Origin of the sequence: Flavobacterium xylosi, assembly GCF_042787345.1 — a bacterium.
GTDB classification, from domain to species: Bacteria; Bacteroidota; Bacteroidia; order Flavobacteriales; family Flavobacteriaceae; genus Flavobacterium; species Flavobacterium xylosi.
Window position 1 is genome coordinate 1 of sequence record NZ_JBHZPZ010000022.1, and the last position, 45,225, is coordinate 45,225.

The following is a 45,225-nucleotide window of genomic DNA, read 5'->3' on the forward strand; positions in this document are numbered from 1 at the left end:
ATACATCAAAGTTCCTGTTCCTCCTGTAGCCGTAATCGTGATTGAACCATCGGTTCCACCATTACATTTAGGACTTACAAGTACAGCTGATACAGCGATTGCGGTTGGTTGAGTGATTGTAACTGTTCCTTTCAACACGCAATTATTGGCATCTTTTACCGCCCATAAATAGGTTCCAGCAGTTAATCCGCTGAACACGTTCGATGTTTGGTACGTTGTGCCGTCATTGGCAGAGTACATCAATATACCTGTTCCTCCTGAAGCGGTGATGGTGATGGAACCGTCAGTTCCGCCATTACATTTAGGACTAACCAGTGTTGCTGATGATACTACTATTGCCGGTGGCTGACCAACAATTACTGATCCGGTTGTTAAACATCCGTTTGAACTTGTAACTGTATACTGATAAGTTCCTGCTAAAACATTAGTAAGATCTTCAGTGCTTGCCGTAAAATTATTTGGACCGGTCCATAAGAAAGTATAAGGACCAGTGCCTCCTGTTACAGTAAGATTAACTGAACCAAATCCTCCATTACATGCTGGATTAGTAGCAACTGCAACTGCTTTTGGATTTGAATCTACTTTGAATTGAATAGGAGCTCCTGGAAAATCTTTTAATTCAGATTGTTGTGAACTACCAGAAGATCTCGTTCTAATAAATACTGTGCTGAGTGAAAAACATGGGTCTTTTGCTGCTCCAAGTACTTGAGTAAGATTAATGGCGCCCTCAGCCCACTGATTCACAGCATAATCACCACCTACACCAGTTCCAAGAGGATCACTGCCATATACATCAAAGGGTACATGGGTAATTGATGTATTATTAGTAATGAAAATTCTGCCCAGAAACTCTGAGTTGGGATGGATTACGTATTCATAACCACCTCCAGCTTTAGCGGTCCATACTCGAATTACTGCATTTGCATCACCACCACCATTGGTAAACTCGATAGTGATCAGGATGTCGCCGACTGTACGACCACCGTCGGTTCCCAAACTAGTAAAACCACCGCTACCTCCGAGGATGTTTCCAATAGCGTCCGTTGTTGCACCAGTTATGGTCATTGATTTCTGCAAAAACTCGAAATCAATATAACTGCTTCCGTTTGTCACCTGACGGTCACCGGCAAATAGAGCCCATAAATCCGTTGATAATCCGCCTAATGCAGGATCACCATAAGAAAAATGAACACCCGCATTTTGAATCTCATTTTTATGGGGCGAATTACCAGGGCCCCAAGTATAAGTGTTTGGATCATCATTAATTTTATTGGACATAGTAAAAATGCTCAAATCATTTTCATACCTGTCCTGCAAAAAAAATGATTGTCCAGGATACAGCAGCTCCCCCGTAAAGGGATTAATAACACCATGACCATTAATGCCAGGATGTGCAGAGTCAAACAAATCGCCTACATTTTCATAGCCACCTGGGGTATGAGCATAAGCATCGCCATCAACACCAGAACCGCTTTTAGGGGCCAATACAGGAACAATTCCCCTAATAGACCCCTGAGCTTGTATAGTAGTGTTGGACAGTAAAAAACCTATCACTAAAAGGGATGCAGCGATCCATTGTCGCAATTGAAATTGTTCCAATCGTGATAGATAATCTTCTGTAGTTCTTTGATTAAATTTCTCGAAATTTAATTTAGGAGTAGTGTTTTTCGTTAAAAAGCAACATATTATTTTGTTGTATAAGAAATCGAAAAACTTAAAAATTGTATTCTTTTTCATAATAATAGTATTTTAACACCATACATTTGATTTAATAGGAGGTTTACAGATAGGGGGCAAAATACACATCTTCAGATAAAATCATGAAGGCAGCCATCATCAAAAGGTTGTATTTATTAGGACAATAAAAAACACCTTTATCATTTACCGAAATCGATTTGTAAAAATGAATTAGATTAATATCAAAACGATTCAATTAAACAGGATAAAAAAGGTTATTATTGGCAGGTCACATATTGGGGAAATGCATCTAACCATTACTAAGTCATCTTCAATTAAAATAATTGAAGTGAACCCTCAAACATTAGGAATATAAAATGTGGGGAACAAAATCTATCTCCTAATACAAACATAAAGTTGTCTAATAAAACCAACTTAATTTTTTTCTTATGTAAAACTAATCATTAAAATAAAAAGATAAAAAAAAAGCTACAGTAAAATCGATAAGATGCTTGTTTAATCGATAATTAACATTGTTAAGTAAGAAAATAAACATACAAAGAAAAATTAATTTTAAACGTAAGTAATTGATTAACAGTTTATTACGTGTTAAAAATTACATTCAAAATTAAGAATAATTTTCTTACTTCAATTATTATTTCTTATTGAATATAAAGAAGAAAACCTTCCATTTCTGAAAGGTTTTCTTCTTTATATTTTAAAGGATCCCGCCCAAAAGCGGGATAAGCGATTCACTCACTTTTTGCTAAAAGAGAAAGCGAGTGTCTGAGATCCCGCCCAAAAGCGGGATAAGCGATTCACTCACTTTTTGCTATGCAAAAAGTGGTTATCTGCTTACATATTTCTTCTATACTGACCTCCCACTTCAAATAAAGCCGAAGTGATTTGTCCCAAAGAACAAACCTTCGTTGCTTCCATTAAATGTTCGAATAAGTTTTCGTTTTTAATGGCTGCTTCCTGAAGCGTATTTAAATGCTCCGTCACTAAATCCTGATTGGATTGATGCAAATGGCTCAACATATCAATTTGATATTGTTTTTCTTCTTCGGTGGCACGAATTACTTCTGCTGGAATCACCGTTGGAGAACCTTTGGAACTCAAGAAAGTATTCACACCAATAATAGGAAATTCCCCAGTATGTTTCAAAGTCTCATAATACAAACTTTCTTCCTGAATTTTAGAACGTTGGTACATGGTTTCCATGGCACCAAGCACCCCACCACGTTCGGTTATTCTGTCGAATTCCAGTAAAACAGCTGTTTCTACCAAGTCTGTTAATTCTTCGATGATAAAAGTGCCTTGAATTGGGTTTTCATTTTTGGCAAGACCTAATTCTTTATTAATAATCAACTGAATCGCCATCGCACGACGCACTGATTCTTCTGTAGGCGTTGTAATTGCTTCGTCATAAGCATTGGTATGCAATGAATTACAGTTGTCATAAATCGCGTATAATGCTTGTAAAGTGGTACGAATATCATTGAAATCAATTTCCTGTGCGTGCAAAGAACGGCCTGATGTCTGAATGTGGTATTTTAACATTTGCGCACGTTCGTTAGCTCCGTACTTATTTTTCATGGCTTTCGCCCAAATTTTACGTGCTACACGACCGATAACGGCATATTCAGGATCTACTCCATTCGAAAAGAAGAAGGATAAGTTGGGTCCAAAATCATTGATATTCATGCCGCGACTCAAATAATATTCCACATACGTGAAACCATTTGAAAGCGTGAAAGCCAATTGCGTGATCGGATTTGCTCCTGCTTCGGCAATGTGATAGCCTGAAATAGAAACCGAATAAAAGTTTCTAACATTCTTGGTAATGAAATATTCCTGCACGTCACCCATTAATCTAAGGGCAAATTCAGTAGAGAAAATACAGGTATTTTGTGCCTGGTCTTCTTTCAGAATATCTGCTTGAACCGTTCCACGAACTTGTGACAACGTTCTTGCTTTGATGTCATTATATACTTCCAAAGATAAAACCTGATCTCCGGTAACGCCCAAAAGCATCAAACCTAATCCGTTATTTCCTTCCGGTAAATCACCTTGGTAATGGGGTCTTTCGACTCCTTTTGCTGCATATATTTTGTTTATTTTTGCTTCAACTTCTTTTTCAATACCGTTATCCTTAATGTAAAACTCACATTGCTGGTCAATGGCTGCGTTCATGAAAAACCCTAATAACATCGGCGCCGGTCCATTAATAGTCATACTCACCGAAGTCATGGCATGAACCAAATCGAAACCAGAATATAGTTTTTTAGCATCATCCAAACAGCAAATCGAAACACCTGCATTCCCGATTTTTCCATAAATATCAGGGCGTACATGTGGATCGTTTCCGTATAAAGTTACGCTGTCAAAAGCCGTAGACAATCGTTTTGCCGGTAATCCTGCACTCACATAATGAAAACGTTTGTTCGTTCTTTCCGGTCCGCCTTCTCCGGCAAACATACGAGAAGGATCTTCTCCTTCGCGTTTGAAAGGGTACAAACCCGCAGTAAAAGGAAATTCTCCAGGAACATTTTCCTGCAGACACCAACGCAAAATATCACCCCAGGCTTTGTACTTTGGCAATGCAATTTTCGGGATTTGAGAATGTGAAAGTGACTCTGTATGCGTAGCCATTTTTATTTCTCTGTCACGAACTTTAAATGTATAAACTGGATTCTTGTACTTGTTTACTTTTTCGTCCCAAGTCAAAATGATTTCCCAATTGTACGGATCCAAATCCATTTTTACTTTGTCAAACTGATTCAGCAAAAGGTTCAAAAATATTTTGTCCTCAGCAGCAACCAGTTTTTCAGATTCTAAAGCTGTTGGCAAAACTGAATCGTCATTGATTCCTGCTTTGTTTATTTCAGGTATTTTCTTGGCTACCGTTTCAATTGTTTTGAAAATTCCGTATAATTTCTGGGCTACTTGTTCTTGGCTTACCGCAGTAACATCATATTTACGGTTACTTTCGGCAATTTCCGATAAATAACGGGTTCTGTGCGGCGGAATAACGAAAATCTTCTCGCTCATTTCACGAGTGATTTTGAAAGTTGATTTCAAATCAGAATTCGTTTTTTCATGGACTTTATCCATTATCGCTTTGTAAAGCGTATTCATTCCCAGGTCGTTGAACTGCGAAGCAATCGTCCCGAAAACCGGAAGTGTATCTAAATTCGCATCCCAAAGATTATGGTTGCGTTGGTATTGTTTTTTCACGTCTCGCAAGGCATCCAGAGAACCGCGTTTGTCAAATTTATTAATAGCCACTAAATCAGCAAAATCAAGCATGTCGATTTTTTCCAATTGAGTCGCAGCTCCAAATTCAGGCGTCATTACATATAAGGATACATCAGAATGGTCCATAATCTCGGTATCCGATTGCCCGATTCCGGATGTTTCAAGGATAATGATGTCATAATTTGCCGCTTTAATTACTTGAATCGCTTCGGCTACATATTTAGACAGAGCCAAATTAGATTGACGTGTTGCCAACGAACGCATGTAAACACGAGGGTTATTGATGGCATTCATACGGATTCTATCTCCTAGAAGTGCTCCACCTGTTTTTCTTTTGGATGGATCTACAGATATTAATCCAATTGTTTTTTCTGGAAAGTCGATAAGGAAACGACGCACTAATTCATCAACCAACGAGGATTTTCCTGAGCCACCGGTCCCTGTAATTCCCAAAACTGGCGTTTTACAATCGGCATTTTTTTTATGAATCGCATCCAAAGTTGCTGCTGCAACATCAGGGAAATTCTCAGCTGACGAGATGATTCTGGCAATTGCTTTTGGATTTTTTTCTTCCAGATGATCGATTTCATCCGTCAATTTATCACCAATAGCGTAATCAGATTGTTGTACTAAATCATTGATCATTCCCTGCAATCCCATGGCACGCCCATCGTCCGGAGCATAGATTCGGGTGATTCCGTAAGCTTGTAATTCGGCTATTTCAGAAGGTAGGATCACTCCTCCTCCTCCTCCAAATATTTTGATTTGCCCGGCTCCTTTTTCTTGAAGCAAGTCGTACATGTATTTGAAATATTCGTTGTGACCTCCTTGATACGATGTTATTGCAATGGCATTGGCATCTTCTTGAATAGCTGTATTGACAACTTCCTCTACACTACGGTCATGACCCAAATGAATCACCTCAACACCAGTAGATTGAATGATTCTACGCATGATATTGATTGCTGCATCGTGACCATCAAATAGGGCTGCTGCGGTTACAATTCTTACTTTATTAACAGGGATATACGGTTTTACGGGTTCCATTTTATGAATATGATAATTTAAGTCTGCAATTTACGATTTTATTTTAAAAATTATGACTGTCCGCCAAACGGACCTTGATTATTTTTTACTATCGTCAACAATGAGATTAAAAGAATAAGAGTAAATGTTGTCTGAAAATCTTAAAAAAAGTACTAAATGTCGCGAATGCCGCTTGATCTCTTTATTTCTTTGTTCTTAAAAACGCTAAACCTCATTGTTAAAACAGAACAAAGCCAGCATTTCCTCACATCTTGACTTCACTGTTTAAAAATTATAATTTTTTTCTTTATTAAATTCAATATGTAAAGGGGTTTACAAAGTTTTTTGTGAGTTTTAATTTTAGTGAAGATATTTAAATGTTTTTTTGGTAGTAGTAACGGACCGTCGGATTAAAATTATCTAATGTCCGCCACAGTTGTTGATAAATAAGCAAGGATTTTGTTATTTAGCCCCGATTGAGCCGATATCCTCGCAGTGAAACGGAGAGATAAAGGCGAAAGCGGGACAACTGTTCCTTAATAAATATAAAGTTTGTGCTCCTAAAAAATAATTGTGGCTTTGTTTTTGAATAAGTAGTATTTTTACACAAGCCGCATGGCAAACAGACGAATTTAACCGATAAAAAAAATTTACGATGAAAAAAATTTTAATTTTAATAGTGGCGGTGTCTCTTTCCAGTTGTGCCGAAATGCAACAGGTCCTGAATCAATTACCACAAACGCAGGGAATCGGAGGGGTTGATATTGCTGGCGGATTGAAGGAAGCATTGAACAATGGAATTTCGAAACAAGTGACCAAATTGACCGCGGTAGATGGTTTTTATAGAAATGAAGCGGTAAAAATTTTATTGCCGGAAGAATTGAGAAAGGTAGATACCGGTTTGAGAAGAATTGGTCTGAGTTCATTGGCCGATGAAGGTTTAAAAGTACTGAATCGTGCTGCCGAAGACGCGGTGAAGGAAGCAACTCCAATATTTGTGGATGCGGTGAGAAACATGACATTTATGGATGCCAAATCGATTTTGATGGGAAATGAAAGTTCCGCTACTACTTATTTACAAAATAGTACTTCAACTGCTTTGTACGGAAAATTCAATCCGGTTATTAAAAATTCGTTTACTAAAGTGGGGGCCGACAAAGTATGGGCAAACATTATTACTAAATACAACAGTATTCCACTGATCAACAAAGTAAATCCTGATTTGACTGATTATGTTACCAATCAAGCGTTGAACGGTGTTTTTAAAATGGTTGCTGTTGAAGAAAAAAATATCAGAACAAATATAAGCTCAAGAACTTCTATTTTATTGCAAAAGGTTTTTGCGATGCAGGATAAAAATTAATTTAATCGCTTTATTACTAAAACAACCAAAGAGTTGATTTTAGCAGGGTCAAATTCCCCTCTTGAGAGGGGTTAGGGGTGTGTTCTTCACGAATATTCACAAAATTAAAAAGTTCCCTATTTTTAAAACATAAACTCTAAAATCAAATTTTTTTATAAAAAGAAATAAGTTTAGTTTTGAAAAACATTACAGGAACCAAAGTCGAAAGAGAGACATAAAATGCGAAAAATTACCATACTCATACATTGCGAAGATCAGAAGGCGATTATTGCCTCTGTGACCAATTACATTGCCTCGATTGAAGGAAACATTATTTATTTAGATCAGCACGTTGATGCCGATGAAAATGTGTTTTTCATGCGATTGGAATGCGAATTCAGTTCTCAAAATTGGGATATGGAGGTCATAAAAAAGGACTTTCAAACTAATTTAGCGACTCCGTTTAATATGTCTTGGGAAATTTATACACAGGAACACAAACCTAAAATGGCATTATTTGTGTCTAAATACGATCATTGTTTGTATGACATTTTAGGAAGATACAGCGCTGGCGAATTGCCGCTTGAAATTCCTTTAATCGTAAGTAATCACGAAGATTTAAGGTCGGTTGCGGAACGTTTTGAGATTCCGTTTCACTATGTTCCTTTTACCAAAGAAATAAAGGCAGAAGGGGAACAACAACAAATGGACTTGTTGAAGGAATATAATATCGACTTTATTGTGTTGGCACGCTATATGCAAATTATAACGCCCAATTTAATTACACTTTACAGGAACCAAATCATCAATATTCACCATTCTTTTTTACCTGCATTTCCCGGAGCTAAACCTTATCATTCCGCTTTTAAACGTGGTGTTAAGATTATTGGCGCCACCAGCCATTATGTTACCGAAGGATTAGATGAAGGTCCAATTATTGAACAGGATATTTCAAGAGTTACTCACAGCCATTCCATAGATGATTTTATTATGAAAGGACGTGATCTGGAACGCTCCGTTTTGGCGAGAGCTGTAAAATTGCACGCAGAACGAAAAACGATGGTTTATAATAACAAAACGGTGGTGTTTTCTTAGGATCTCTCCCCAGCCCTCTCCGAAGGAGAGGGAGCCATAACCGATAAATAGTACTACAAAAACAATCTCTTTTTGTGAGCATTTTTTTTAGCCTGCAACTTCAATTTCCATTGTTTTCCCATTATTGTCAAATATTACTTTGGTCCAAAATGATTTTGCTTTTTGATGCGTTGGATACCAATCCCGGTTTTCTTCCACAAGGATAAAAAGTCCGGTATCTGTTCCTAAAACAATGAATTTATTTAGTTTTGGCTGCTTTGAAAATACAGAAAGTCCATACTTTTCACATATTTCATCACTGAACTGTGAAACATTTTTGGAGACGAAACCAATTTCACTTATGGATACAATTGACGAGCCATCAAATGGTTTCTCCGATGCAGTATCCAAATCATAGCGTACAATGAATTCTAAAATATTTCCATTATTGTCATAAAAATAGAAAGACTTTGCGTTCCAATTATAGAAGTTCGCAATTTTATCGGGCGGAATTACGTCTAAGATCTTCGTCTTGTTTTCTATCAAAAGAAAAGCCTCGATCAATTTATTGTTTGGTATATCAAAAGCAAAGTGGTACACTGGTTTTAAATTTTTAGAAAGCCTAAATGTCAGTTTCGTAGAACCAGCCGCAAATGAAATACTCGAATTATTTTTGGAAACCGTTTGCAATCCGATGACATTGTTATAAAACAATTCTGTTTCATTGAGGCTATCCGTCAGTAATTCGATTTCTAGAATATTCATCTTATTTAAATTGAAACTATTTATCTTTCTAACAAATCAACGTCAACTCCCAATCCTGCAGCAACTCCCGCTCCTATGCGGTCGTCAGCTCTATACCAATGACTCAATTGGCGGTTAATTATTTCCTTTTTTTTAGGGCCTTCAATACCAGACATATGAGCAATAATATTGTTAATGGTATTTTGCTGTTGCTCCGGAGTCATTATTTTAAATAAATTACCCGGTTGTGTATAATGGTCATTTTCCCCTTCGCAATTTCTATCGTACCAGTCGACAAAAGCGCTAAAAACTTCTAATGGCGGTTCTTTGTAAGCCTGGTCTATTTCCATCTCATCAAAACTATTTGGAAAATAGTTTGGGTTTTCCCCACCGTTCCCGTCCATACGCATTTGTCCATCGCGCTGGTAATTATTTACAGCAAAAGGACAGCGGTTTACTGGAATTTGCTCATAATTTGTTCCCAAACGATACCGATGGGCATCCGGATACGACAACAAACGACCTTGTAACATCTTATCTGGTGAATACCCAATACCGTCTACAATATGTGCCGGTGCAAAGGCAGCTTGTTCAATATCCTGAAAATAATTATGTGGATTTCGATTTAATTCTAAAACGCCAACATCAATCAACGGAAAATCTCCGTGAGGCCAAACTTTAGTTAAATCAAATGGATTCATATAATAGTCTTGAGAATTTGCCTGCTCTTCCGACATGACCTGGATTTTAAAATTCCATTTTGGAAAATTTCCTTTATCGATATTTTCAAACAAATCTCTTTGCGCAAAATCCATATCACGTGATTTCATTTCTGCCGCTTCATGGTTTGTGAAATTTTTAATTCCCTGCGCTGTTATGAAATGAAATTTTATGTAAGTACGCTCGTTAGCTGCATTAATCATCGAATATGTATGACTCCCAAAACCGTGCATGTGACGATAACCAAAAGGAGTTCCTCTGTCTGACATTAAAATCAATACCTGATGTAAACTTTCCGGATTTAGCGACCAGTAATCCCACATCATTGTTGGCGATTTCATATTGGTATACGGATCTCGTTTTTGGGTGTGGATAAAATCCCCAAATTTTTTGGGGTCTTTAACAAAGAAAACAGGCGTATTATTACCCACTAAATCCCAATTACCGTCTTCGGTGTAAAATTTCATAGAAAAACCTCGTGGATCACGTTCTGTATCCGCCGAGCCTCTTTCCCCACCAACCGTTGAAAAACGCATTACTATTTTAGTTTCTTTTCCAATGTCGGAGAAGATTTTAGCTTTTGTATATTTAGTTATATCATGAGTTACTGTAAAAGTTCCAAATGCTCCTGAACCTTTTGCATGTACAACCCTTTCCGGAATGCGCTCTCTATTGAAATGCGCCATTTTTTCGTGAAGAATATAATCCTGCAACAATAAAGGTCCTCGAGAACCCACAGATTGAGAATTTTCATTTTCTACAAAAGGTCTTCCAGATGCTGTTGTAAGTTTTTCATGTGATTTCATATTTGCAAAATTTAATTGTTTGTATCAAAGTTAGCATAGGCATAAACAGAAGCAGTAGTTATAATTTCCTGTTTTGACAACAGAAATCAGTCAAATTGCTTTTTATACACAAAAAAATAGGAAACTAAAGATACAATTTTTAAAAGCAAATAACTGACTGTAAAACAATTACTTAAAAATAAAATCACAAAACTTAACTTATATACAACAAAGTAATAACATAATCTTAACAGCAAAACATTCCTATATTGCTGATCTTTGCAGAGTAATAAACTGGTTATTTATTATTTTGGTTTTGGTTAGTTAAAGAATTGCCTGCATCTCTATGGTGCAGGCATTTTTTATTTGGTAGTATTTATAAAAGAAAGGACGGCATTATTGAAAGCAGCAGGCTGCTCCACATTTACCACATGTCCACATTTTTCGATTACAAAGAGTTTTGAAGATTTATAATGGTTTTCCACTACTTTTCGAACCGACGGTAAAAACATATAATCCTCTTCTCCCATAACATAAAGCGTTGGGATATTTAATTCCACTTGGCGAAACCATCTCAGCACCGGATTTATTTCGGCAGTGAGTTTAAACCATTTTATGAATTCTTTTTGGTATAATTTTTTGGCCTCGTTGATAAAGAGTAATCGAGACTGTTTGTGACTTTTTTTAGGCATAATCACAAAAGCAAAAAATTTATATAAAACTAAATAAGGCAATACGTATTTGAACATATTTCCCAATCGCATTAATACTTGGGAACGGAAATTCATTTTTAAGATTGCGCCACCAAGTATCATACTTTGCACACGTTCCGGATACATTTCCGCTAATTGTCTGATCAGAATTGTACCCAACGAAATCCCAACAAAATGCGACTTTTCAATTTTCAGATGATCTAAAACTTCCAGAATATCATTGGCCAAAGCCGAAAACGTGTATTTCTGTTTGAAAGCTGTTTTTAAGGTAGGTTTTGATTCGCCATGCCCGCGTAAATCCAACAACAAAACATTGTAGTGTTTTTTAAAATCCCGAATTTGTTTGAACCAAATTGAAGAACTTCCACCAGCGCCATGAACAAAAGTTACCCATTGCTTGCTATTTTCGTTCTTATAAATGGTATAATTGATCACTTCTTTTTTTTGTAAAAATAGAACAATAATTTTAAAATCGATTCTTAACCAATAATAATGAGTAATTATTATTTACAAAACGTAAATTTGCAAAAAATTACACCCATGATTGGATTATTGAAAGAGAAAAGTGAAATAGAAAAGCTCAAAAAAGAATACCAAACACTTGCTGAGCAAAATTTTAATATTGAAAAATTACCTACTGAACCTATAGTAGAAGAATTGATGCTGAAGGAATGCGAATTATAATTTTAGATGCATTTTCTTAAAATAGTCAAAGGCTTTTAGCAAGCGGCTTCCGTACCAAGAAAACATTTCACCATCTACAAAGACCGTTTTTGCATGATGTGTAAAACGTCCTATCTCGAAAGCATCCTCCTCTTTGAATGGATACGGTTCCGAAGACAGAAAAACCAAATCCGGATCGCCCTCCAAACGCATTTTTTTTAGTTCAATTTCAGGGTAACGTCCTTTATTATCATAAATATTCTGAAAATGATTCAGTTTCAGTAATTCATTGATAAAATTATCCGAACCGGCTACCATAAAAGGATTTTTCCAAATAAAATAAGCGACTTTTTGAACAGGTTTATCTTTAATGAAATTTTTAAAATCGCTCAAGGCAAAAGCCAATTTGTCGTTCCATTTCTGGGCTTCGGTTCTGCAGTTGAAAAGTTGGCCAAAGTCAGAAATCATTTGGAAATTATCTTCAATCGTGATGATATTCGTCACCCAAACCGGACAAATTTTATTTAATTCCTCAACAATTTCCTGTGTATTTTCTTCTTTGTTGCAAATAATAATATCTGGCTCTAACAATCTGATTTTCTCATAATGTACTTTCTTAGTTCCTCCAACAATTTTCTTGGTGGACTTCAAATGATAGGGATGCACGCAGAATTTGGTAATACCCACAATTCTATCTTCCAGACCTAAATCATACAGCAATTCGGTTTGAGAGGGAACTAGAGAAATAATTCGTTTTGCCGAAGTGTCAAAAGAATGGGAAGTTCCGAGTTGATCGATTAAAGTTTTTTGTTTCAAAAGAGATAAGTTTAAAGTTATTATGTCAAAGCTTAAGTATAAAACTTTTAACCATTAAGAAATTAAGAAATTTAAGCTTTAAAGTTTTTCTTAATGAAACTTAATTTCTTAATGGTTTAAAGAAACCTCCATTTTAAAAAATTAAGCTTCATTGCGTTCAAAATATTTTATAGACAATCCAAAAAACTTTAAACCTTAAACCTTAAACTATTACAGATTAAAGTTCAAACTCATAATCCCTTCCATTTCCTGTTGCATCTTCAACGCTTCTTCTCTTGCTTTTTCGGCAAAATCGGTTCCATTGGATGCATAGATGATCCCACGAGAAGAATTGATAAGCAATCCAACGTTGTCATTCATTCCGTATTTACAAACTTCGGATAAACTTCCTCCTTGTGCGCCAACTCCCGGAACTAATAAGAAACTATCGGGAACAATTTTACGGATTTCAGTAAAGTATTCTGCTTTGGTCGCTCCCACCACATACATCAGGTTTTCGCTGTTTTTCCATGTTTTAGACGTTTCTAACACTTGTTTGTACAATTCTTTTCCTCCCGAAGCGTCGGGAACCATCAAAGTCTGGAAATCAAAAGCACCTTCGTTTGAAGTCAAGGCCAACATAATCGTATGTTTATTTTCGAAAGCCAGAAAAGGTTCCACCGAATCCTTTCCCATATAAGGAGCAACGGTAACGCTGTCGAAGTTTAAATCTTCAAAAAAAGCTTTGGCATACATAGAAGACGTATTTCCTATATCACCACGTTTAGCATCCGCAATCGTAAAAATATCCGGATAATTTTCGTTGATGTAATTGATGGTTTTCTGTAAGGACATCCAACCTTTTATTCCGTAGGCTTCATAAAAAGCGGTATTGGGTTTGTAAGAAACCACCAAATCATGAGTGGCATCAATTATGGCTTTATTGAATTCGAAAATTGGATCTTCAAGTTCTAATAAATGTTGAGGAATTTTATTCAAATCAACATCGAGTCCTATGCATAGGAACGATTTTTTGGTTTGAATTTGTGTGTGTAGTTGTTGTGTAGTCATTGTTTAAATTGTGTGTTGCAAATTTATAAAAAAAACCCCGAAAGGATTAGAGGTTTTATAACTTAAAAAAATTCAATGAAACTCTCAATTTTAATTCTATCCTTTTTTAAATTTTTACTGCAATTGTTGCAGATGCTGCCATTGATACATTTAAAATCATCAATATATTTTTCAGTTCAAAAAATATTGATTTTCAAATCAATAACCGTTAATTATGTAAGAAAACTAAAAATTTATATAACAAATTAAATCCAAAGCTGTCACATCTTTGCAGTATAAATCTAACAAATTAAAAAATAATAACCATGAAGAACTTTATCTTATCAGCAGCATTAATTGCAACAACAATAATTTCTGCAAACACAAAAGAAAAAACGGAAGCAACTGCCATTTCAAAACAAAAAAGAAGTGAAATAATCAAAAAAACAGATAAAACCGTATATTTCTGGGAAATAAATACTGCAGCTGGATACGCAAGTGGTTACACTATTTCTCAAGCTCAAGCTAAAAGAACAGTGAAATTAATGGCTGATAATGACTTCGTAAGCTACAAAATTATTGAAGCCTACAAATAGTTTTCAAAAAACTAAATATAGGCTTCAATAGCTTATTTTTATAAAAATACATTTCCCTTTAAGGTCCCGAGGAATACAAAAAAAAGTGAAACGAATTTCACTTTTTTTTATTTAAAATACCTCGCTGGCTTCTTTCAGTTTCTCCATGTTGTTGACTAACGCTAGCTCATCAACAATTTTCTGAATATCACCATTCATGATATTTCCTAAATCGTACAATGTCAAACCTACACGGTGATCCGTTACACGACCTTGTGCGTAATTGTAGGTACGAATTTTAGCCGAACGGTCACCAGAACTCACTTGAGAGGTACGTGTTGTTGCATCTTCCGCCTGTTTTTTGGCTAATTCCTGTTCGTATAAACGGGAACGCAAAACACCAAAAGCTTTATCCTTATTTTTATGTTGTGATTTCTGATCCTGACATTGCGCCACTAATCCTGTTGGAATATGCGTCAAACGAACCGCTGATTTAGTTGTATTTACCGATTGTCCACCAGGTCCTGAAGAACAAAAGAAATCCACACGTACATCATTCATATCAATCTGTACATCAAACTCTTCTGCTTCCGGCAATACCATAACAGTCGCTGCTGACGTGTGAACACGTCCTTGCGTTTCCGTTTGCGGTACCCGCTGCACACGGTGAACACCCGCTTCAAACTTCAAGGTTCCGTATACATCTTCACCGCTAACTTCAAAAATCACCTCTTTGAAACCGCCTGATGTTCCTTCATTCATATCCACCACAGATGTTCTCCAACCTCTGTTTTCACAATATTTCGTGTACATACGGAATAAATCCCCTGCAAAAATACTCGCTTCATCCCCACCCGTTCCGGCACGAATCTCCACCATAACATTTTTAGCATCTTCGGGATCTTTAGGAATCAACATAAATTTGATTTCTTCCTCCAATTCCGGCAATCTTTCCTTTGCTTCGTCCAGTTGCATTTTGGCCATTTCGGTCATATCTGCATCACTGTTATCGGCTATTATTTCGTTTGCTTCATCCATATTTGCCATGATCAGCACGTATTCATCGCGCTTTTCAGCCAAAGCTTTCAAAGTTTTATACTCTTGATTCAATTGCACATAACGCTTCTGATCCGAGATCACATCCGGCTGAATGATCAAATCCGAAATCTCATCGAAACGTTGTTTTACTATTTGAAGTCTATCTAACATATTCTTAGTCCTTTATTTGGAGTGCAAAAATACGAAAAAAGTATTCAGTTTGCAAGGGTCGTTTTTTGCTATTTCAGTAACTACTTGTCATTACGAGGAACGAGGAATCTCATAACGAGTAACCAATGTGATTCCTCGTACCTCGGAATGATAAAACACGATGATCTTGAGGAAATTTAACTACCGAAGTAATCTCGGCAAATGCTCGACAATCCAAGTTAAAACAGTCAAACTTTATTAAATTTTAAATTTTTTCAGGAGCTATTTCCTGCTATCCGCTGTATTCCCGATAATAAAAACTACGGCTAAAAAGCCTTGTTTTTCTAAATCGGGAGATGCCGCTACTATCAGGGCTAGGGCATTTGTGTTAAAAACATAGCGTTTACGGTTTTCCGTAAAATCGCTGAAGCAAAAGAAGTTAGTTTCGATAATGAAAGACAACTTAATGTGTTTTTATAAGTATTTTCGGAAGAAATTTATATATTTGAAAAATATATAAACACTGACGCTTATCAGACGCATCTACCCAATTTTGGCATGACATGTATGATGACGTTAGTACTATATATTAGTTGGCATATATTTTACCAAAAAAACCAAAATTAACATATGGAATTAACATCGATTAAGAATATTCGTGAAAAAAGAGATGAGATTCGTGACAAAATCAAATCTGTGAATTATAGCCAATTTAAAGGAAATACTTATGGAAGTGAAAATGAATATACTTTCAAAGGAATTGTTGACGGACTTGAAACTTTATTAATTGATATTTCTACATTAACAAAAGCACCAAATCGATTCATTTCAATATCTACTTACACGGAAAGAAATAATATATACAGTTACTTAAACACAATAAATTCTTATTTTGAATCACCTAATAATTACATTTCTTATTTTGAAGAATTAAAAATACTTGTACGTAATTTTAATGTAAGAGGAATTTCTGAAAGACAAATTGAATTTGAAAATGAGATTAGCAATGTTACTAAAATAAAACTCGAACTTCTGGACGAGATAAATGAAGTAAAAAAAATTAAAGCCGAGATTCAAAAAGATAATGAAAGTATAAATGATAAAATAGAGTCTAGTAACGAACTATTAGAAGAAATTGAAGCAGAATTAGAAATCATAACAACTAGGAAAATTGAACTAACGAAACAAACTGAGTCTTTAAAATCATACAATGACGATTTAGTTTTAGCAAAAGAAAAAGCAGATAACAATTTAGAAGAAATTCTTAATTCAATGACCGAAAGTAAATCTAACGAAAAGTTGATTACTTCTTTCGCTAATAAAGTTCAAGAACGAGAAAAAAGATTAAGCGAGTTAGAGGTTTTAACAGAGGAAAACAATCAAAAACTAATCGATTATGAAACTGAAAGAAAAAAAATATTAGCAGAATCGAAAAGTCTTATAGAATCTGCTAAAAAGGCACTAAACTATAAAACAGCCGAAGGAATAAGCGCATCTTTTCAGGTTCAATATGAGAATGCAAATGATAGATTTGTTTTTGGAAGTTGGATTTTAGGAGCTATTTTATGTCTTATTGGAACGGTTGGATTGGGAATTTGGATATTACAGACAATTCCAAACGATTTAGTAATTTTAATTGCAAGAATATCTTTATTACCATTGCCTATAATTGGAGCAATCTTTTGTGCTAATCAATATACAAAACAGAAAAACATTATTGAAGATTATGCATACAAAATGGTTTTGGCAAAATCAATAGTTGGGTTTTCTGAACAGCTAAAAAGGAATGGAACAGATAATAATGTTGAATATATTCATTATATCAAAACAGCATTAGAAGAAATTCATAAAGATCCTTTGAGAAAAAGAACCAATGCAAATAATAAAGAGCAGAAATTAGAACCGACAAATCTTACTCAAATTGGAGAATTAGTTGAGAAAATAACGAAATTAATCAAAGTGGAATAAAAAAAACATCTGCCAATCCCGATCGCTCGGAAATCCAGACCTCTCGGATATCCACAATCGTTAGCGCAGTTTTGCAAACTGTGCCAGATCGCTCGGAAATAAAACCCGATCAACCCCGATCGCTCGAATATCCACAATCGTTAGCGCAGTTTTGCAAACTGTGCCCACGACTAGGAGCAAGTAAAAATTGACAAACTGAATGGGATTGCTTCGTTCTTCCCCCGCTGCCGCACGAATCCTTTCGTGTGGTTCGCATAGTTAAAATAAGATTTCCAAACCAATAATCGACAACCACAGTAAAATAAAGTTTACTACAGTTAGATCGGCAAATAGCAATTGGTACGAAGTCGGGAGACTTCGCACAGCACGGAAAGAGAATAACAATTAAAAACGATTAAATGAAAAAAACATTACTCCTACTGTTTATAGGAATTACAACAATTGGATATTCACAGAAATTATATAAGGCAGTTGAAAATGGCGATATCGAAAAAGTTAAATCACTTTTAGAAAAAGGAGCAGATGTAGCTGAATATAACAAAGACGGTCTATTCCCCTTATGGAGGGCAACAGCTGACAACAACTATGAAATTACTGCATTATTAATTAAGAATACCGCTGATGTTAATCAGACCAACAAAGTAGAGCCAGGCAACTCAACTCCTATTGAGATGCCTTGTCAAGAAGGTTATGTAGACATCGTGAAACTTTTAGTTGAAAATGGCGCTGATGTTAACTTTAAAGGCTATCGAGATTTCACCCCAATTAGAGTGGCTGCAAGAAATGGTCATCTTGAAATTGTGCAATACTTGGCACATCACGGTGCTAAAATTGACATTAAAGGTATGGACGGCGCTACACCTCTTGAACATGCCGCATCTAAAGGGCATTTTGAAATAGTGAAATTTCTAATTGAAAATGGCGCAAATATCAACAACAAAGACATCGACGGAGATTTTTCATTAGGCGAAGCAGCAAAATTAGGCTATTTAAATATAATTCAACTTTTAATTGACAAAGGAGCTGATTTAAATTTAAAGAATAATGAAAAGAAAAACGCATATAATTTGGCAAAAGACAGAGGCCAAAAAAAAGCTGCTGATTTGATTGAAAAATACATGAAAAAATAGCTATGAGTACGAAGTCGGGAGATTTCGCACAGCACGATGCCATTTTTCAATAAAACGCATATAATTTGGCAAAAGGCAGAGGTCAAAAAAAAGCTGCTGATTTGATTGAAAAATATATGAAAAAATAGCTATGAGTACGAAGTTGGGAGACTTCGCACAGCACGATGTCATATTTCAATAATACGCACCAGTTCTGTTCTAAAAATGTGTTTGTAGAAAAAACTCGCCGAGGCGGCAAACAATCTGCATTTATCCCGCCCAACGCCGTGTTCTCGCTTGACGAAATTAAGGTAGCCCACCAGGTCCTTGTGAACCAAATCCCGTGGGTTTTGGTCGTTGAAATGAGCAAAGAGGTAGCGCATTTCCCGAAGATAATTCACTATGCTCTTGGCGGCATAGCCTTTGGCATTCATCACATTGGACAATTCTAAAAGCAGCTCGCAAGCCACCGGATTCAAGGGAACTTTCCCTAAATCATTTTTTTTTAAGGATTCATATTAGTCAGTATTGATTTACAAATAAATATACGTATTTTTGGCCAGTATCGTATTCACCCGCAGGGTGTCAGTTCAACACACGCTACAAGCAATTTGGGGATTTGGCTTAATGGGAAGGTGGTTTTGTATTTGGGATGATTTGGCAAATCCGAATACTGGACTTAATTTAGTCCCAAACCCGCTGTGGTACCAAGACGTTGTGTGACATTTTGAAAAAAAACAGACCTCTAAACATTAATAAAATATTATTTTTAATTAAAAAAGTATGCAAGAAGAAGTAACAAAACATACCAAAAAAATTTACGGTTCCATGAAAAACACAAAACACACTTTGGGGGAGAAAGCCAAAGAAATCATCATAGAAATTTTTATAATCGTTTTTGCAGTAACGCTTTCAATTTCGTTACACAGTTGGAGTGAACACAGACACCAACAAGAAGAAGTATCCGTGTTTCTTGGTAATTTAAAGAATGATTTAAAGGATGACATAAAAAGCATAGACATTGAAAAAGAAGGATACCAAAAGTCAAACATAGGCTATGAAAAAATTTTAGCACTAACGACTCTCCAACTTGACAGTATTTATAAGTCTAATAATACCGTTAATTTCCCAATTTATTCACATGCGTCAAGAATAAATACTGGAAATTTTGAAGGTTTTAAGTCCAGTGGCAAAATTGGCTACATTGAGGATGAACAACTAAAACAGAAAATTTTAAATTATTATCAAAGGGTAGCACCTACAATCAACGAAGTTGACAGGATATATAATGATTTCCTGTTCAAGTGTTTCGATGAAATGATTGAAAATGCTGATAAACCTGAAGAAAAAATGTATTCAGACGCAAAATTTAAGAAAACAATCTATTTTCTTGTCAAAATAGGTAAGAATAACATAAGGGTTTATGACAAAAATGTAAAACCGGAAGCAAACGAACTTATTAAGGAAATTGAAAAGACGATGAATAAATAAAACGGCACACAACACACGCTACAATCCCCGCTGGCGCTGGCGTCCCGCTCGTGACTACAAAAGAATGCAAAGATATTATTAATTATAATTGGCACGAGCGGAGGTCTTCTACTTCAAAATTAATGAATAACCGAAAAATAAGGCTTCTTTAGTCCCCACCATCGCAAGAGCCCGGGAACGTTAATCCGTTTAAAAAAGTATTAAAATGAATAAAAAAACAGTACGGATTATTGGGATTATTGTAACAATAATTGTGATAGTTATATTTCTTGATTTTGCTTTAGGAGAATTTTTAACTGGCTGGAATAATGCAAAATAATTAATTCTCCCAGCCAGCGCGAGCAACACCCCGATCGCTCGGATATCCACAATCGTTAGCGCAGTTTTGCAAACTGTGCCCACAACGAGAAGCACATAAAATAATAGACAAACTGGATGGGATTGCTTCGTTCCTCGCAATGACTTAACTCGCGATAGCCTTTGGGCAACAAGCTAAAAGAAAAACACGAAGAATGAAATTCGACAGAAAAGATAAAATAGAAATTTTTGAAAATGCAATTAGTTGGATTGTAGTATTTGCACTGTTTGTTTATGGTGGAGGTAAAATAGTACAATTTGATGGAGCTTCTGAAATCAACAAAACTGTTTCAGAAATGACTGGAATGGAATTGATGTGGGCTTTTTATGGTTACTCTAAATCTTATGCAATAACTTTAGGACTTTTTGAAATAATTGGAGGAACATTAATTTTGATAAAAAGAACTAGAATTATTGGTTGTTTGTTTACATCTACTATACTTGTAAATGTGATTTTACAAGACATATATTTCGAAGTGCATCTTGGAGCTTTAAAAGCAGCGATTCTATACCAATTGTTACTTCTAATGATTTTATGGTTAAATAAAGATAAAGTTATTCAAAGCATAAAGGCTTTAATCAATTTCAATACATCTCAACAACCGAAATATAAATTTATAATCAAATTAGGTATTGCTTTTATTTGTTTTGTACTATTGAGAATAACAGAATATTATATAACAATTAAATTGTAAACCCAATTGTCCCGATCGCTCAAATATCCACAATCGTTACCTAAACGCAGTAGGTTTTGAGTTACTTTAGCAACCCGATCGCTCGGATATCCACAATCGTTAGCGCAGTTTTGCAAACTGTGCCCACAACGAGAAGCACATAAAATAATAGACAAACTGGATGGGATTGCTTCGTTCCTCGCAATGACTTAACCAGATTGCCCGGAAATAAACCCGAGCACCAAAAAAGTTGCAATACATTTAAAAAAACATACCATGAAATTACTACTTGCCACCTTACTTTTAATTTTCAGCATGACGGTATTCGCGCAATCGAATGCATTTGCTGGTGATTATAATCGTACACTTACTACGACAGGAAATGATATGTTCGACTATAAATTGACTTTAAACTCTGATGGGACATTCTTATTTCATTATTATAAGAATATTAAGCAGGGAATTCCACCTGAAGTAAATAAATACGGAAAAGGAAAATGGACTTCGAAAGACAATGTGATTACATTTTCTTCCAAAAAACAAGAAGACTTTGATGAAAAATACACTTTGGATTTTAATAAATCTAAGGCGAGATTTGTCACTAAAAATCCCAGAGATAAATCGGAACGAATCATCAAGACCAAACTTACGTTCGTTGAATCAGAAATTCCCTGGATGCAAAGACTTGATATTTTTAAAATATAGATGCGATTACAATTCCCCGCTCCACGAAGTATATATAAGTCTTAAAATCAAAAATATAATCGTGATTGCTCGGCGAAGTCTCCCGACTTCATAGTACGAACTAAGTAAGTAAGCAATAATTCACCTTAAATAAATTATGGTCAAACCAAAAACGTTATGCGCAATAGGACTCGTTTTTTTTGTTACGAGTTATGTATTCTTTTCTCTTATTTCATTGAACACACAAAAATATATTGATCTGGCACATTGGTTTAATTTAATTGGCGCCGTGTTACTATTTTCTTTTAATAATGTATTTCCCAAGAACAAGATTAACACAATAGCTTCTGTAATTACAACTCTAGGAATTATTGCTCATATCGGACTTTGCACAATTGATTTTATTATGTGGAGTTTTGGTAATGATGCGATTGGCAGCGAAAAATTAAGAGAACAAATAAGTAATACGCCATTAATTTTATACCCATTTATTATTGTTGGTCCGTCTTTACTTTTTATAGGTTTGGCTGCTCATGCGCTAAACTTCATCAAAACAAATCCTATAAGCGCTCTTATGGTACTAATAGGCGGTCCTTTTGTTGGACTTTCCTACTTCATTTGGAATAATGGTTTTTTAATGTTACTCAGCTGTATGGTATTTGCTTCCGGATTAGCTTTACTTCTGTTTCGAGAAGAGGTAAAAACACTCCAATAGTAAAAGGGAAAACCACTCTTCTAAGTAGGATCAATTTAAAATTTGAGCACAATCGTAGCGTTTGCAATGCGGTTACTTTAGCTCCCGCTGCGATTGGCGCTAGTTTGCAACGATTGCCATTTTTATTTTACAACAGCATGGGAATAAGAATCATGGTGATGTATTGCATTATAATTTTAATTTTTGTTTAATTAATTGTTAAAATAGCTAGACATTAATTATTAATCTGTATATTTGATTAGATCAAATAATTTTAACCTAAAACATTGACTATGAAATTAGTAAAAACAATTAGCGCATTTGTATTATTAGGAATTATAACTATTTCCTGTGGACAAAAAAAACAAGCTGAACCTACAGAAATGATGGATTCTACTTCAGTTGCAATGGATACTACCGCTGTAATGGAGCCATCAACTATTGTAGATGTAGCCGCCGGAAATGCAGATTTTTCGACATTAGTTACCGCAGTAAAAGCGGCAGGATTAGTTGAAACGTTAAGTGGCGAAGGTCCTTTCACCGTTTTCGCACCAAATAACGCAGCATTTGCAAAACTACCAGCAGGAACTGTAGATGGTTTATTGAAACCAGAAAATGTAGAAAAACTAAAAGCAGTTTTAACGTATCATGTTGTAGCAGGAAAATTTGACGCAGCGACAGTAATTGATGCAATAAACAAAAATAACGGCAAATATAGCGTTACAACTGTTCAAGGTGGCACTATCGTTTTAAGTTTGAAAGACGGAAATGTGATGTTGACAGATGCAAAAGGAGGAACTTCAACAGTTGTTCTTGCTGATGTGGCGGCTTCTAACGGAGTTATTCATGCAATTGACACCGTGGTTATGCCTAAATAAGGCTTTAATTCATTAATTTATAAACCGTTGCAAAATTGTAACGGTTTTTTTATGGCTTTTCGCTAACAAATAACAACTACCATTACAGCACAAATCCTTTCGTGTGGTACGCCGGAGTCTCGACGGGGTGGGCGGCAGAAGACTTCGTAAAGTAGAGAATAAACGAAGTAATTACGGTATTTTTGCTTTGGTTATTATGAAAATGAAACGGAATCAATAGCCCTGATGGAAGCGGCATCCCACGCTTTTTGGCGGGGATACAGCGGACAGCAGGACGGTTCGTTATTGAAAACACCAATCGATCTGCTCCTAAAAAATAGCATAACCGTTCATAACTCCTGCAGATTTCTTTTTAATACCAATTTCTAAATTCCTAATTTGCGACTTTAAATCAGTAGGAGAAAATGAAGGTTTGTATTGCCGAAAAACCAAGTGTAGCACGCGAAATCGCATCCGTTTTGGGGGCCAATACCAAGCACGACGGGTATTTTGAAGGCAATGGTTATCAGGTAACGTACACTTTTGGGCATTTATGTACGTTGAAAGAACCGAACGATTACAAACCGCACTGGAAAAGTTGGGATTTGAACAACCTGCCCATGCTTCCCGACAAATTTGAAACTAAAGTCTTGGAAAATGCGGGTATCCAAAAGCAATTCAGAATCATAAAAAGTTTATTCGACAAAGCCGAGTTGGTCATCAACTGTGGGGATGCCGGGCAAGAGGGAGAGCTAATTCAGCGTTGGGTCATGAACGAAGCCCAATACAAAGGCGAGGTAAAACGCTTGTGGATTTCATCCCTAACCACCGAAGCCATCAAAGAGGGTTTTGAGAACTTAAAACCATCTGCCAACTACGATAATCTGTATTACGCCGGATTTTCCAGAGCTATTGGCGACTGGTTACTGGGCATGAATGCGACGCGTTTGTACACCGTAAAACACGGAGGCTACAAGCAAGTTTTGTCTATCGGAAGGGTACAAACCCCAACTTTGGCAATGGTCGTAGACCGATTCAAGGAAATTGAGAATTTCAAACCGCAACCGTATTGGGAGTTGCAAACTTTATATAGAGATACGCTTTTCAGTTATGAAGAAGGGCGATTTTTAAAGAAAGAAGATGGTGAACTTCTAGCCAATAAAGTCAAGGAAAGTGAGTTCGAAGTTGTTTCTGTCGAAAAAAAGAATGGCAATGAGTTTGCACCTAAACTCTTTGATTTAACAGGTTTGCAAGTATATTGCAATACTAAGTTTGGGTTTACCGCTGATGAAACGCTTAAAATTGTTCAGACTTTGTACGAACAAAAAGTGGTCACCTACCCCAGAGTTGACACTACGTTTTTACCCGATGATATTTATCCAAAAGTGCCCGGCATCCTTCAAAATTTAACCAATTATGCCGCGTTGACGCAACCGCTTTTAGGGAAAAAGATTAAAAAATCGCCTAAAGTTTTCAACAATAAAAAAGTTACGGATCACCACGCGATTATTCCAACGGGCGTACAAAACACTTTGCAATACAATCAGCAGCAAGTCTATGATATTATTACAAAACGTTTTATTGCGGTTTTTTATGATGATTGTTTGGTAGCCAATACCACAGTAATTGGAAAAGCTGCGGATGTACATTTTAAAACCACTGGAAAAGAAATCTTGAAAAAAGGTTTTCGCATCGTTTTTGAAGACCCAAACACCAAAGAAAAAGAAGCCGATATCTTGCCAAGTTTTGTTGTAGGCGAAAAAGGACCGCACGAACCTTCGTTTTTAGAAAAGGAAACCAAGCCACCGAATCAGTTTACCGAGGCAACTTTATTGCGCGCCATGGAAACCGCGGGTAAACAAGTTGACGATGAAGATTTACGCGAATTAATGAAAGAAAATGGTATTGGTCGTCCATCAACACGGGCTAATATTATTGAAACCCTTTTTAAACGCCAGTACATCGTAAGAAACAAAAAACAGGTATTGCCAACGCCAACGGGGATTCAACTGATTGATACCATTCAAAATGATTTGGTAAAATCGGCAGAACTTACTGGTTCTTGGGAAAAGCAGTTGAAAGATATTGAAAAGGGAATTTTTACCGCCGGTGCGTTTATCAACAATATGAAACGCATGGTCGAAACTCTGGTGTTTGAAGTGCGAAGTGAAACCAAGCGCGCCAATATTTCGTATGCAGGAACTGTCCAAAAACAAGAAGCGGTTGTTGAGAAAAAGAAAGCGGCAGGAATTTTGGCGGAAGCCTGTCCGAAATGTAAAAAAGGAACGCTTATAAAAGGAAAATCCTCCTACGGTTGTTCCGATTATAAAGCAGGTTGCACGTTTCTGTTGCCCTACACTTTTGCCGAGAAAAAAATATCCGAGAACCAATACTTGCGATTGCTTCAAAAAGGATCTACCGTAAACTTGAAAGACTTCAAAACTGATGACGGAACCGTCGAAGGTTTGCTTCGCTTTGACGAAAATTTCAAACTATTATTAGAACCTAAGAAAACTTTGGCGAAAGCCGTCCCAGACGAATTAGCCTGTCCAAAATGTCAAGAAGGAACGGTTCTGAAAGGAAAAACCGCTTACGGTTGCAGCCACTATAAATCAGGCTGTGATTTTAAAGTAACTTTTGATGTAGTTCGAATGAAACTAAAAGATCAAAAACCGACGAAAGATTTGGTTTATACAATTTTGAAAGAAAGTATTTAATTTTAAACATATAAGTCATATAAGATCGCAAGTTAGCTGAAATTGTTTATTTTTCCTTATGTGACTTATATGGTAAAGTTTTTGATGTTTGAATATTCCAGAACTATTCCTAATTTAGCCATTCAAAAAAACATCAAAAAACTTCCATTAATGTTTCAAAAAACAACTCTTATACTGCTTTTATTAGCCATTGTTTCCTGCAAAAATTCAGACTCCAACGAAAAAGATAAAATCAAAGCAGCGCGCTGGATACTAGGAAACTGGGGAAATAAATCGGCAGACGGAAAACTCTCCGAAACTTGGAAAAAAGTTAATGACAGTACTTTTCAGGCCCAATCCTACTTCATAAAAGAAAAAGACACCTTGCATTTTGAATCCATTACGATACAGCAAAAAGGAGAAGAATTGAGCTATAGTGCAACCGTAAAAGGGCAAAATAGCGACAAGCCCGTTACTTTCAAACTCACCAATTCTACCGAAAAACAATTGGTCTTTGAGAATCCAAAACATGATTATCCTAAAAAAATCATTTATACACAGATAAACAAGGATGGCTTAGTAGCTGAAATTTCTGGAACTCTGGAAGGGAAACCCAGTTCAGAGAAATTTTCGATGAAGAAAATCAAATAAAATTTTAACATATCGCCTATAAATTGAAACCTTGCTCTAAAAAAGTAAGGTTTTTTTATGCTCTTATAATACTGAATTTCAATAACCTGAAAAATATTTCTAATTCGCTATTCATATTTAATCTAAATAATTTTTGTTAAATCAAAAGTGGGTTATATATTTGCATCGTTATTTTTAATTATTCCAAATAAACAATCATGAAATATATTTTACTACTTACTTTAACCCTATTATTTAGTATGGCTGGCTTTGCACAAGAAGAAGCGAGTATTATTGAAAAAGCAAATTCAATTGAAACATTTGACACTGTTTCAGATACTATAAAAAATAAAAAAGGGGAAATTCTTAAAGAAGTTATTATAACACAACCACAAAAATCAGTTTCAGCGGTACGATCAGGTTTAAAACCAATGGATGTTCCGCAAAGCGTGCAAATAATTGGTGCAGAAATCATAGCGCAACAACAATCAATTAGACTGAGCGATGTAATAAAAAATGTAAATGGTGTGTATGTTAGTTCCGCACGTGGTGGAGCTCAGGAATCTTTTTGGTCTAGAGGATATGACATGTCTGCAAACAATATGTTTAAAAACGGTTTCCGTTTTAATGGAGGTTCATTACCTGAAGTTTCTTCATTAGAAAAAGTAGAAATACTAAAAGGAAGTGCTGCATTATTATACGGAAACGTAGCTCCGGGCGGAATTTTGAACATGGTAACTAAAGTGCCATCCTTCAAAAAAGGAGGAGAAATAGTGATGCAAATAGGAAGCTACTCTTTTTACAAACCATCAATTGATGTTTACGGCCCGTTAAATAAATATATTGCCTACCGCTTCAATGGTTCTTATGAAAATTCAGAAAGCTTTAGAGATGTTGTAAAAAAAGAACGTTATTACATCAATCCCTCTTTTCTTTTCAAAGTGAGTGATAAAACAGAAATCACGTTGCAAGGAGATTATTTAAAAGACAATTGGACACCTGATTTTGGAACAGGAAGCATTGGAAAAGAAATTTTAGATTTTCCTCGTAATATCTATCTAGGGGCAAAATGGTCTAACGGACAAACCAAAACAGCCTCCGTTTCCGGATTGGTAAGCCATGATTTTAATAAGAACTGGAGACTGGATTTTAATACTTCATTTCAAGATTACAACAGAAATTGGATAGGTACGGAACGCATTCAACCTGCATCTAATGGAGATTGGAAACGACCATTGGGACAAAATAGAAACTTAGAACAAATCATTGGAGAACAATTCAGTTTACAAGGAAATTTTACAACCGGAAAAGTGAAACACCAACTATTCACTGGTATGGATTTTGAAAACTCTTTTTTACAAGCGTATACCTTTGTATTTTCTCCAACAGCTTATGGTAGCGGAAATATATTTGATTTCGATAATTTTGACCAAGGTGGAGCAATACCAAATGGTAATAATACTAAAATAGTAAAAACAGAAACCAATCGTTTTGGAATCTATGCACAAGATTTAATCTCAGTTACCGAACAATTTAAAGTTTTGGCTGGAGTTCGTTGGTCTTGGCAAGAAGCACAAGCGGAAACAACAGACTTGATTAAAAACACCGTTACGGAGGAAAAAAAACGTATTGACGAGGCTTTTTCGCCAAAAGTTGGATTGGTATTGCAATCAACAAAAAACACTTCTTTGTTTGCTAGTTACGCAAACTCCTTCACACCAAATACAGGATTTACAGTAAACAACGAAGTGATTAAACCTTCGGTTATCGATCAATATGAAGTTGGGGTTAAAAAAGATTTCTGGAGAGGGATTTTCAGTACCAATGTAACTTTATACCAAATTACAAATAGCAATTTAGCTCAAACTGCCGAATTTAAAGCAGATGGTATTACACAAAATACCGACACTAACGTAAAAGTTTTAAGTGGAGCAACTAAAAGCAAAGGAGTAGAAATAGACATCACTGCAAAACCTGTTGAAGGTTTGAATATTATGGCTGGTTACAGTTATAACGACATGCGCTATACTAAAACTTCGGGATTAAACGGAAGCAATATTGAGGGGGACCGTTTGGCTAGAACGCCAGCCAACACTGCTAATTTCAGTTTATTCTACAAATTACCAACAGGCGCATTAAAAGGATTATCTGTAGGGACTATGGCTAATTACATTGGGAATAGATTGGGCGGGTGGAACAACCAATATGATTCAAAGATGCCAAATGGGATTTGGGAAAGAGAAATTCCTATAGACGGTTATACCACTATTGATGTATCTGCAGGGTATGAATGGAAACAATTTTCAATCTTATGTAAATTGTCTAATATTACGAATGAATTGAATTATACCGTTCATGAAAATTATAGTGTGAATCCAATTGCACCTCGCCAAGTAATGACGAGTTTAAAATATAAATTCTAATAACCATACCTTTTTAGAGGCTCAACATAGTATAATCAAAAACTTTTTTTTGAAATTTTATAATTTTAAAATCGACAAAAAAGTTTTTGATTTTTTTATGCAGAATAGATTATTTTCGCAAAAAACAAAACCAGAATATACTACAAACATGAAAAAAAAGACCTTCAGAAATTTACATAGAGATTTAGGTTATTTCTATATTGGACTTATTGTCTCGTTTGCTTTATCAGGACTTATGATGAACCACAGAGATTCCTGGCATCCGGAAAAATACACTACTGAAACTAAAGCTATAGCAGTAAAACTTCCGGCAGAAAGCGAAATCAATGAGAAATTTGCAGAAGATTTAGGGAAAAAATTAGGAATCGATGACAAGTTCAGACGTCATAATGTAAAGAAAGATGTCTTTAAAATTTCTTTTGAAAACCACGATGTCGAAATTGATATGAAAACCGGCAAAGGAGAAATTGTCTCTTTCCTGAAAACGCCAATTATCAGTCAATCTATGAAACTGCATAAAAACACATCTGATTTTTGGATTTATTATTCTGATATTTTTGCTTTGAGTTTAATACTGATTGCATTAACCGGAACAATAATGGTAAAAGGAGGAAAATTCAGTTTCAAACAACGCGGCTGGAAACTGGCAGTTGCCGGAGTTCTTTTTCCGCTGTTGTTTTTGATTTTGTTTGGTTAAAAAAACTGTTCATCATAACTATACAATCCTCGTTTAGCAATAAGCGAGGTTTTTGTTTTAAAAAAGAAATTACGTTTTACTATATTTGACCAACAAAAAGTGAAACCGAAATAAATCTTATGAAAAATTCAAACAACAACCAATTAAAGAAAAGTCTAGGTTTAAGTTTTGGTATTGCGGTATTAATTGGCGGTACAATTGGTGTTGGAATTCTACGCACACCAGGTATTATTGCTGGTATGCTAGATAATTATTGGCTTATAATTGCTTGTTGGATTTTTGGGGGAATCTATATCTTAATTGGAGCAAATTCCTATGCAGAATTAGCCACAATGCTGCCTAAAGCCGGGGGATCGTACAATTATATAAAAAGGGCTTTTGGGGATTACGCCGGTTTTCTCTCAGGATGGTTTGATTATATTGCAAATTCTGTGCCTCCCGCTTTTTACTGTATCGTTATCAGCGAATATATTGTTATTTTATTTCCAAGCTTAGAAAGTCAGACTACAATTATCGCCATTGCCTTTTTGATTGCTTTTACCTTACTTCATGTCAGTGGTGTAAAAAACGGAAGTTATTTCCAGCAGCTGACAAGTGTGATTAAAGTCGGAGTTTTTGTGGCCTTAATCGTTGCCTGCTTCATGTATTCAGGAGTCCAATTTAATCCTATTGAAAAAGACACTCCATTTTTTGAAATGGGAATACTATTTGGATTTTTTAAATCACTTCAATTAATAATTGGTACTTATGACGGATGGTATGCCGTTTGCTTTTTTGCAGAAGAGGATAAAAACCCGAGTAAAAACATTCCTAAATCATTATATACCGGAGCTATAATTGTCATTGTACTTTACGTATTAATAAATACGGCATTCTTTCATGTATTGCCTGTTTCCGCATTAGCTAATTCTCCTTTGGTCGCTGCAGATGTTGCTAAAGTGGTTTTTGGAACTAAGGGTGCAATTATAGTAACCGTCATAGCCATTTTTTCTTTGATTAGTATTCTCAATGCCTATATGATGATTCCGGCGCGCATTCTATTCGGATTGAGTCGCGACGGATTTTTTATTCAAAAAGGAACTAAAATAAACAAAGGCGGTACTCCGATCGTAGCACTTTTAGTATCTTCCTTAATTAGTTTGCTGCTGATTTATGTCGGTTCCTTCGAAGTGCTATTTTCATTTGGAACTTTCATGTCAGTTATTGTTTGGGGATTGGCCTATTGCTCGCTCATAAAATTAAGAAATAAAGAACCTGATTTACCCAGACCTTATCGCTCTTGGGCCTATCCTTGGACCACGATACTCGCGATTACGGCTACAGTAGCGTTATTGGTGGGTTTTGCTTACAGCGACACTAAAAATTTTATAATTATCCTAGTTATTTCAGCACTTTCCTATCCCGTCTTTTTGCTTTTAAATCGCAGAAATAGAAAGGAGTAGGTTTTAAATTCTGATATCGTTAGTGACAATAATCAGAACCTTCATTTTCTAAAAAAACCCATTCGCCGCAGTCTACGGCGAATGGGTTTTATATTTAAAAAAGAATCTAATCCTTATTTCAATCCAGCCAAACTATGTTTGATGGTTTCAATCTTAGACAAAGCATCTCCTTCTTTTTGAATCTCGTTAGCCAATACTTTCTACGGGGCTCCAGCCACAAATTTCTCATCCGCTAATTTGATTTGAAATGATTTCAGGAACCCTAGTGTATAAACTAACTCTGCCTCTAATTTTGCGATCTCTTCTTCTACATTTATATTTCATTTTACACAGAAAGACAAAGCACCATCCATTTTATCAGAAACATATTCCAATGAAGTAATGTTCCCCAATTTAGTCACGACGGTATCAAAAATCTACGGGCTATGTAAGAGCCTATTAATTCAAAATTAAAAATCACTCCTTCATCATTAAAATCATGTACGGAGATTATAACTTCACTCATAAAACTTTTTAAAAGGTTGACTAAACCAACAAATCTCTGCCACATTACTGTGAATATTGCAACCTTTTTCAAAAATTGTGTAATACTACCCCTCACTTAGAAGTCTACCTTTATTGATTATAAATCCGTTACGAATTAAATTATTTCACAATGGACAAAAATCAAACAACGGAATTTACAACAACCACAGCGCAGCAGAACAAAACAAAGATTCGGTTAACCAATATGCAAACGAACATTGTCATAATAGCAAGACCAAAGAAAAAGTAGATTCAATACGAAACGTAAAAAGAGCTAAAAAAACAAGATTCCAACGAAGTAAGAATATAAATCCAAGTTAACAAAAAAAAAAATGAGCAATACAAAAAATTTGAATAACAAAGAAGCTATTGACAAACTGAAAAGTTTAGTTGATGAAATAATGATCTGCCTTTTCTGCACCGACCTTGAAACAGACGATGGCTCTACTTGCCGACCAATGTCAGCTATAAAAGTTTGCGACCAAGGCAATATTTGGTTTTTCAGCGAGAAGGACAGCGAAAAAAACAAATCCATTGAAGCAAACAAAAATGTGCAACTCTTTTTTTCGCATCCTGGTAAGAGCAGCTACTTAGTTGTAAACGGTGTAGCCGAAATAATTTTGGACAAAACAAAAATTGAAGAACTCTGGACACCAGTAGCTAAAATTTGGTTCAAAGAAGGTAAAGAAGACCCCAATATTTCAATAATAAAAGTAAGCCCAACGACTGCTTATTACTGGGATACGGACGGCAACCAAATGATAAACTTTATTAAAATGGTAGCTTCCGTTGCCACAGGAACAAATTTAATTTCGGGCAACCAAGGAGCTCTAAATGTATAGCTAATAATCAAACTGAATACCAACAAAAAAATACGTAAAAAAACCCATTCACCGCAAGACGAATGGGTTTTTGTCATTTTAAAAAAGTATCTAAAGCTTATTTCAATCCAGCTAAACTATGTTTGATGGTTTCAATTTTAGACAAAGCATCTGTTTCTTTTTGAATCTCGTTCGCTAATACCTTCTCCGGGGCTCCAGCCACAAATTTCTCGTTCGCTAATTTACTTTGAACTGATTTCAGAAAACCTACCGTATAAACTAACTCTGCCTCTAATTTTGCAACTTCTTCTTCTACATTTATATTTCCGGTAATTGGGATGAAATATTCATTTGACTTTACGCGGAATGACAAAGCGCCGTCCACTTTATCAGAAACATATTCCAGTGCAGTGATGTTCCCTAATTTAGTCACTACCGAATCAAAATGGGTTGAGGCTTTATCATTATTGACGATTTTCAATTCAATCGTATCTTTGAACGGAATATTCTTGTCTTTACGAATCGTTCTTATTCCTGAAATTACCGCAATTGTATTTTCGAAATCTGATATTAAACGGTCATTAAAAGGTTTTAATTCTGGCCAAGTCGAAACAATTAATGCTTCTTCAGTAGTTCTTTCGGCAAGAATTTGCCAAATTTCTTCTGTTAAGAACGGCATAAACGGATGCAATAATTTCATGTTGTTTTCTAGCATTTCAATCGCTTTTGCAAAAGTTACGCTGTCAATTGGTTGTTGGTACGCCGGTTTTATCATTTCCAGGAACCAAGAACAGAAATCATCCCAAACCAGTTTATAAATTACCATTAAAGCATCGGAAATTCTATATTTTTCGAAATTGTCCTCGATTTCCAGAAGGGTTTGTTGCAATTTGGCTTCATACCATTCAATCGCTACTTTTGAAGATTCCGGCTGCGGAATAGTATCCGAAACTTCCCAACCTTTTATCAGTTTAAACGCATTCCAGATTTTATTCGTAAACGCTTTTCCTTGATTACACAATTCTTCATCAAACATAATATCATTCCCTGCGGAAGCGCTCAAAAGCAATCCTACACGCACACCATCGGCACCAAATTTCTCAATCAAGTCCAACGGATCCGGTGAATTACCTAATGATTTAGACATTTTACGTCTTTGTTTATCACGAACCAAACCTGTCAAATATACATTTGTAAATGGTTTTTTACCTGTATATTCGTATCCTGCAATAATCATTCTCGCCACCCAGAAAAACAAAATATCCGGACCGGTTACTAAATCATTCGTTGGATAATAATATTTAAAATCTTCGCTTTCCGGATCCATTATTCCGCCAAAAACCGACATTGGCCATAGCCAAGAAGAAAACCAAGTATCTAGAGCATCGACGTCTTGTCGTAAATCTTTTATTTCAAGTTTAGCGTTTGAAGTTTTGGCTTTTGCCAATTCTAAGGCTTCGTCGATAGATTCAGCCACCACAAAATCTTCCTTTCCATCTCCGTAAAAATAAGCAGGAATCTGTTGTCCCCACCATAATTGACGGGAGATATTCCAATCACGTATATTATTTAACCAATGTGCATAGGTATTATTAAAACGAGCAGGGTGCAATTTAATTTCACCATCAACCAATACTGATTTGATGGCTGGCTTAACTAAATCTTCCATTTTCAGGAACCATTGGTCTGATAAACGAGGTTCGATAACTGCTTTGGTCCTTTCAGAAGTTCCCACTTTATTCAAGTGAATTTCTGTTTTGGCCAAAGCACCAATGCTTTCTAATTCTTTGGAAATTTCTTCCCGAACCACAAAACGATCTTTTCCTTGGTAATGCAATCCAAAACTATTTAAAGTTGCATCCTCATTGAAAATATCAATAATCTCCAGATTGTGCTTCTCTCCTAGCGCCTTGTCATTCATATCATGAGCCGGAGTCACTTTTAGACAACCCGTTCCAAATTCGATATCAACATATATATCTTCAATAATTGGAATCACTCTTCCGCATATTGGAACAATCGTTTTCTTCCCTTTCAGATGAGCAAAACGTTCATCATTTGGATTAATACAAATCGCGGTATCCCCGAAAATAGTTTCCGGACGCGTTGTAGCAATTGTAAGGAAATCTTCACTTCCTTCAATTTTATATTTTAGGAAATATAATTTCCCTTCTTGTTCTTCATAAATTACTTCTTCGTCAGACAAAGTAGTTTTTGCTTCAGGATCCCAGTTTACCATTCGGTATCCTCTGTAAATCAATCCTTTGTTATATAAATCCACAAAAGACCTAATTACAGAAGCTGACATATCAGGATCCATGGTGAATTTTGTTCTTTCCCAATCACAAGAAGCACCCAATTTTTTTAATTGGTCTAAAATTACACCGCCATATTTATCAGTCCATTCCCATGCGTGAGCCAGAAACTCCTCGCGAGTCAGATCATTTTTATTAATTCCTTCGGCTTTTAATTTAGCAACAACCTTAGCTTCAGTAGCTATAGAAGCATGATCCGTTCCTGGAACCCAACAAGCATTGAAACCTTTCAGACGCGCTCTTCTTATCAAAACATCCTGAATCGTGTTGTTTAACATGTGCCCCATGTGCAAAACTCCAGTTACGTTAGGCGGAGGAATTACAATGGTATACGGTGTTCTATGATCTGGCTCCGAGTGAAAATAATTATTTTTCATCCAGTAGTCATACCACTTATTCTCAATAGTTTTAGCGTCAAATTGTGCAGGAATTGTCATAAAAGCAACTGTTAAAACCAAAATTATACTTTGGTCTGATATTTGTAATTAGTATACGGAACAAAAGTAAATAATTAAGTACACTATAAAAAGAGAAATAAATATTTGTACGTTAATTAAAACAAAGTACATTTACTTAAATGAATTTAAAAAAATTAAAATGAAAAAAATAATTACTTTAATGGCAATCCTGTTAGTTAGCAGTGTGGGTTTTGCTCAGTCTGGAGCTAAAATTGATTTTTCAGCCAAAGACAACACTATAGATTACGGTAGAATAGCTAAATCAAGCGACAATGGAATACGGGTTTTTGAATTTACAAATACGGGGAATGCACCTTTGATTATAACCTCAATACAGTCAACAGCAAATTGCACCATATTATCAAGCACAAAAGATCCCATCCTGCCTGGTAAAAAAGGAAAAATAGAGATAAAATACAATATGATTGCAGGGCCAATTCGAAAAACAATTACGGTTGAATCTAATGCGGTGAATTACGAGGAAGGAAGAGTAGCTTTAAAAATAAAAGGAGAAGTTATTTCTAACTAAATCCATGAGTTAATTAATAATTAGCGCTTTATGAAAATTTTCATAAAGCGCTTTTTTTTATAGAACATCTTGCAACTGAAACTTAAATTTAAGTGTTTTGTTATTTCGTTCGACTTCCATTGTAATCCATAATTCCTCTTCTGATTTCAAAAAGGAATTCATTTGTTGCAACGAATACTTGTAGCTAGGATTCCCGTTTATAGAAATAATTATGTCGTCTTTCAGCAAACCAGAGACAAAAGCAGGTGAATTTTTTCGAACATTTGCAATTGAATAAACAGGTTTCAGATTAAATTTATATTTAAAATTAGTACCATTCTTTTCTGTTCGTATTTTAAAAGGATCCTCTGAAACTACAACAGGCAACGTTTGCAGATAGAATGTTTCTTGTACCCATTGCATTCCTTGCTGTTGAATTTCAATTCCACTTTTATTGTAATTAAAAGGCGCGTTAAATTCCCTATTTTTCTTTAAATAAAGAACTCTGTTAGTATAATCAAGAACGATTGTAAATCGTCTAAAAATTTCACCTCCTACGGAACCCACTCGACCAGGAACCATTTTTACGCTTTTTAATGAAATCGAATCTGGGAAAGCAGCTATAGGATTTTTAAATTCAAATTCAGACATTTTAAATTTAAGAACTCGCGCTCGCTTTCCTTCTACATCGCCACTAAATCCTTTCCCTAGGTAATCCTCAAAATTTTTAGTCGGTATTTTAATTAATACGGATTCTTTATCAAAAAGCCAAAGTGCATCACTATTACCAATGTCTATTAATAATTTTGCCGGAAATTCTATTGAATCAATCGTAACACCATTGACTACATATGGCTTATTTTTTTCAATAGTAATGGGGGTTTCCTTAAATTTTTTTTCTATTTTTTTCCTATTCTTATCATTATTTCTGTGAATGGTAATTCTTTTTCTTTCATAATTTATTTCCACTAAATTATTTTTAAAAAAATGATATCCTATAATTCCATTTACAGGAATTCCAATATGAGAAGAAAGATTAAACTCTTGGTCTAAAACAATGTATAATAAATGATTTGCAGATTTTAATCCTTGAACCTCTAAGATATTATTGGTTGCTTTCAATCCTTCAATAGGTTCTTCTCTTCCCAAACCCCGCAAAGTGATTTTTTCAACATTAGAAAATGAAATTTCTTTTTTTTCTTCCAAACTGAATAAAATAGTTTCTTCGACACCGGAATCCAACAAAAAATTTAATTCTATGCCATTGACTTTAATTGGAATAAAAATCAAATTATTGATTAGTTTAAAAGCAACAGTTACTTTATCAACCTCTTTATTGAATTGAAAACCATCTTGAGCCAAAATAGGCCAAACACAAACAAAAATAAAAAATACAGAAATTACTTTTTTCATTTATATTCATTTTGATAAAAATACACAAAATATTGATTATTTGTATAAATTTTACAATAATTACAATTCTGTTTAACAGCAATTTTCAGAAAAAAAATGCAAATTTGCACTTCAACAATTGAACCATGCCAAAAATATCCAACAAAGGCAAGAACATGCCCGAATCACCAATACGTAAATTGGCTCCCTTTGCAGAAATAGCAAAGAAAAAAGGACATAAAGTATATCATTTGAACATAGGTCAACCTGATATAAAAACACCTGAAATAGCTATTAATGCCATCAAAAACATTAATTTAACGATTTTAGAGTACAGTCATTCTGCGGGCAATGAAAGCTATAGAAGAAAATTGTCAGAATTTTACAAACGCCAAAATGTTGCTGTAGAATTTGAAGATATTATAGTTACTACCGGAGGTTCAGAAGCCTTATTGTTTGCATTAGGCACCATCATGGACCAGGGAGATGAAATCATCATTCCCGAACCTTTTTATGCTAATTACAGTGCATTTTCAACTGCATCTGGCGGTAGCGTAGTTCCCGTAATTTCAACAATTGACACCGGATTTGCACTTCCTATCATTTCTGAATTCGAAAAGTTAATTACACCTAAAACAAAAGCCATTCTGATTTGTAATCCTGGAAATCCAACGGGTTATTTATATTCAAAGGAGGAGATTATGCAATTGGCCGCACTTGTTAAAAAATATGATATTTTTTTAATTGCAGACGAAGTATACAGAGAGTTTATTTACGATGGTGACACCCATTATTCCGTAATGAATATTCCTGGGCTTGAAGGACACGTGATTATGATTGATTCTGTTTCAAAGCGCTATAGTATGTGTGGAGCAAGAATAGGATGTCTGGTGTCCAAAAATAAGGAAGTAATGGCTACCGCTATGAAATTTGCACAAGCCCGATTAAGTCCGCCAACTGTGGAACAAATTGCTTGTGAGGCCGCTATTGACACTCCTCAAAGTTATTTTGACGAAGTAATTTCAGAATATAGAGAACGCAGAGACACCTTAATCTCTGAATTAAATAAAATAGAGGGTGTCATTGTAACGAAACCTAAGGCCGCTTTTTATTGCATCGCGCAACTTCCTGTTGACAATGCTGATATTTTTGCACAGTGGCTTTTAGAAAGTTATGATTTCAATGGTGAAACGGTTATGGTTGCCCCTGCAGCAGGATTTTATTCTACTCCTGGAATGGGCTTAAACCAAGTACGTATTGCTTATGTATTAAAGACAGAAGATCTTATTAGTGCCGTTCGTGTTCTGAAAGAAGCTATTCCAGTTTACAATGCAATCCGACTAAAAAAACTAATTGCTGCCCAATAATTAAAAGTGACAGGCAACAAATAATCATAAGAAATAGAGCTAAGGCGGTAACCAAAAAGTTATTGCCTTTAGTTTTTAAGGCTAAAAAACAATCTGACATCCCCAATCTTCTCTCTAAAACCATCATTAAATAGTATAACCTATAGAAATTCTTTAATTTTTATTAATTATCTTTACCGCTTAAATATATACACCCACTATAATAGTTGCTTTTAATGATAAATAACGAAGAATTTCAAGACGAAATAGGAGACAATCACATTGGTTTATCGGCAAAAAATCCAGTACGCGAAGATGCTTTTGCTATTTCTGATGAAGAAAAAATAGAAAAAATAAAAAAAGACGTTGAAAATATTCTACTAACCCTTGGAATGGATTTGACAGACGACAGCATGAAAGGTACGCCCAATCGTGTAGCAAAAATGTTTGTAAAAGAAATTTTTGGAGGACTGAATCCTGCCAGAAAACCAAAAGCTTCTACTTTTGACAACAACTACAAATACGGTGAAATGTTAGTAGAGAAAAACATTATCGTTTACTCTACGTGCGAACACCATTTATTACCAATTATAGGAAGAGCACATGTTGCTTATATTTCCAATGGAAGAGTGATTGGGCTTTCTAAAATGAACCGAATTGTGGAATATTATGCCAAAAGACCTCAGGTTCAAGAGCGTTTAACGATGCAAATTGTTCAGGAATTACAAATTGCTTTGGGCACCGAAGATGTAGCTTGCGTAATTGACGCAAAACACCTTTGTGTAAATTCAAGAGGAATAAGTGATATTGAAAGTAGCACTGTAACCTCTGAATTTGGTGGTAAATTTAAAAATGATCAAACTCGAAGAGAATTTTTGGATTACATTAAATTAGAAACCAAGTTCTAGTCATCCTCTCCCCGACCCTATCCAAAGAAGAGGGAGCCGAGTCTGGTACGATTGGGAAAGAAAAATAACAATTATTAACAACACATTCACCTCTCCGCTCCCTCCCCTTCGGGGAGGGCTGGGGTGGGGAAAATAACAAAACATAAATGCCATTATACAACTCCCAAACCCTAAAAATATACAATTCTCTTTCGGGAGAGAAAGAAACATTCACGCCTATCCACGAAGGAAATGTTGGAATGTATGTTTGCGGACCAACGGTTTACAGCAATGTACATCTTGGGAATGTGCGAACATTTATGTCATTTGATGTGATATTTAGGTATTTTTTGCATTTGGATTACAAAGTGCGTTACGTACGTAATATTACTGATGTAGGACATATTGTGGATGATGTGGATGAAGGGGAGGATAAAATTGCTAAAAAAGCACGTTTAGAGCAACTGGAACCTATGGAAGTCGTGCAACGTTATACGGTAGATTTTCATGATATTTTGACTGCTTTTAACTTTTTACCTCCAAGTATCGAGCCTACAGCAACAGGTCATATTATTGAGCAAATAGAAATTATCAAGACCATTATTGACAAAGGAATTGGCTATGAAGCCAACGGCTCTGTTTATTTTGATGTGGTAAAATTTAATGAAACCAATCATTATGGAAGATTAAGCGGCCGTAATATTGAAGATATGCTTGCTAACACTCGTGATCTTGACGGACAATCTGACAAGAGAAATCCACAGGATTTTGCACTTTGGAAAAAAGCCGAACCACAACATATCATGCGATGGCCTTCCCCATGGAGCGATGGTTTTCCGGGCTGGCACTTAGAATGTACCGCTATGAGCACTAAATATTTAGGCAATCATTTTGATATTCACGGCGGTGGAATGGATCTAAAATTCCCTCATCATGAATGTGAAATTGCACAGAACGAGGCTTGCACGGGTCAAACTCCAGTAAATTATTGGATGCACGCCAATATGCTAACCTTGAATGGCAAAAAAATGGCTAAATCTACCGGAAACAATATCTTGCCAAGAGAGATTTTGACGGGTGATAATGGCATTTTAAGCAAAGCATTCTCTGCATCTGTGGCTCGTTTTTTCATGCTACAAGCACATTACAGAAGTATTCTTGATTTCTCTGACGATGCCATTGTTGCAGCCGAAAAAGGATACAAGAGATTAATGGAAGCTTTAGAAGCACTAAAAGAATTAGTTCCAAATTCCAATGCAACATTAGATATTGCGAGTTGGAAACAGTCTTGTTATCATGCTATGAATGACGATTTTAATACTCCGATTTTGATTGCTCAATTATTTGAAGGCGTTCGATTTATCAATCTACTAAAAGAAGGAAAAGAAACGTTGACATCTGCTGATTTAAAGACTTTTTCTGCAACAATGCAAGCTTTTGTATTTGATGTTTTAGGTCTTGAAAACGAGAAAATTTCAGATAGCAATAATGATAAATTAGAAGGCACCGTAAATATGTTGATTGAAATGAGAAAACAAGCCAGAGACAATAAAAACTTTGCCTTGTCTGATCAGATTCGTGATCAATTGATTACATTAGGAATTCAATTGAAAGATGCAAAAGAAGGCACAACCTTTACTATATAACGAGAGAATTTTTCAATTAGAGAATTAGATAATTTGCCATTTTTCTAATTGACACATGAACCAATTTTTTGATTAAATCATGAAAATAACTGCTCCTTTTGTTTTATTAGTTCGGTTTTATCAAAATGCAATATCCCCATTTACGCCTTCTGCCTGTAGATTTGAACCGACTTGTTCTTCCTATATGATTGAAGCATTACAAAAACATGGATTAATTTACGGTGGGTATTTAGGATTAAAAAGAATATTGAGTTGTAATCCCTGGGGCAGAACTGGTTACGATCCTGTTCCCGAAAAAAAATGCAATCACGAACATTAACCTTTTATTGGTACGAATTTTACTTTAATTCTTTATTTTTACAAAATATTAAAAAATAATCATACATGACACACGCTATAAATATAATTTGGAATCCATCAGAAGGAATTGATTTAGGTTTTTTTGTAATTCGATATTACAGTTTAATGTTTGTAATCGCCTTTGGATTAGGATGGTATATCATGAAAAATATATTTGAACGCGAAGGAGAATCAATAGAAAAATTAGACTCTTTGTTTATATGGACCGTTCTGGCCACATTAATCGGAGCACGCTTAGGCCATGTTTTCTTTTATGATTGGGAATATTACAGAAATCATCTACTGGAAATATTTTTGCCTTTTCGTTTTACCCCCCAATTTGAATTCACAGGTTATCAAGGTTTAGCGAGCCATGGCGCTGCTATATCGATAATAATTGCGATGTATTTTTACAGTAAAAACGTATTAAAAAGACAACAATTATGGATTTTAGACAGAGTGGTAATACCTGTTGCCAGTGGAGCTATTTTTGTAAGGTTAGGAAATTTTTTCAATTCTGAAATTGTTGGAAAAGAAACAACATCTTCTTTTGGAATCCGTTTCATTCGTGATAAATTTACTCCAAATGACGCCACAAATGCAACTCAATTAGCCAATCCAAATGACGCATATCACGCCATCGCTACCGACCCAAAATTCGCTGCTTTATTAGAACAAGTTCCTGCGAAACATCCTGCACAATTATATGAAGCCATTTGTTATATTTTTGTTTTTGCAATTTTGTTTTTCTTGTATTGGAAAACGGACGCTAGAAAAAAATCAGGGTTTTTATTTGGATTATTCTTAGTACTTTTATTTTCAGTTCGTATTGTAGTCGAGTCTGTAAAAGAAAGCCAAGGTGGATTTGAAAATTCTTTAGGGTTGTTATCTACAGGACAGTGGTTAAGCATCCCATTTATTCTAATCGGATTGTATTTCATTTTCACTGCCGAAAAACCCGTTAAAGTTTAAGCTTAACCATTCTTATAATAATAAATAAAATAGAAACTGTTAGAATATAAAAAACCTCAAGAGTTCAATACTTTAGAGGTTTTTTTATAATTATCTTTTTAATGAAAAATGGGATTTGAATATTTTTGGAATATTTTGTTCTGCATATTCAACACTAAACCAGTAATCATTTGCTGGCATAGGATGACCATTGTACATCCCGTCCCACCCCAAACTTTTAGGCCTAATTTCTTTTAAAAATTTTCCATAGCGATCAAAAATTAAAATCCTGAAATTGGATTGATCTTCTAAACTAAAAATATTCCAAGTATCATTAGAACCATCATTATTGGGCGTGAAATATTTAGGATAATTAACAACTAAAACATTAGTCTTTGTTATTGGAGCACTACAACCGTTTTTGTCTACAACCGTAATGGTATGAGTACCTAAAGAGACATATTCAAAAACAGGACTTTCTTGAAACGGTCCGTCATCTAATTGATACAAATAGTCTCCTGGTGCAGTAGCAGTAATAGTGACCACTTGATTTTTGACAAATGCTTCTGAAACAGTCCAATCAACGGTAACAAGAGTATTTGATGGACTTACGGTAATAGAGATTGTTTTTGTAGTTGCACATTGTCCTGGATTAGGAGTAAAAACGTAATCACTTGTTCCTCTAACTGATGTATTCACGGTTGCAGGACTCCATATTCCTGTTATTGAAGGAAAATCTGAAGAACTTGCAGGCAAAATTTGAGCAACATCATTTTCACAAACAGCTGTTGGAACATTCACAAAAGTGGGCGTTTTTAATTGATTAACTGTAATAATTAAATTTGCTGTACTTGCACATTGATCAGAGTTGGGAGTAAAAGTGTACGTTGTAGTAGCAGTATTATTTAAGGCTGGGGTCCAAGTCCCTGCATAACCATTATTAGAAATTGTTGGCAAAGGAGCCAAGGGTGTACCAGTACAAATTGCAGGAACCGCCGTGAATGTTGGAATGCCATTTGGTGTAACTGTAATAGTCAAAGTTGCCGTAGTAGCACATTGTCCGGGATTAGGTGTAAAAATATATGGTTTAGTTACCGTATTGCTTAATGACGGTGACCAAATCCCGATAATTCCATTATTAGAAGTTGTAGGCAAAGCTGCAAGTGGAGTTCCTGAACAAATAGCTGGTACCGCTGTAAAAGTTGGTGTTATATTTGGATTAACAGTGATAGTTTTCCTAGTAAATCCTGGAGTAACGCATTGACCAGGATTAGGTGTAAAAGTATAAGTAACAGGTCCCAAAACAGCTGTATTAACTGTTGACGGATTCCAAATACCTGTTATTGGAGTTGCATTAGATGAACTTAAAGGCAAAACCGGAGCTGTTGCATTTTGACAAACAACCGCAGGAATGGTTGTGAAAGTTGGCGTTGCCAATGGTGTAACTGTTACAGGTAATGTTTGCGTGGTCGCACATGGGAATAATATTGGATTTGGAGTAAACACATAACTTCCGTTGGTTGTATTACTGATTATTGCTGGTGACCAAGTTCCGGTAATTAAGTTTGGAGAAGTAGTTCCTAATATTGGTGCAACAGTACCGGAACAAAAAGGAGTTATTGCAGGGAAATTAGGCGTTACTGTTGAAGTTCCGCATGGAACGAAACAAGTAAATTCGGAACGATCACAAGGATATGTTGTATGCCAAACTGTCAAGGTAACTGATTGCCCAGGTAATAAACCAAAAACTTGCAAATTAGTGGGGCCAGTTGTACCGGTTACTGCAGCCCCACTGTCGACAGAATAACTATAGGTATATTGATTAGGCACACCAATAGTATTTGACCAATCAAAAAATACGGAACTATTTTTATCTGCAGCAGCTATTTGAGTGGGGTCACATCTTAAGTTTAATATTGAAGTACCGTTGTCAGCAACAATAATTACATCAATTTTAGATCGGGTACTTTCAACACCACTTATAGTCTCACTTACATAATATGATGTAGTTCCTACAGTAGCTGTTGAAGGAGTCGGAGCTGTTGAAGAGGCCGTTCCACCAGTTGTGTTTGTTCCATACCAATTTAAAGTTCCTCCGGCAGAAGGCGTTGCGGTTAATGGTACTGCAGTGCTATTTTGACATAAATAAATCGGAGAAGTTACTGTTGGTGGAGAAGTAGCAATACGTGAAAGTGGATATTGAGCATGTGGCTTATTTAAAATCCTCGAATTAAAATCATTCTCAACTGAATACATCGTATTATCTAACTTACCAACAACTTCAATTTCATAATCTTCTCTATCACTAATATTATTAGCATAAAGACTAAAATTTATAAATAAATAAACAAAAAGTAAAAATTTAGTAGATTTTTTCATTGCTTTAAACTTTTAAATAACTTAAAAAATCAATTGGTACTATATTGCATTGCTAAGTAAATATAGCAAATTAGAAATTATTATAGTTTTATTTTACTAGATTCAACTAATTAATGCAACTTTAGGGAAAAGATAAAGATATTTTTTCAAAAGAAAGGACTTTAAAGTCCTCTCTCTCGAATGGAATAAATGTTCTTTATTTGCTTCTGACCAAAGTTGTAAATAATGAGCCACTTAACCAGCGAACAAAGATACACAATCGGTGTATTATTAGAACAAAACTATAAAAAAAGCGCAATAGCAGTTTTTTTAAATAGAGATAA

The 45,225-nt window shown here is 35.3% G+C and carries 36 protein-coding genes and 1 pseudogene; 23 read left to right on the plus strand and 14 right to left on the minus strand.

Annotation, left to right across the window (positions count from 1 at the left end; translation table 11 throughout):
* The coding region (locus ACFX5E_RS14710; protein WP_379855916.1) for a SprB repeat-containing protein at positions 1 to 1,737 on the minus strand (1,737 nt) is incomplete at its 3' end.
* A 795-nt stretch (positions 1,738 to 2,532) separates the two neighbouring features.
* Positions 2,533 to 5,985: a methylmalonyl-CoA mutase family protein gene (locus ACFX5E_RS14715; protein ID WP_379855917.1), complete on the minus strand. Its 3,453-nt coding sequence runs from the start codon at positions 5,983 to 5,985 to the stop codon at positions 2,533 to 2,535.
* A 634-nt stretch (positions 5,986 to 6,619) separates the two neighbouring features.
* Between ACFX5E_RS14715 and ACFX5E_RS14720 the strand changes: the two genes are divergently transcribed.
* Together ACFX5E_RS14720 and purU are read left to right on the plus strand one after the other, a co-directional pair.
* The gene (locus ACFX5E_RS14720) at positions 6,620 to 7,327 is read left to right on the plus strand and encodes a DUF4197 domain-containing protein (protein WP_379855918.1); all 708 of its coding nucleotides are present in this window, start codon (positions 6,620 to 6,622) and stop codon (positions 7,325 to 7,327) included.
* 219 nt (positions 7,328 to 7,546) lie between these two features.
* Positions 7,547 to 8,401 (plus strand): formyltetrahydrofolate deformylase, encoded by an 855-nt coding sequence (gene purU, locus ACFX5E_RS14725; RefSeq protein ID WP_379855919.1) that lies wholly within the window; start codon positions 7,547 to 7,549, stop codon positions 8,399 to 8,401.
* Positions 8,402 to 8,488: 87 nt separating this feature from the next.
* On the opposite strand, the gene ACFX5E_RS14730 is transcribed toward purU, so the two are convergent.
* The 3 genes from ACFX5E_RS14730 to ACFX5E_RS14740 all read right to left on the minus strand — a co-directional run bounded on the left by ACFX5E_RS14730 (position 8,489) and on the right by ACFX5E_RS14740 (position 11,777).
* On the minus strand, positions 8,489 to 9,145 hold the full coding sequence (locus tag ACFX5E_RS14730; RefSeq protein WP_379855920.1) for a VOC family protein: 657 nt from the start codon (positions 9,143 to 9,145) through the stop codon (positions 8,489 to 8,491).
* Between the two features lie 20 nt (positions 9,146 to 9,165).
* On the minus strand, positions 9,166 to 10,650 hold the full coding sequence (locus ACFX5E_RS14735; RefSeq protein ID WP_379855921.1) for a catalase: 1,485 nt from the start codon (positions 10,648 to 10,650) through the stop codon (positions 9,166 to 9,168).
* Between the two features lie 341 nt (positions 10,651 to 10,991).
* Complete coding sequence (locus ACFX5E_RS14740) at positions 10,992 to 11,777, minus strand: alpha/beta fold hydrolase (RefSeq protein ID WP_379855922.1); 786 nt, start codon at positions 11,775 to 11,777, stop codon at positions 10,992 to 10,994.
* A 57-nt stretch (positions 11,778 to 11,834) separates the two neighbouring features.
* Between ACFX5E_RS14740 and ACFX5E_RS14745 the strand changes: the two genes are divergently transcribed.
* Complete coding sequence (locus tag ACFX5E_RS14745) at positions 11,835 to 12,026, plus strand: hypothetical protein (protein ID WP_379855923.1); 192 nt, start codon at positions 11,835 to 11,837, stop codon at positions 12,024 to 12,026.
* On the opposite strand, the gene ACFX5E_RS14750 is transcribed toward ACFX5E_RS14745, so the two are convergent.
* Both ACFX5E_RS14750 and pyrF read right to left on the minus strand, forming a co-directional pair.
* Positions 12,021 to 12,821, minus strand: coding sequence for an ABC transporter substrate-binding protein (locus ACFX5E_RS14750; protein ID WP_379855924.1), 801 nt, complete (start codon positions 12,819 to 12,821; stop codon positions 12,021 to 12,023). The two genes, ACFX5E_RS14745 and ACFX5E_RS14750, sit on opposite strands and share 6 nt — an antisense overlap.
* 210 nt (positions 12,822 to 13,031) lie before the next feature.
* Positions 13,032 to 13,871, minus strand: coding sequence for an orotidine-5'-phosphate decarboxylase (gene pyrF, locus ACFX5E_RS14755; protein WP_379855925.1), 840 nt, complete (start codon positions 13,869 to 13,871; stop codon positions 13,032 to 13,034).
* A gap of 305 nt (positions 13,872 to 14,176) precedes the next feature.
* Between pyrF and ACFX5E_RS14760 the strand changes: the two genes are divergently transcribed.
* The gene (locus tag ACFX5E_RS14760; protein ID WP_379855926.1) at positions 14,177 to 14,446 is read left to right on the plus strand and encodes a hypothetical protein; all 270 of its coding nucleotides are present in this window, start codon (positions 14,177 to 14,179) and stop codon (positions 14,444 to 14,446) included.
* 111 nt (positions 14,447 to 14,557) lie between these two features.
* Here ACFX5E_RS14760 and prfA read toward each other — a convergent pair whose 3' ends face one another.
* Positions 14,558 to 15,634, minus strand: a complete 1,077-nt coding sequence (gene prfA, locus ACFX5E_RS14765; RefSeq protein WP_379855927.1) for a peptide chain release factor 1 — start codon at positions 15,632 to 15,634, stop codon at positions 14,558 to 14,560.
* 261 nt (positions 15,635 to 15,895) lie between these two features.
* Positions 15,896 to 16,075 carry a hypothetical protein gene (locus tag ACFX5E_RS14770; RefSeq protein ID WP_379855928.1) on the minus strand — a complete coding sequence of 60 codons (180 nt, stop codon included), beginning with the start codon at positions 16,073 to 16,075 and terminating at the stop codon, positions 15,896 to 15,898.
* A gap of 168 nt (positions 16,076 to 16,243) precedes the next feature.
* On the opposite strand from ACFX5E_RS14770, the gene ACFX5E_RS14775 reads away from it, so the two are divergent.
* Positions 16,244 to 17,581 (plus strand): hypothetical protein, encoded by a 1,338-nt coding sequence (locus ACFX5E_RS14775; protein ID WP_379855929.1) that lies wholly within the window; start codon positions 16,244 to 16,246, stop codon positions 17,579 to 17,581.
* Positions 17,582 to 17,979: 398 nt separating this feature from the next.
* Positions 17,980 to 18,711 (plus strand): ankyrin repeat domain-containing protein, encoded by a 732-nt coding sequence (locus ACFX5E_RS14780; protein WP_379855930.1) that lies wholly within the window; start codon positions 17,980 to 17,982, stop codon positions 18,709 to 18,711.
* 167 nt (positions 18,712 to 18,878) lie between these two features.
* On the opposite strand, the gene ACFX5E_RS14785 is transcribed toward ACFX5E_RS14780, so the two are convergent.
* Entirely contained in the window at positions 18,879 to 19,160 is a 282-nt protein-coding gene (locus tag ACFX5E_RS14785; protein ID WP_379855951.1) for a phage integrase N-terminal SAM-like domain-containing protein, read from the minus strand.
* Positions 19,161 to 19,473: 313 nt separating this feature from the next.
* On the opposite strand from ACFX5E_RS14785, the gene ACFX5E_RS14790 reads away from it, so the two are divergent.
* The 10 genes from ACFX5E_RS14790 to ACFX5E_RS14835 all read left to right on the plus strand — a co-directional run bounded on the left by ACFX5E_RS14790 (position 19,474) and on the right by ACFX5E_RS14835 (position 31,335).
* The gene (locus tag ACFX5E_RS14790) at positions 19,474 to 20,181 is read left to right on the plus strand and encodes a DUF6090 family protein (RefSeq protein WP_379855931.1); all 708 of its coding nucleotides are present in this window, start codon (positions 19,474 to 19,476) and stop codon (positions 20,179 to 20,181) included.
* A gap of 512 nt (positions 20,182 to 20,693) precedes the next feature.
* On the plus strand, positions 20,694 to 21,233 hold the full coding sequence (locus ACFX5E_RS14795; protein WP_379855932.1) for a hypothetical protein: 540 nt from the start codon (positions 20,694 to 20,696) through the stop codon (positions 21,231 to 21,233).
* Positions 21,234 to 21,488: 255 nt separating this feature from the next.
* Entirely contained in the window at positions 21,489 to 21,917 is a 429-nt protein-coding gene (locus ACFX5E_RS14800; protein WP_379855933.1) for a hypothetical protein, read from the plus strand.
* Positions 21,918 to 22,053: 136 nt separating this feature from the next.
* Positions 22,054 to 22,611, plus strand: a complete 558-nt coding sequence (locus ACFX5E_RS14805; RefSeq protein ID WP_379855934.1) for a hypothetical protein — start codon at positions 22,054 to 22,056, stop codon at positions 22,609 to 22,611.
* A gap of 272 nt (positions 22,612 to 22,883) precedes the next feature.
* Entirely contained in the window at positions 22,884 to 23,468 is a 585-nt protein-coding gene (locus ACFX5E_RS14810; RefSeq protein ID WP_379855935.1) for a fasciclin domain-containing protein, read from the plus strand.
* A 404-nt stretch (positions 23,469 to 23,872) separates the two neighbouring features.
* Positions 23,873 to 26,164, plus strand: a complete 2,292-nt coding sequence (locus ACFX5E_RS14815; RefSeq protein WP_379855936.1) for a DNA topoisomerase 3 — start codon at positions 23,873 to 23,875, stop codon at positions 26,162 to 26,164.
* 69 nt (positions 26,165 to 26,233) lie between these two features.
* Entirely contained in the window at positions 26,234 to 26,794 is a 561-nt protein-coding gene (locus ACFX5E_RS14820) for a DUF6265 family protein (protein ID WP_379855937.1), read from the plus strand.
* Positions 26,795 to 26,991: 197 nt separating this feature from the next.
* Positions 26,992 to 29,196, plus strand: coding sequence for a TonB-dependent siderophore receptor (locus ACFX5E_RS14825; protein WP_379855938.1), 2,205 nt, complete (start codon positions 26,992 to 26,994; stop codon positions 29,194 to 29,196).
* Positions 29,197 to 29,344: 148 nt separating this feature from the next.
* Positions 29,345 to 29,893 carry a PepSY-associated TM helix domain-containing protein gene (locus ACFX5E_RS14830; RefSeq protein WP_379855939.1) on the plus strand — a complete coding sequence of 183 codons (549 nt, stop codon included), beginning with the start codon at positions 29,345 to 29,347 and terminating at the stop codon, positions 29,891 to 29,893.
* 119 nt (positions 29,894 to 30,012) lie between these two features.
* Positions 30,013 to 31,335, plus strand: coding sequence for an APC family permease (locus tag ACFX5E_RS14835; protein WP_379855940.1), 1,323 nt, complete (start codon positions 30,013 to 30,015; stop codon positions 31,333 to 31,335).
* Between the two features lie 113 nt (positions 31,336 to 31,448).
* Here the strand turns inward: ACFX5E_RS14835 and ACFX5E_RS14840 are convergent.
* Positions 31,449 to 31,748, minus strand: a pseudogene (locus tag ACFX5E_RS14840) (valine--tRNA ligase); the annotation flags it as partial.
* A gap of 444 nt (positions 31,749 to 32,192) precedes the next feature.
* Here ACFX5E_RS14840 and ACFX5E_RS14845 point away from each other — a divergent pair.
* Positions 32,193 to 32,702 (plus strand): pyridoxamine 5'-phosphate oxidase family protein, encoded by a 510-nt coding sequence (locus tag ACFX5E_RS14845; RefSeq protein ID WP_379855941.1) that lies wholly within the window; start codon positions 32,193 to 32,195, stop codon positions 32,700 to 32,702.
* A 97-nt stretch (positions 32,703 to 32,799) separates the two neighbouring features.
* Here the strand turns inward: ACFX5E_RS14845 and ACFX5E_RS14850 are convergent, their stop codons facing one another.
* A complete protein-coding gene (locus ACFX5E_RS14850; RefSeq protein ID WP_379855942.1) occupies positions 32,800 to 35,433 on the minus strand; it encodes a valine--tRNA ligase in 2,634 nt (877 codons plus the stop codon).
* Between the two features lie 160 nt (positions 35,434 to 35,593).
* On the opposite strand from ACFX5E_RS14850, the gene ACFX5E_RS14855 reads away from it, so the two are divergent.
* Positions 35,594 to 35,983, plus strand: a complete 390-nt coding sequence (locus ACFX5E_RS14855; protein WP_379855943.1) for a DUF1573 domain-containing protein — start codon at positions 35,594 to 35,596, stop codon at positions 35,981 to 35,983.
* 57 nt (positions 35,984 to 36,040) lie between these two features.
* On the opposite strand, the gene ACFX5E_RS14860 is transcribed toward ACFX5E_RS14855, so the two are convergent.
* Positions 36,041 to 37,375, minus strand: coding sequence for a PDZ domain-containing protein (locus ACFX5E_RS14860; RefSeq protein ID WP_379855944.1), 1,335 nt, complete (start codon positions 37,373 to 37,375; stop codon positions 36,041 to 36,043).
* 125 nt (positions 37,376 to 37,500) lie between these two features.
* Between ACFX5E_RS14860 and ACFX5E_RS14865 the strand changes: the two genes are divergently transcribed.
* The 5 genes from ACFX5E_RS14865 to lgt all read left to right on the plus strand — a co-directional run bounded on the left by ACFX5E_RS14865 (position 37,501) and on the right by lgt (position 42,544).
* A complete protein-coding gene (locus ACFX5E_RS14865) occupies positions 37,501 to 38,721 on the plus strand; it encodes a pyridoxal phosphate-dependent aminotransferase (RefSeq protein ID WP_379855945.1) in 1,221 nt (406 codons plus the stop codon).
* A 215-nt stretch (positions 38,722 to 38,936) separates the two neighbouring features.
* Entirely contained in the window at positions 38,937 to 39,608 is a 672-nt protein-coding gene (gene folE / locus ACFX5E_RS14870; protein WP_379855946.1) for a GTP cyclohydrolase I FolE, read from the plus strand.
* 146 nt (positions 39,609 to 39,754) lie between these two features.
* A complete protein-coding gene (gene cysS, locus ACFX5E_RS14875; RefSeq protein WP_379855947.1) occupies positions 39,755 to 41,233 on the plus strand; it encodes a cysteine--tRNA ligase in 1,479 nt (492 codons plus the stop codon).
* Positions 41,234 to 41,312: 79 nt separating this feature from the next.
* A complete protein-coding gene (gene yidD, locus ACFX5E_RS14880) occupies positions 41,313 to 41,552 on the plus strand; it encodes a membrane protein insertion efficiency factor YidD (RefSeq protein ID WP_379855948.1) in 240 nt (79 codons plus the stop codon).
* Positions 41,553 to 41,617: 65 nt separating this feature from the next.
* A complete protein-coding gene (gene lgt / locus ACFX5E_RS14885) occupies positions 41,618 to 42,544 on the plus strand; it encodes a prolipoprotein diacylglyceryl transferase (RefSeq protein WP_379855949.1) in 927 nt (308 codons plus the stop codon).
* A 90-nt stretch (positions 42,545 to 42,634) separates the two neighbouring features.
* Here lgt and ACFX5E_RS14890 read toward each other — a convergent pair whose 3' ends face one another.
* Positions 42,635 to 44,902 carry a T9SS type B sorting domain-containing protein gene (locus ACFX5E_RS14890; protein ID WP_379855950.1) on the minus strand — a complete coding sequence of 756 codons (2,268 nt, stop codon included), beginning with the start codon at positions 44,900 to 44,902 and terminating at the stop codon, positions 42,635 to 42,637.
* Positions 44,903 to 45,225 lie beyond the last annotated feature (323 nt).

Coding starts and splice junctions, on each gene's coding strand:
- ACFX5E_RS14715 (WP_379855917.1), bottom strand. CDS start 5,985: ATGGAACCCGTAAAACCGTATATCCCTGTTAATAAAGTAAGAATTGTA.
- ACFX5E_RS14720 (WP_379855918.1), top strand. CDS start 6,620: ATGAAAAAAATTTTAATTTTAATAGTGGCGGTGTCTCTTTCCAGTTGT.
- purU (WP_379855919.1), top strand. CDS start 7,547: ATGCGAAAAATTACCATACTCATACATTGCGAAGATCAGAAGGCGATT.
- ACFX5E_RS14730 (WP_379855920.1), bottom strand. CDS start 9,145: ATGAATATTCTAGAAATCGAATTACTGACGGATAGCCTCAATGAAACA.
- ACFX5E_RS14735 (WP_379855921.1), bottom strand. CDS start 10,650: ATGAAATCACATGAAAAACTTACAACAGCATCTGGAAGACCTTTTGTA.
- ACFX5E_RS14745 (WP_379855923.1), top strand. CDS start 11,835: ATGAGTAATTATTATTTACAAAACGTAAATTTGCAAAAAATTACACCC.
- pyrF (WP_379855925.1), bottom strand. CDS start 13,871: ATGACTACACAACAACTACACACACAAATTCAAACCAAAAAATCGTTC.
- ACFX5E_RS14760 (WP_379855926.1), top strand. CDS start 14,177: ATGAAGAACTTTATCTTATCAGCAGCATTAATTGCAACAACAATAATT.
- prfA (WP_379855927.1), bottom strand. CDS start 15,634: ATGTTAGATAGACTTCAAATAGTAAAACAACGTTTCGATGAGATTTCG.
- ACFX5E_RS14775 (WP_379855929.1), top strand. CDS start 16,244: ATGGAATTAACATCGATTAAGAATATTCGTGAAAAAAGAGATGAGATT.
- ACFX5E_RS14780 (WP_379855930.1), top strand. CDS start 17,980: ATGAAAAAAACATTACTCCTACTGTTTATAGGAATTACAACAATTGGA.
- ACFX5E_RS14790 (WP_379855931.1), top strand. CDS start 19,474: ATGCAAGAAGAAGTAACAAAACATACCAAAAAAATTTACGGTTCCATG.
- ACFX5E_RS14795 (WP_379855932.1), top strand. CDS start 20,694: ATGAAATTCGACAGAAAAGATAAAATAGAAATTTTTGAAAATGCAATT.
- ACFX5E_RS14800 (WP_379855933.1), top strand. CDS start 21,489: ATGAAATTACTACTTGCCACCTTACTTTTAATTTTCAGCATGACGGTA.
- ACFX5E_RS14805 (WP_379855934.1), top strand. CDS start 22,054: ATGGTCAAACCAAAAACGTTATGCGCAATAGGACTCGTTTTTTTTGTT.
- ACFX5E_RS14810 (WP_379855935.1), top strand. CDS start 22,884: ATGAAATTAGTAAAAACAATTAGCGCATTTGTATTATTAGGAATTATA.
- ACFX5E_RS14815 (WP_379855936.1), top strand. CDS start 23,873: ATGAAGGTTTGTATTGCCGAAAAACCAAGTGTAGCACGCGAAATCGCA.
- ACFX5E_RS14820 (WP_379855937.1), top strand. CDS start 26,234: ATGGTAAAGTTTTTGATGTTTGAATATTCCAGAACTATTCCTAATTTA.
- ACFX5E_RS14825 (WP_379855938.1), top strand. CDS start 26,992: ATGAAATATATTTTACTACTTACTTTAACCCTATTATTTAGTATGGCT.
- ACFX5E_RS14830 (WP_379855939.1), top strand. CDS start 29,345: ATGAAAAAAAAGACCTTCAGAAATTTACATAGAGATTTAGGTTATTTC.
- ACFX5E_RS14835 (WP_379855940.1), top strand. CDS start 30,013: ATGAAAAATTCAAACAACAACCAATTAAAGAAAAGTCTAGGTTTAAGT.
- ACFX5E_RS14845 (WP_379855941.1), top strand. CDS start 32,193: ATGAGCAATACAAAAAATTTGAATAACAAAGAAGCTATTGACAAACTG.
- ACFX5E_RS14850 (WP_379855942.1), bottom strand. CDS start 35,433: ATGACAATTCCTGCACAATTTGACGCTAAAACTATTGAGAATAAGTGG.
- ACFX5E_RS14855 (WP_379855943.1), top strand. CDS start 35,594: ATGAAAAAAATAATTACTTTAATGGCAATCCTGTTAGTTAGCAGTGTG.
- ACFX5E_RS14860 (WP_379855944.1), bottom strand. CDS start 37,375: ATGAAAAAAGTAATTTCTGTATTTTTTATTTTTGTTTGTGTTTGGCCT.
- ACFX5E_RS14865 (WP_379855945.1), top strand. CDS start 37,501: ATGCCAAAAATATCCAACAAAGGCAAGAACATGCCCGAATCACCAATA.
- folE (WP_379855946.1), top strand. CDS start 38,937: ATGATAAATAACGAAGAATTTCAAGACGAAATAGGAGACAATCACATT.
- cysS (WP_379855947.1), top strand. CDS start 39,755: ATGCCATTATACAACTCCCAAACCCTAAAAATATACAATTCTCTTTCG.
- yidD (WP_379855948.1), top strand. CDS start 41,313: ATGAAAATAACTGCTCCTTTTGTTTTATTAGTTCGGTTTTATCAAAAT.
- lgt (WP_379855949.1), top strand. CDS start 41,618: ATGACACACGCTATAAATATAATTTGGAATCCATCAGAAGGAATTGAT.
- ACFX5E_RS14890 (WP_379855950.1), bottom strand. CDS start 44,902: ATGAAAAAATCTACTAAATTTTTACTTTTTGTTTATTTATTTATAAAT.